Genomic DNA, 57,671 nt, shown 5'->3' on the forward strand with positions numbered 1-57,671 from the left:
CGGTCGAGCCGGACGTGTAGATCACGTAGGCAAGCTGGTCGGCATGCACGTCGACGGCAGGCGCATGCTCCGGCTCGGCGGAAAGCTCGAGCGTGTCCAGCAGCAGCACATCGACGCCATCTGCTTGCGGCAGTTCTTGCGCGAGCGCGGCACGCGTCAGCAGCAGCGCCACGCCGCTGTCCGTGACGATATGGCGCAGACGCGCCTCGGGATAGGCCGGATCGAGCGGTACATACACGCCGCCTGCCTTGAGCACAGCGAAGATCGCGACGATCAGGTCGAAGGAACGGTCCAGCGCGATCCCGACCTTCACTTCCGCGCCGACGCCCAGCGCCATCAGGCGATGCGCGAGTTGATTGGCGCGCGACTCCAGCGTCGCATAGTCGAGGGTCGCGCCGCCGAGGCTCAACGCGGCCGCGTGCGGCGTGCGTGCGGCCCACGCCGATAGCGACCGGTGCAACGGTGCCGCTGCCTCGCCCGCCGCGATCCTGGCTCGCTCGAAGCGGCCCGCGACGTCCGCCGCCGCTACGTCGAGCGCGGCCAGCGGCACGTCGGGCGCGGCGAGCATCGCCGTCAGCCAGTCGATGAAATGTTGCGCGAGCCGGCCAGCCAGCGGGTCGTCGATGCGCTCGCGGTCGAATTCCAGCGAAATGTCGATGCGTGCGCCGTCGAGCCGCGCGTTGAACAGCAGATCGCACTGCGGGGTGTCGTTGTCGAGCGTGACGAGTTCGACGTCGATATCGCCGATGCGCAAGGCGCGGGCGCGCGCCACGTCCGCGACGTTGAACAGCGTCTGGAACGGCGCGGCGTGCGCGCGGCCGCCGGGCGAACGTGGGAGCGCCAGTTCATAGGGCACGTCGGCGTGATCGAGCGCGGCGACCGCTTCGGCGCGCACGGCTTTGACGCGTGCGTCGAAACTGTCGTGCGCCGCCGAGCGGACGCGAAACAGCTGTGTGTTGACGAAGAAGCCGATCAGGTCGTCGGCGCGGGCATGACGGCGTCCATCGACGGGAACGCCGATCAGGAAATCGCCGTCGCGATGATAGCGGGTCAGCACATGCTGCCACGCCGCCATCAGCGCGACGAAAGGCGTGCAGCGCGCGTCGCGGCAGTACGCGTGCAAACGTTGGCTCGATGGCGTGTCCAGCGTCAGCGTGCGCACGCCGAGACGGCCCGCGGCGCCGCGCGGCGACGGCGGCGGCAACTGCAACGGCGAGAACCCGGCGGCGAGATAGTCTCGCCAGTAAGCGATGCTCGCGTCGCGGCGGCCCGCGGCCAGCGCCTCGTGTTCCTGCCGGGCGAAATCGGCGTACTGATGCGTCAGCGGCGGTAGCGCGTCTGCCGGACGCTGCATCCGGCCGGCCAGGCTTCGGCTGTCGGCCGGGGCTTCGTAGAGCGCCGCGAAATCGCGCGCCCAGATATCGTTCGACGCGCCATCCGACACGAGATGATGCAGCGTGAGCGCAAGCACGCTCTCGTCGTCGGCGAGACGGATATGGAGCAGGCGCATCAGCGGCGGCGCGCCGAGATCGAACGGCGCCTGCGCCTCAGCCGAGAGACGCGCTTCGAGTTCCCCGCTACGCGCCGCAGCGCCGCGAGCGCGCCAGTCCTCGCGCACCATGCGCAGCGGCACGTCGGGCAGCACGGTTTGTCGAGGCTCGCCATCGTGCTCGCCGAACGACGTCCGCAGTATCGCGTGGCGCTCGATCAGCAGGCGCGCGGCCGCTTCGATGCGATCAGCGTCGACCCGCCCGTGCAACCTGAACACGCGCGCGATGTGATAGGCATCATCTGCCGCGTAGCGATGCAGGAACCACAGCCGCCGCTGCGCAAAGGACAGCGGAGCCGCGCGCGGCGCCTCGGGCGACCCGCTGGTTTCCTCGTGTGACGGCGGTGCGGCTTCGGCGTCGAGCATCAGGAGGTCGAGCAGTTCGCGATCGAGGTCTTCCATATCCTTTCCAGTTCCTTGTTACGGTCCCGCCATACCGCCGGTGTGACCGGGAAAAACAGCGCGCACGCCGCGACGGCGCGCGCGCCCGTGCTCAGAACCCGGTGCGCAGGGTCAGCAAGGCCACGCGCTGCATGCCGCGTGAATAAGCGCCCGCGAAATAATCCCGGTTGAACGCGTTGTTCACGTTCAGCGTGAGCGAGGTCTTCTTGGTGAACGCATAGCCAAGCGAAGCATCGGCCGTGACGTAGGTGCCCTGATGCACGTCGATGCCGTAGCGCACCGCGTCTGTCGGGCTGAACAGTGTCATGCCCCCGCCGAGCGTCAGACCATGCAGCACGCCCGGGAACGTGTAGCTGGTCCACAGCTTCACGGTGTGCTTCGGCGCGATCGACGGAAATGGCGAGGCGACCTGGTCCACGCTGTCCTGATCGTCGAGCAGTTGCGCGTCGGTGTAGGTGTAGCTTGCGAACAGACGCCAGCCGGGCAGCACCTCGCCGTTGGCCGTCAGCTCGACGCCGCGGCTGCGCGCCTTGCCGAGTGCGACGGAATACAGCGGATTATTCGGGTCCGTGGCCGCCCGGTTCTTCTGATCGAGCTGGAACAGCGCGAGCGAGGTGGTGAGCCTGCCGCCGCCGTATTCGCCCTTGACGCCCACTTCGTACTGGCTGCCGGTGATCGGCTTGATCATCTTGCCGTCGGCGGTGAGCGTGTCGTCCTGCGGCTGGAAAATGCTCGTGTAGCTCGCGTACACCGAGTAAGTCTGGTTCAAGTCGTAGACGAGACCTGCATAGCCGGTGAACTTGCCGCTGTTATTGAGCGAATACGGCGTGTATTGGTCGTAGTTGTAGACCGAATCGGGCGACAACTTCGACTGGTACCACGACACGCGTCCGCCGAGAATGAGGGTCAGCGGCTCGGTGATCGAAATGCGCGTTTGTCCGTAGAAGCCGAACTGCCGCGAGTAGGTGTGCAGGATGTCGGTGTCGGTGGGGAGGTTCAGCCAGTTGGGAAGCGGATAGACGATATTGCGCACGTCGACAGGCTTGAAAAAGAAGTCGTCGCCGTCAGGGCCGAAATTCTGCTTGTTCCAGTCATTGAGCTTGGCATAGTTGACCCCGATCACCGCCTCATGCTTGCGGCCGAACAACGTGTACGGACCTTGCGCGGACAGATCGAAGTTGAACTTGCTTTCGCTGGCGTGATTGTTGGTCGCCGCCATGTTGCCGATATAAGTCGTCGGGTCGACGCCGCCCGCGATGTTCGATTGCAGGATCGACGCGCGGTCGTACTGGTAATCGAATACGGCTTTCGTGGTCCATCCGCCGCCGAGCTTCTGGTGGATTTCGGCGAACACATCGGTACTCTGGTAGCGGTCACGGTTCCAGCCTGCGCCGTAATAGTGGTCGCGCGGCAGGTTGCCGTGGGTGCCGTCGCTATAGACCGGCCACAGCCAGGGATCGGTCGTCTTCTGATCCTGATAGCTGATGCCCGCGCGAACCAGCGTGGAGTCCGTCACATCGGCTTCCAGCGTGCCGTATAGCACCTTGCTGCGCGACAGCGTGCCGTCCTGGACGCCGTCCGCGCCGGTATAAGAGCCGACCACGCGGCCCCGCAAGGTGCCTGCCTGGTTCAGCGGGCCGCCCACATCGAGCATCACGCCATTGTTGCCCCGCGTCCCGGCGGTCACTTCGGCGGTCGCGGAGAACTCTTTCTGCGCGTGCTTGCGCACCAGATTCACGGCCCCACCGGGTGAACCAAAACCATTGAAGAGGCCCGATGGGCCCGTCAGGACTTCGACGTTTTCATAGATGGCGAGGTCTGGCGAAAACGTCTGCGCCGCCGACGACATGCTGTTGTTGAAGATCAGCGGTGTGCCGTCGATCAGAAACGATCCGATTGGAAAGCCGCGCGCATAGTACTGCGTGCGGCTCGAATCGCTCTGGAACACCGATACGCCGGGCGCGTAATTCAGGGCGTTCTTGAGCGTGTCGAAATGCTGCTCCTCGATGCGCTCTTGCGGGATCACCGTGACCGACTGCGGTATCTCACGCGCCGTCACCGGGATCTTCGAACCGACGCTCGTCTTCGGATTCAACGCCTCGGCAACCGGATCGCGTTGCCCCGTCACCACGACTTTCGGCAGCGTGGCCGTGTCGCTGTTGGCGCCCTGGGTCTGAGCGCCTTGCGTCTGCGGCGTCGTGACCGGCTGGTTGTCCGCCTGCGCATAAGCGTGACCGGCCATCTCCGACAAAACAATGCCCGCAACGATGATGCTCAGTTTGCGTTTCTTCGGTGCGACTGCGGGCCTCCCGGCCTTTGCTCCCTTCTTCGACCTCATTGCTTCCGCTCCCCTCACAGTTATTTTTTGCTTCGATGGCGGTTCCGCACCGCCCGGCGACAACGAAACGTGTTGGCACGAGGCCGAACGCGCGAAATATTAACCGGAATGCGTATAATTCTCATTTATACGAACAAAAATTTTGCTGTATCGCGCACGCAGACACGTTTCAACGCTGGATTTCAGCGGGCCGCCGATGCTTTGCCGTGTGCTTGCCTGCGGGCCTGTTCGAGCATGGCGGCGCGAGCCTCCGGGGTCATCGCATCGAGCTTCAAACGCGCCTGTGCGAGCCGCTCGAGCGCGTCCGGGTCAACCTGCGAGGCCTGCAGCGCCGTAGCGAGCGCACGCACATTCGGATGCGCGAAAACCAGCCCAGGCAGCATCTCGACGCGCAAGCGTTCGGCGACGCGCGACACGAGCCGGATCACGAGCAACGAGTCGCCGCCGAGGGCGAAGAAGTCGTCCGTCACACCTATCTGGGCACGCCCGAGCAGTTCGGCCATCGTGCGCGCGAGCACGGTCTCGATGCCGCTGGCTGGCGTCACGCCCGTTGCCGCCGCCTGCTCCGGCAGCGGCAACGCGCGGCGGTCGATCTTGCCGTTCGCGAGCCGTGGCAAGGCGGCGGCGATCATCACATGCGCTGGCACCCACGCATCGGGGAGCACTTGCGAGAGCGCGTGCCGCAGCGTCTGCACGTCGAGTTGCGCACCGGATGCCGGAACGCACCATGCGGCGAGCATGCGCGAGGACGCTTCGCCGATCGGCATGACGACCGCCTGCGCGACGTCCGGCAGCGAACGGCACGCCGCCTCCACTTCGCCCGGTTCGATGCGATGACCACGGATCTTGACTTGATCGTCGGTACGTCCGAGCCAGCGCAGTTCGCCCGACGGCAAGCGCAGCACGAAGTCGCCGGTGGCGTAGAAACGCTCACCGGTTGCCGCCTCGGTGACGAATGCGTCCGGGTTCGCTGCGCCCAGATAACCGGGCGTCAACTGCCTGCCGCCCACCTGCAATTCGCCAGCCGCGCCCGCTGGCGCCGGCTTGCCATCCTCGTCGACGACACGCACCCGGTTGTTGGCGAGCACGTGCGTGAGCGGCAGGGCCATGCCGGGATCGCCATCGAACGATGCGTCGAGCGGCACTTCATGCACCAGCACGCCGACCGTCGTCTCGGTCGGCCCATAGTGATTGAAGAGGCGCACCGACGGCATTGCCGTCCGCAGCTTCGCCAGCAGCGCGGGTCGCGCGGCTTCGCCGCCGAGCACCACGGTGGCCGGCACACAGGCGGGCGCGTCGCCCAGCAGCGCGTCCAGATGCGACGGCACGAACTTTACGCAGTCAACCTGACGCGACGACAGAAAGCGCCCGAACGAAGGCGCGCTCGCCATGTCGTCCGCCGACGCGACTGCGATGCAGCCGCCGGTGACGAACGCACCGAAAAGCGTCGTGTTGCCGAGATCGGCGGCGAGCGTCGAGGTCGCGGCAAAGACGCGGCAGCGTTCGAACCCGGCCGCTTCGCTGACGGCGGCGGCGTAGTTGGCAAGCGCTTCGTGCGTCACCGGCACGCCCTTGGGCGTACCCGTCGAACCCGACGTAAACATCACGTACGCGTTCGCGCGATCCGCGACGGGCGGCAGGTCCGCGCCGTTCGGCTCGCCGGGTTCGTGCCCGAACGCGTCCAGCACGAGGCGAGGCCGCGCGCTCGTGACGATGGCGTCACGCCGTCCGTCCGGCCAGCCCGGATCGATCGGCAGATAGGCCGCGCCCGCCCGCATGACGGACAGCAGCGCCAGCACCTGCCGGCCCGAGCGCGGCATCGCGATGCCGACCACATCGCCCGGAACGACGCCGCCGCGCCGCAGACGGCGTGCCCCGGCTTCGACGGCTGACCACAACTGCGCATAGCCGAGCGTCAGGTCGTCGGCACGGAGGGCGGGCGCATCGGGCGTGGTCCGGGCATGACGTGCTATCGCGTCGAGGATCGTGGCATCCGGGAACGCGCGCACCGGGCCACGCAACTCGCCGGGGCGGTCGACGGATGCATCGCCGAGCGGCAGGCGCGCGACCGTCGCCGCTGCGTCGAACGGCAGCCGCGACAGCGTGCTGGCGTACTGGTCGAGCAGCACGCGCGCCGTCGCGGCGTCGTAGCGCGAGGTGTCGTAGGCGAGCGAAAGCACGAGCGGCCCGCCCGATGCGCCCGCGCACGCGAACAGCGCGAGCTCGGACGGATGGCCCGCAGCATCGAAACGTTCGATGTCGCCGGCTGCCCACGCGGGCATGTCGGCATACTCGAAGGACGCACGCAGAAACTTGGCGAGCGCTTCGGACCCGGCCTCGGCCGGACAGCATTCCTGCCATTGACGATGCGCGTCGAGCAGCGCATCGCGCTGGCGCAGCACTGCATCGAGCGTGCTGTGCCGGTCGATGTCGAGCATGAGCGGCAGCATGCGCCGATATACACCGATCGCGCCCGCCAGCGGCTCGTAATCGTCGCGGCAATCGTGGACGGTTGCGCCGGCGATGCGCGGCTGCGCGCCGATGCGCGCGAGCAGCATCCACCAGACCGCTTCCAGCGCATCGCCCGGCCGATAGCCGTGCGTGCGGCAGAATTCGCTCCAGTGCGCGGCGGCGGTATCGTCGAGGATCGTGTGCACGCGATCCGGCGCTGACGGCGCGTCTTGCACCGGGCGCATGCGGCGCAACGGCAGCGCGAGCGCATCGTCCGTTGCCGTGCGCGTCAGCCAGTCGCGCCAGTAGCCGACGCCCTCCGGACGGCTCTCGTCGTCCTCGAGCGCATCGCGCCATTCGAGCAGATGGCCATACGGCAACCGGTCGTCCGCCCGTTCGGCACGTGCGCCAGCCACGCGCTCGAGCGCCTCGCCCACGATGGCACACAGGCTCGGCGCATCGAGCCGCAACGGCGAAGCCGTCACGGCGAGGCGGGCGCGGGTATCGTCGATGCGCCGCCAGCGCAGTTGCAGCGCGGCGCGTGGGGGCGTGTTGTCGTCGTGCTCGCGCCACTCGACGCGCGGTCCGGAATCGCTCGTGCCGATCCAGCGCAAGCCGCGGAATCCGGCCACGGGTCCGATCTCCGCGTCGAACACATCGTGCCCGGCGCAGCTTGCCTCGAAGGCGTCGAGCAGCGCATCGCGCGACAAACCGGCGGGAAGCGTGAACGCGAGCATCAACGGCGCGCGCGCGTTCGAGCCGTCGAGCAGCAGCCGTTGTTCCGCCGCAAGGGGACGGCTCTCGTCGCCGTTCCAGTCAAGACCTGTATCAGACATCGAACGATTCCCCCGTGGAAGTCAGCGTGCTTGCTTCGGCGGGGTTCCCGCCGACCTCGACGCAGCGGCCCGTGCCGTCCAGCCGGTACATCTCCGCCATTGCCACGACGATGCGGCGCGGCTCCTCGTAAGGATCGCGGGCATGCGCGGCGAGCATGTTGTCGACCATCAGCACGTCGCCGCGCTGCCAGTCGAAGCGGATGGCGCACGCCTCGTAGGCGTCGCCGATCAGCCTGACGGCGGCCTCGTCGATGGGCGTGCCATCGCCGTAGCAGACGTTGCGCGGCAGGCGCGAGACGCCGACGAGTTCGAGCAGATCGCGCCGCACGGCGGCATCGAGGAAATACGGGTGATGCAACTGGATCTGATTGAAGAAAACCCGCTCGCCGGTGAAAGGATGCGTGATCACCGCGGGTGCGCGCGTGCGGGTCTGCAACACCTCGCCGAACCACTCGAAGGCGACTCCCCCCGCGCGGCAACGGGCTTCGACCTCGGCGGCATCGCTCGTCCTGAAGAAGTCCTGCCATGACACGTCGAGATCGGGTGTGAAAGTGCGGACATAGATCAGTCCCTTCGATGCGAGCTTGTCGACCAGCGCCGCCGGCAGCGCCCGCAGCATGTCGCGCCCGTCGGCGACCGGCGTCGCGCCGCCGGTCCGGGACGGCAGCTCGCAATAGAACCACTGCTTGTACGGCCAGCGTCCGGTGTGCGAACTCTCGTTGTGGTAAAGGATCATTTCGCGCTCGGGATACGGCGTCGAACGATAGGTGTTACGGCCGCCCTCCTTCTTCGGCAGATCGCCGTACGCGCCATACAGGCGCGGCGACATCGCCTCCACGAAAGCCTCGAACTGCTGCGGATCGTTCAGCGCGAAGCCGCGAAACAGAATTGCGCCATGCTCGCCGAGCAGCGTGTCGATCTGCGCGCGATGCGCCGCCGCCCAGACCTCCGGATCCAGATCGCGGCGTAACGGTTCGACCAGCGCGGGCAATCGGCGGCCAGGCTGCAACTCGCCGATCCGCACAAGTGCGCGCGGTGCGCGACCGGCGGCGGGTGTCGCGGACGTAGCGGTTGCCGTGGCAGTCGCGGGGGCATGTCGGGCGCGAAGCGCCTTGAGCTTGTCCAGCTTGCCGAGTGTGTTGTCGCGGGAGCGGATCGCGTCGGCGGTGGACTGGTCCGCCTGAACCGGCGCGGTCATGAGCGTGTCGAGCGCCTTGTCGGGATCGTTCACGAGTTCCTCCAGAAGTTGTGTCCACGCCGATAGCTGGCGGGCGATGGCCGTGCGCTCGAACAGCGGCGTCGCGAACACCCACTCGCCGCGCCAGCCGTGCGTGTCGCGATGCACGAAGAGCGCCATGTCGAATTTCGAATGACGGCTCGGCACGTCGAGCGTGCGCACTGCGAGACCATCGAGCGAGAGCGCGTCGGATGGCGTGTTCTGCAAGACGAAAAGCGCCTGCACGAGTGCGTTGCGCGACGGGTCGCGGCGCACGCCCGCCGCCTCCACGATCCGGTCGAACGGCAGCGCCTGATGCGCGAACACGTCGAGCAGTTCGTCCTGACGCTTCGCGGCGTACGCGCCGAAACCGTGCGTGTGCCCGCCGCTCCAGCGCGAACGCAACGGCAGCACGTTGACGAAGAAGCCGAGCATCGATTCGAGCTCGACGCGCTCTCGTCCCGCGACATCGGTGCCGAGCAGCAGATCGTGCATGCCGGTGACGCGATGCAGATGCAACTCGAAGCTCGCCAGCAACGCCGCATAAGCGGTGATGCCGCGCCGGGCAGCGAAGTCGTCGATACGCGCCGACAACGCCGCGGGTAGCGCGAACGCGATGGCGTCGCCCTGCTGCGATGCGACCGGCGGGCGTGCGGCGGCATCGCGCCACTGCAACGCACGCGGTGCGCCGTCGAGATAGCGTTGCCAGTAGACGCGTTCCGCTTCGCCCGCTGCGCCGCTCAGTGCGGCGTCCTGCCATGCGGCGTAGTCCGCGTATTGCAGCGGCGGAGTCTCGATTGGCTGCCGCGCGCGATAGCGTTCGGCGAAGGCCTCGACCAGCACGCTCATCGACCAGCCATCCGAGATGATGTGATGCGTCGCGAAGGTGATGACATGCCGCGACGCGTCACGCCGCAGCACGGCGACCGCGAAAAGCGGTCCATCGGCGAGCGCGAAACGAGTGTGCTGCGCCGCCTCGATCGCCTCGCTGACGCGCGCCTCGGCGTGCGCGTCGGTCAGGCCGCGCAAGTCCGTGAACGGCACCTCGACGTGTGCCTCGTGCGCCGGCGCGATGCGTGCGTAGGGCACGCCGTCGTCGTCGGGATAGGTCGTGCGCAGGATTTCATGCTGCGCGACGAGTTCGGCAAGCGCGCGCTCGACGCGCGCGATCGACAGCGCGCCCGTCACCTCGACCGCTGCGGCGATCGTGTACGACGCCGAGCCGGGCGCGGCAAGGCGCTCCGTAAGCCACAGGCGATACTGCGCCGGCGACAACGGCATGCGCGCGGTCCGGGCGACGGCCTGCAAGGCGGGCGCATCGCTGACCTGGGCCCTCACGACATGCGGGGCCATCGCGGCGAGTGTCGGCGCGGTGAACATCGAGCGCAGCGGCGGCGCAGCGCCGAAGCGCGCGCGGATTCGCGACATGACCTGCATTGCGCGCAGCGAATCGCCGCCGAGCGCAAAGAAGTTGTCGTCGCGTCCGATGCGCTCCACACCCAGCACGTCGCTCCAGATCGCAGCGAGCTGCTGCTCTGTCCCGCCCTGCGGCGGAGTGGATTCACGCGGCTCCCAATGCGGCTGCGGCAGCGCCTTGCGATCCAGCTTGCCGTTGGGCGTCATCGGCATCGCGTCCAGCACCATCACCCCTGCCGGCACCATGTATTCCGGCAAGACTTCGGCTAGTGCGCGGCGCAATGCATCGCCATCGAGCCCGTCGTGACCCGTCACATAGCCGATCAAGCGCTGCGATACCCCACTGCCCTGCGGCGAGACCACCGCTTCGCGCACGCCTTCCTGTGCCAGCAAACGCGCTTCGATCTCCCCCAGTTCCACCCGGAAACCGCGCAGCTTCACCTGATGATCGATACGCCCCGCGTATTCGAGTTGTCCGTCCTCGCGCCAGCGCACCAGGTCGCCCGTGCGATACATGCGCGCACCCTCGCCCGCGAACGGGTCCGGCACGAAACGCTCCGCGCTCAGCCCCGCGCGATTCAGATACCCGCGCGCCAGCAATTCGCCCCCGATCGCCAGTTCGCCGATCGCGCCGCGCGGCGTCAAACTCATGTCCGGCCCCAGCACGTACAACGCGCGCGTCCCCAGCGCCCGGCCGATCGGCACCTGCCCCGGCAGCGCGTCGAGCGGCGCCTGCGATGCCTCGAACGCGCTCGCGGTGATCGCCGTCTCGGTCGGACCGTACGTGTTGAGCAGACGGATCGGCGCAAGCGTGGCGCTCTCGCGCCAGCGGCGCAGACCTTCCAGCGGCATCGCCTCGCCCGTGGCGTGCACTTCCCGGAGCGTGTGCAAAGCGTCCTGAACCGCCTCGCCTCGCGTCAACTCCTGCACCAGCACATGCCAGTACGCCGTCGGCAGATCGGCCACCGTGATGCCGTGGCGTTTCACTCGCGCCGCGAACTCCTCGCTGCTCCACAAGTCCGCCCCGCGCAACACCACCGCCGCGCCCACGCACAGAGAGGGAAACAACTGCTCGATGAAACCATCGAAGTTGATCGTCGAGAATTGCAGCACGCGATCCCGGCTCGACAAGCTCGCAAAGTCGATCGACACCTGCGCGTGGCGCGCCAGCGCATCGTGCGAGATCGCCACGCCCTTGGGACGCCCCGTCGAACCTGACGTGTAGATCACATACGCCAGTTGTCGATCGTGAATGCGCACCTCCGGCGCATGCGACGGCCCCGCTTCGTCCTCCACTGACACATGGCGCACATCGAGTGCGGGCAGTTTCGCCAGCACGCGCGCCTCGCTCAACAGCAGGCCGATGCCGCTGTCCTGCACCATGTAGGCAATGCGCTCGGCCGGATAGTCCGGATCGAGCGGCACATACGCGCCGCCCGCCTTGAGAATCGCCAGCAGCCCCACCACCATGTCAAGCGAGCGTTCCAGCGCAATACCCACGCGCGTCTCGCCGCGCACGCCCTGCGCAATCAGCCGATGCGCCAGCCGATTCGCGCGGGCGTCAAGCGTTGCGTAATCGAGCGTGCTGTCGTCCAGAATCAGCGCGTGTGCATCGGGCGTGCGCGCGGCCTGCTGCGCGATCCATTCGTGCACCGGCGCACGGCGATGAACCTCGTACCCACGGCCCATCGTCAGTAGCGCCGTCGCTTCGCTCGCATCGAGCAAGGCGACTGCGCCGACGCGAACCGATCCGTCCGCCGTCATCGCCTGCAGCAGCGTCTCGTATTGACGCATCCAGCGCTCGACGGATTGCTCCGACCACAGCGCGCACGCATAGCTCATCTCGGCGATCAGTCCATCCGTGGCCGACTCGGTGACATTGAGCGTCAGGTCGAACTGGGCATCGCCATCGCCGATCGTCAGCGCTTCCACTTCCAGTCCCGGCCATTGCGACAGCGCGCGATAGTCGGTCTTCTGGTGATTGAACATCACCTGGAACAGCGGCGTCGACGCGAGGGTGCGTTCCGGCCGCAGCGCCTCGACCAGCGCCTCGAACGGCAAGTCCTGATGCGCCTGCGCGCCCAGCGCGGCGCGGCGCGTCTGCTCGATGAGCGCATCGAGCGTGAGATCCGTGTCGAAACGCGCACGCATGACCTGGGTATTGACGAAGAAGCCGATCAGCGGCGCGACCTCGGGCCGTTCGCGATTGGCGACCGGCACGCCGACGCGTACATCGCGCTCGCCGCTCAGACGATGCAGCAGCGCATGAAACGCGGCGAGCAGCACGACATAAGGCGTCGTGGCGCGCGTCGCTGCGAGCGCCCGCACCCGCTCGCTCAACGCCACCGGCAGTTCGTGCCGCAGACGCGCGGCGCGCGCATCGCCCTCGGCGCGGCGCGGTGTGTCGGCAGGCAATTCGAGCACCGGATGCGCGGCGCCCAGCGCATCGCGCCAATACGAGAGCTGACGCTCACGCTCGCCGTCGTCCAGCCAGCGGCGCTGCCACACCGCGTAATCGCCGTACTGCACCGGCAAAGCCGGCAGGCGCGGTGCGCGTTTCGCCGTCGCCGCGGCATAAAGCTCGACGACGTCATCGAGCAGCACTTGCACCGACCAGCCATCCGACACCGCGTGATGCATCGACACGACCAGCACGTTCCGATGCGCCGCTTCCCTGACGAGCGCCGCGCGCAGCAACGGTCCGCGCTCGAGATCGAAGGGCGTCGCCATGACAGCGTCGGCGGCCGAACGCGCGTCGTCCGATTCGACGATCCGGAACTCCGGCGCAAGCGATGCATGCACGATCTGGCACGGCCCTGCGCCTTCGATTTCGCGCAAGGTCGTGCGCAACGCTTCGTGACGCGCGACCAACTGCGCCAAGGCCGCGGCGAGCGCATCGACATCCAGTTCGCCCTGCAGCCGCACCGCACCGCCAATGTGATAGGCGCGGCTGTCGGGCTCCAGATTCCACATGAACCACAACCGCTGCTGCGCATGCGACATCGGCAGCACGCGCGCGCCGTCCGCCGCCGCTTCGCTCTGAACCGGCACGAGCGCCGGTACGCGCGGCGCCTCGACACAGGCGCGCGCCAGCGCCGCGATGTGCGGATGCGCGAACAGCAGACGCGGCGTGACGGGCAGCCCCGCAGCCACGGCTTTCGCCGCGACGCGCAGACTCAGGATCGAGTCGCCGCCGAGCGCGAAGAAATCGTCGTTGCGTCCGACGCGGTCCAGTTGCAGCGCCTCGCGCCAGATCGCGGCGAGCGCGTGCTCGGTTTCGCCGCGCGGTGCGTCGTAGTCCGCGGCGCCGTCGTCGGGCGCGGGGAGCGCACGGCGATCCACCTTGCCGTTCGGTGTGAGCGGCAAGGTATCGAGTGCCACGATCGCGCCGGGAATCATGTAGCCGGGCAGGCTTTGCGCGAGCGCCGCACGCAGCCGGGCCACATCCGCAACCACGGCGGACGCGGGTTCCCGATGCGTGATATAGCCGACCAGACGCATGCCTCCCGGACCTTCACGCGCGACCACCACGGCCGATCCGACGCCTTCGCACGCCGCCAGCGCTGCCTCGACCTCGCCCAGTTCGATTCGATAACCACGAATCTTGACCTGATGATCCATCCGGCCGAGATAGTCGAGCGTGCCGTCATCGCGCCAGCGCACCAGATCGCCGGTGCGATACAGGCGCGCGCCGCCGCCCGCGAACGGATCGGGCACGAAACGCTCGGCGGTGAGTGGCGCGCGCCGCCAGTAGCCGCGCGCAAGTCCTTCGCCACCCAGACAGAGCTCGCCCGGCACGCCCGCCTGCACCAGTTCGCCCTCGTTATCGAGCACATACGCGCGGGTACGCGACATGGCGTCGCCGAGCGTCAGGGCAGCCGGATCGGTCACGGGACCGAGCATCGACCAGATGGTCGTCTCGGTCGGGCCGTACATGTTCCACAGTTCGACGCCATGCGCGAGCAACGCCTGCGCGAGATCCGGCGGCAAGGCTTCGCCTCCGCACAAGCCCTTGAGCGCGGGCCACGGCGCGCCGCTTGCGAGCAGCATGCGCCAGGTCGCCGGAGTCGATTGCAGCACGGTCGCGCGTGCGTCGCACAGCAGCGCGGCGAGCGCCGCGCCATCGCGGGTGGTCTCGCGCGGCGCGACGATCAGCGCCGCACCCACGGTGAGCGGCAGATACAGTTCCAGCGCGGCGATATCGAACGACAGCGAGGTCACCGCCACACAACGATCGTCAGCGTCGAGACCCGGACTGCACGCCGTGCTCGACAGAAAATTCGCCAGCCCGCCATGACGCACCATGACGCCCTTGGGTTTACCCGTCGAACCGGACGTGTAGATGACATAGGCGAGATGCTCGCGATTCACCGTGATCGCCGGTGCGTGGGAAGGCATCGATGCATCGCCCGCCGCGGCAGGATCGAGCACGGCGATTCCATCATCGAGAGAAGGCAGGGCAACGTCACCGGAGCGCAGCACGAAGCGCAGTCCGCTGTCTTCGATCATCCACGCCAGACGTTCGGCGGGATAGTCCGGATCAAGCGGCACATACGCCGCGCCGCACTTCAACACGGCCAACACGGCGACCACCATGTGCGCCGAACGCGTCAGCGCGATACCCACGAGCATCTCGCTGCCGACGCCCGCTGCAATCAGCCGATGCGCCAGCCGGTTGGCGCGCGCATCGAGTTCGTCGTAGCGCAGGGCGTCGCCGCCGCACACCAGCGCGATCTTGTCCGGCGTGAGGCGCGCCTGGGCGGACACGCGCTCGTGTACGAGTGCGGCATCGCCGTCCCCCGCCGCGCCATGACCCCGTGCAAGCAGCGCGTCGCGTTCCGCCTGCGGCAGCATCGCGGCGTCGGCCACTGCCTGATCCGCGTCACGCAGGAAGCCGCGCACGATCGCACCGAAGCGCGCCAGCAGACGCCCGGCCTGCGCGGCGTCGAAGGCGTCGGTCCGGTAACTCAGCCGCACGCGCAGACTTGCGCCGTGCAATACCGTGAGCGTCAACGGGTAATGGGTTTCTTCCTCGTTGACGTAGTGGTCGAACGATAACCCGCCCGGCGCGGACGACTTCAGCACCGCATCGACGGGAAAATTTTCGAACACGACGATGTTGTCGAACAAGGGCGCTTGCCCGCACGCCGCGGCCTTCTGAATGTCGCCGAGCGGCGTGTGCTCGAATTCGCGAGCGGCGAGCGCGCGCTCCTGCAAGGCGCGCAGCCACGCGCCGACTGGCATCGACGGCGCTCGCGTGCTGGTCACCGGCAACGTATTGATGAACAGGCCGATCAGGGTGTGCGCCTGCGCGAGCTCGCCTGGACGACCGGCGACGGTCGCACCGAAGCTCACCGTGCGCTGTCCGGTCTGCTGATGCAGCAGTTCGGCCCACGCGCCCTGAACCAGCGTATTCACCGTGACGCGCTCCTGCTTGGCGAACGCGTTCAACCCGGCGGTGAGCGCCGCGTCGAAGCTCTCGTGCAGACGCGCAAAGCTGGAATCCACGCTGGTCGGCGGCGTTTCGACGCGCGCCAGCCGGGTCGGTCCATCGACCTCCGCGAGCGCGCCGCGCCAAAACGCGTCGCTCGCGCGAGCATCTTGCTTCCCGAGCCATGCGATGTAGTCGCGGAAGCGCCCCGGCACGGCGGGCAGCGTCTCGCCGGCATAGTGACGCAGCACCTCGCTCATCAGCTGCGCGGCACTCCAGCCATCGAGCAGCAGATGATGGCTGGTCCAGATCAGGTGATGACGCCGATCCCCGATGCGTGCCAGCACGAAGCGTTGCAGCGGCGGGCGCTCCAGATCGAAGCCTGCTTCCAGTTCACGCCGCGCGAGCGCGTCGAGAACGGCGGTGCGCCCGGCATCGCCACGCAGGTCCAGATGCTCGAACGGTGCGAGAGCGCGTTTCGAGACCCATTGGAGCAACTCGCCGCCGCGTTGCAGAAAGCCGGTGCGCAGGATGTCGTGCCGCGCCGTCACTGTGCGCCAGGCGGCTTCGAAGCGCGCCGTATCGAGTCCGTCGATATCGACGCGCGCCTGATTCAGATAGACCGACGCCTGCGCATCCAGCATCGCGTGGAACATCATGCCGGCCTGCATCGGCGAAAGCGGATAGAGGTCGTCGACGTCGCGCCACGGCAGCGCGAGACTGTCGAGGGCCGCCATGTCGAGGGCCGCCAGCGGGAAGTCGGACGGCGTGACCGCGCCTGCCGTTTCGGCGCAGAGGTCGATCAGCGCCAGCAGTTCGCGCTCGACGTGCGCGGCCAGCGTGTCAATCGTCGCGGCGCGATGACGCGCGGCGCTGTAGCCGAACGCGATCGACAAGCGGCCATGCGTCACCTTGGCATCGACGGACAGCGCGTGCGTGAGCGGCGTGCTGGCCGCGAGCGTCGAACCGACGGACTCGTCCGCGATGGCCCAGCCGTCGTCCTGCGCATCGAATGCCGTATCGAACTGACCGAGGTAATTGAACACGACCTGCGGGCGCGCAAGGCCAGCCATGACGGCGCGATCCGCAGGCTCGCCAGCGTAGCGCAGCAGTCCCGCGCCAATCCCGTGGCGCGGCACCGCGCGCAGCATCTCCTTGACGCGCCGCAGCGCCGTCGCACGCTCGCCGCACGCCGCAAGCGCGACCGGGAAGACGCTCGTGTGCCAGCCGACGGTGCGGCTCAGATCGACATCGTCGAACAGCGGCTCGCGCCCATGCCCTTCGATATCGACCAGCACGGCATCGTGCCCGGTCCAGTCGCACAAGGCGCGGCCAAGGGCCGTCAGCAGCAGGTCGTTGATATGCGTGCGGAACGCGGTGGGCGTGTCCTGCAACAGGCGGCGGGTTGCATCGGCGTCGAGGACGCGTTCGATACGCGCGCCGTCGCCGACGCGCGCGGGTCCGCCGCTCGTGTCGCCCGGCACGTCGGCGGGCAAATCGGCGGGCAAATCGGCGGGCGCATCGAGCGCGCGCCAGTAAGCGAGTTCGGCGCGTGACGCGGCGCTGCAGGCGTGCGCGGGGAGGCGGCGGGCCCACGTCGCGAAGGACGATCCGCGCGGCGCGGGCGCGCCGCCTTCATAGACGCGTCGAAGATCGTCGACGATCACGCGCCACGACACACCATCCACCACCAGATGATGCGCGGTGAGCAATAGTCTTGAGGAGCCATCGGGAAGATGCACGAGCATCGCGCGCAGCAGCGGGCCGTGCGTCAGATCGAGGCTCGCATGGGCGGTTTCGCACAGCGAGGCCAGCGAAGCCGGATCGTCGAGATGACGCTCCCATAGCATGTCCGCCGTGGCCGCATCCTGTGCGTGAGTCTGGGTCCAAACGCCATCGCGTTCGACGAAACGCAGACGGAACGCCGGATGATGCTCGCTTACCGCGAGCAACGCGCGACGCAGCCGGTCCACGTCGATCTTCGGCGGGGTACGCAGCAGGATGGCCTGGTTCCAGTAATGGCGCTCGGGCACATCCATTTCGAAGAAGTCGCGCTGGATCGGCAACAACGGCAGGTCGCCTTGTGGTGCGTCGTCTGCGACGATGCGCGACTCCGCGCGCGACGCCACGTGCGCGAGCAGCGCCACGGTCTGCGCGTCGAACAATTGCCGGGGCGTAATCGACAGGCCGATCTGACGCATACGCGCGACGATCTGCAGGCTCAGGATCGAATCGCCGCCGAGCGCGAAGAAGTTGTCGTCGCGTCCGATGCGCTCCACACCCAGCACGTCGCTCCAGATCGCAGCGAGCTGCTGCTCCGTCCCGCCCTGCGGCGGAGTGGACTCACGCGGCTCCCAATGCGGCTGCGGCAGCGCCTTGCGATCCAGCTTGCCGTTGGGCGTCATCGGCATCGCGTCCAGCACCATCACCCCTGCCGGCACCATGTATTCCGGCAAGACTTCGGCTAGTGCGCGGCGCAATGCATCGCCATCGAGCCCGTCGTGACCCGTCACATAGCCGATCAAGCGCTGCGATACCCCACTGCCCTGCGGCGAGACCACCGCTTCGCGCACGCCTTCCTGTGCCAGCAAACGCGCTTCGATCTCCCCCAGTTCCACCCGGAAACCGCGCAGCTTCACCTGATGATCGATACGCCCCGCGTATTCGAGTTGTCCGTCCTCGCGCCAGCGCACCAGGTCGCCCGTGCGATACATGCGCGCACCCTCGCCCGCGAACGGGTCCGGCACGAAACGCTCCGCGCTCAGCCCCGCGCGATTCAGATACCCGCGCGCCAGCAATTCGCCCCCGATCGCCAGTTCGCCGATCGCGCCGCGCGGCGTCAAACTCATGTCCGGCCCCAGCACGTACAACGCGCGCGTCCCCAGCGCCCGGCCGATCGGCACCTGCCCCGGCAGCGCGTCGAGCGGCGCCTGCGATGCCTCGAACGCGCTCGCGGTGATCGCCGTCTCGGTCGGACCGTACGTGTTGAGCAGACGGATCGGCGCAAGCGTGGCGCTCTCGCGCCAGCGGCGCAGACCTTCCAGCGGCATCGCCTCGCCCGTGGCGTGCACTTCCCGGAGCGTGTGCAAAGCGTCCTGAACCGCCTCGCCTCGCGTCAACTCCTGCACCAGCACATGCCAGTACGCCGTCGGCAGATCGGCCACCGTGATGCCGTGGCGTTTCACTCGCGCCGCGAACTCCTCGCTGCTCCACAAGTCCGCCCCGCGCAACACCACCGCCGCGCCCACGCACAGAGAGGGAAACAACTGCTCGATGAAACCATCGAAGTTGATCGTCGAGAATTGCAGCACGCGATCCCGGCTCGACAAGCTCGCAAAGTCGATCGACACCTGCGCGTGGCGCGCCAGCGCATCGTGCGAGATCGCCACGCCCTTGGGACGCCCCGTCGAACCTGACGTGTAGATCACATACGCCAGTTGTCGATCGTGAATGCGCACCTCCGGCGCATGCGACGGCCCCGCTTCGTCCTCCACTGACACATGGCGCACATCGAGTGCGGGCAGTTTCGCCAGCACGCGCGCCTCGCTCAACAGCAGGCCGATGCCGCTGTCCTGCACCATGTAGGCAATGCGCTCGGCCGGATAGTCCGGATCGAGCGGCACATACGCGCCGCCCGCCTTGAGAATCGCCAGCAGCCCCACCACCATGTCAAGCGAGCGTTCCAGCGCAATACCCACGCGCGTCTCGCCGCGCACGCCCTGCGCAATCAGCCGATGCGCCAGCCGATTCGCGCGGGCGTCAAGCGTTGCGTAATCGAGCGTGCTGTCGTCCAGAATCAGCGCGTGTGCATCGGGCGTGCGCGCGGCCTGCTGCGCGATCCATTCGTGCACCGGCGCACGGCGATGAACCTCGTACCCACGGCCCATCGTCAATAGCGCAGTCGCTTCGCTCGCATCGAGCAAAGCGATATCGCCGAGCCGCTCCACGTCGCCGCTCAAAGCGCGCAGCAAGCGCTCGAATCGCTCCGCGAGTTGCTGCGCGCGATCGCGCCCGACGCGCGCGGTATCCACGCTCCATTCGAGGCTCAACTCCGGTTGGGTCGATACGGTCAGCGTCAGCGGATAGTGCGTGCGCTCGAACGCGCGTGCAGCGCTCACCCGCAAGCCGTCGCCGGTTTCGCGCAGGCTGGCATCGACCGGATAGTTTTCGAACACGAGCAGCGAATCGAACAGTTCTCCACCTGTGCGTCCGAGCCATTGCTGCACCGACGCCAGCGGCGTGTGCTCATGCTCGCGCAACGCCACGTTGGCCGCCTGAAGTCCGCGCAGCCAGTCGCCGCATGCCGCGCGGCGCGGCACGTCCACATGGAGCGGCAAGCTGTTGATGCACAGCCCGAGCATGCGTTGCACGCCCGGCAACGCCGCCGGACGGCCTGCCACCGTGACGCCGAAGACCGCGCGCTCGCGTCCCGTCGACTGCGCGAGCAGCAGCGCCCACGCGCCCTGTACCAGCGTATTGAGCGTGACCTGATGGCGTCGCGCGGCGTCTTCCAGGCGCGCGACGAACGCCGCGTCGAGCGTCCGCTCGAATTCGAAGGCCGGTGCCGCCGCGCCGTCCGTTCTGGTCGATGGCATGTCGGTGAGCGTGCCGCAGGCGTCGATATCACCCGCCTGAGCGACCCACCATTCGCGCGACGACGGTTGCGCGTCGAGCCAGGCGACGTAGCGCGCGTACTGCACCGGCGGCAGCGGCACATGCGTCACGCCGCCGCACGCGGCGCGGTACGCGTCCATCACCTCGCTCATCAGCAAGGCGCTGCTCCAGCCATCGGTGATCGCATGATGGCCGGTCCACACCAGATCATGACCGCCATCGGGCCGTGTGAAGAGGTTCACGCGCACGAGCGGCGCGCACTCGATATCGAATCCTGCGCGCAGATCGTCGTGCAGCCAGCTATCGAGCGCCGCTTCATAGGCCGATGGGTCGCGCGGCATGTCCTCATGGACGGCGAAGGGCAACTGCGCGCGCGGCGCTACCACTTGCAGCACGGGACCGCCGTAGCGCCATTCGAAGCGCGTGCGCAACACCTGATGCCGTGCCGCGGCGTCGAGCCAGGCCCGCTGCATGGCACGCGCGTCGAGCGCGCCGGCGAGCGTGATGCGCTTCTGCGTGACATACAGACCGGCGTCGGGCTGCGCGAGCCCGTGAAAAATCAGCCCTTGCTGGACGGGCGTAGCCGGATAGATATCTTCGATGGCATCGGCCGGACCGGACGCCAGGCCCAGGCGCGCCCATTGTTCGGGCGTCACGCGCAGCATCGGGAAGTCCGACGCGCTCAGCACGCGGGCCGCATCGTTCAAATGCGCGAGCGTCGCGCGCAAACGCGCCTCGAAACGCGCGGCGATCTCGCGCGCACGGACCACGCCGATGACATCGGGATCGAAGTCCCAGCGAATCGACAGCGCGCCGTCCTGCACGCGCGCATTGATGTCGAGTGCGAACGGGGCGGCGGCCGTTGCCGTCATCTCGCCGCAGTCCTCGTCCGCGAGCGCGAACACGCCCGACGCCGGCAAGGTCTGATCGAGATTGCCGAAGTAGTTGAAACCGACACGCGGCGCGGGCAGCGCGCCCGCCTCCGCACGCACGGCCGCATCGGGCGAGTGCGCCAGCAGGCCCCATTCGAAACCCTTGTCCGGCACCGCGCGCACGCACGCTTTGGTGTCGAGCAGGCTCCGCGCGAGATCGTCATGTGTGGCGAGCCGCAGCGGATGACGCGTCGTGAACCAGCCGACCGTGCCGCTGATATCGAGCTCCTCCGGCAGCGACTCGCGGCCGTGACTTTCCAGCGCGACCAGCAACGCGCGCTCGCCCATGCCGAGTGCATGCGGCAGCGCTGCGAGCAGCACTTCGTCGAGCGGCATGCGATAAACCCGCCGGGCCTCGTCGATCAGTTCGCGCGTCGTCTGCGCGCCGAGTGCGGTCGTGAGCGTCTGACGCGGCGCGCCGCGCGACTCGGCCTCGAACGGAGCGACGGCCGCGCCGATCCTCGCGCGCCACGCGCCGAGCGACGCCTTCACGCGCGCCGATCCGGCGTATTCATGCAGCGCCTCGACCCATACGCTCCAAGGCGTGGCGGGCGGCAGCGTCGACGTTTCGCCATGCAGCGCGGCGGCGTAAAACTGTTCGAGTTCGTCGAGCAGAACACGCCACGACACGCCGTCCACCGCGAGGTGATGAATCGTCAGCAGCAGACGCGCGCCGCCCGGCACCTGAAAGGCCGCTGCCCGCAACAACGGGCCGTGTGCAAGATGCAGGGATCGGTGCAGACGCGTCGCCGTGTCCGCGAGCGCGGCGCGCCAATCGGCATCGGCGCGTAGATCGAAGGTATCGAGCAGGGCGTGCGGCTCGTGCGCGACGACCCGCTGCTGCCAGCCATCGTGCCGGACGAAGCGCAGACGCAATGCGTCGTGGCGGCGCACCAGCGTATCGAGCGCACGGCGCAGCGCACCGATGTCGAGCGATGCGGCGCGCAGCAGCACCGCCTGGTTCCAGTGCGCCTCGCCCTCGGGATGACGGTCGAAGAAGGTCGCCTGGATCGGCGTGAGCGGCAAGGCGTGGCGACGCTCTTCGGTCGACGCGGCGCGCACCGGCACCGCCAGCGCAGCCAACCGTTCGATATCGGGGGCTTCGAAAATCTGTTTCGGCGTGAGCTTCAATCCTGCCTGCGCCGCATGCGCGATGATGCGCAAGCTGAGAATCGAATCGCCGCCCACTTCAAAGAAATTATCGGTCACGCCGATGCTCTCGCGGCCGAGAACCTGACGCCACACGGCGACCAGCGCTGCCTCGTTGGCGGTGCGCGGCGCAACGTGCTCGCGTGCGCTGGCATCGGGCGGTTCGGGCAGTGCGTTGCGATCGGTCTTGCCGTTCGGCATGACCGGCATCCGCGCGAGATGCACGAAGCACGAGGGCACCATATGCCCCGGCAGCTTGCCTTCGAGCGCGCGACGCAATGTGACGTCGGCGATGCCGGCGCTCTGCGCGGCGACCACGTAGCCGACCAGACGACTGCTCTCGCCCGTGCCGCGCAGCGCGACGACCGCTTCGCGCACGCCGTCGATCTGACGCAGCACGGCTTCGATCTCGCCCAGTTCGATGCGCAGGCCACGCAGCTTGACCTGCTGGTCCAGCCGCCCGAGGAAGTCGATACGGCCATCCGCGCGGCGACGGCACAGATCGCCCGTGCGATAGAGCCGCGAGCCGTCATTGGCGAACGGATCGGGGATGAACTTTTCCGCCGTGAGCGCGGGCCGCTCCAGATAGCCGCGCGCCAGCGTCGCGCCGCCGATGACGAGTTCGCCCAACGCATCGACCGGCGCGATCTGTCCGTAGGCATCGACGACGTGCACGCGCCGCGACGCGTAGGGCGCGCCGATCGACACCACCGCGCAGTCGATATCCGACGCGCGCGTTTCGCGATACATGCACGCGACCGTGGTTTCGGTCGGGCCATAGAGATTGTCGAGACGGATATGAGCGAGCGGACCGTCGCGCCACTGCCGCAGCGCGTCGCCCGGCAAGCCTTCGCCGCCGACCGTGATCTGGCGCAACGCGGCGAGTTCGCTCGCGGGCGGACGATTGCGCAGCCATTGCTGCCAGTAAGCTGTCGGAATGCGTGAGAACGTCACGCGCTCGTCGGCGAGATGACGGCTCGTCGCGGCGAGATCCCATTGTTGCGGGCCACGCATCTCCACTTGGCCGCCCATGCACAGCGCCGGCAGCATTTCGTGCAGCGCGACATCGAAATTGATGGTCGACGATTGCAGTTGCTTGTCGGCCGAGGTGATCCCGTAAGCACCGATGAAGTCGTCGAGATGCTGGCTCAGGCTGTCGTGACTGATCGCCACGCCCTTGGGACGGCCGGTCGAACCCGATGTGTAGATGACGTAGGCAAGCTGGTCGGGATGAACCGCTGCGATCTCGAGTGACCCGTGGTCCGGACGACGCGCACGTGCAGCCATATCGCCGGCGCTGCCGGTTTCGATGACCACGCGCGTCTCCAGAACGCCCGCAAGCGCCCGGGCAGTGTCCGGGTCCGCCAGCACGCAGCGCACGCCCGCGTCGTCCATCATGTAGGCGAGGCGCTCGGCGGGATAGGCGGGATCCAGCGGCACGAAGGCCGCACCCGACTTGAGGATGCCGAGCAGACCCGCGACCAGCGCGCCCGAACGTTCGATGCACAGCCCGACGCGTTCGTCGGCGGCCACGCCGTGCGCGAGCAGTGCGCGTGCGACGTGATCCGACGCGCCGTCGAGTTCGCCGTAGCTCACGCGTTCGCCTTCGCAATGCAGCGCCGCGCGCAGCGGGTCGAGCGCGGCTTGTTCGGCGATGCGCGTCATCGCGGGACGGAAGGCGTGGCGTACCGGCGCGGTGACGGTTGCATCGGTTGCGCCGTCTGCCGGCAGGGTGATCGCTCCGACGCGCAAGGTGTTCTCGACCGCGTCATCCGCGAGCGTGGCAAGTTGGGTGAGAATCGCGCCATACGCGGCACGCAGCCTGGCAAGCGTCGCGGCATCGAGGCGTGCAAGCTGGTGTTTCCAGCGCAGCGTGGTTGCGCCGCCCGCCTCGCCCGGCAGCACAGCGAGCACGAGGGGATAGTGAGTCTGCTCGATGACGGCGAAATGCGTCAGCGAAAGCGTCGAGTCATGACGGCGGATCGCCTCGCCGATCGGGAAATTCTCGAGCACGAACAGGGTGTCGAAAAGCGCGTCGCCACTGCGCCCCGACCACTGTTGCACATCCCGCAGCGGCGTGGCTTCGTGTTCCCGCAGCGCGCTCGCCTCGTGTTGCACCGTGCGCAGCCAGTCCGCGACGGACGCCGCAGCCGGCACGTCGACCCACATCGGCAGGCTGTTGATGAACAGACCGAGCATCGCGCCGGTGTCGGCCAGTTCGTTTTCGCGGCCGGAAAGCGTCACGCCGAACGCGACCTGATCGCGATTGCCATGGCGTGACAGCAGCAAGGCCCAGGCACCCTGCAGCAGCGTGCCGAAGGTGACGCGGCAACGCTGCGCCGCCGTGCGCAGTCGCTGCGCAAGCGTGGCGTCGAGCGTCTCGTCGCGTTGCGCCACGACCGTGCCATGCGCCTGCACGGCCGCGCCCGACACGTCCGCCGACGGCGCGGGCAGGCTCGCGGTGAGCGTGGCGGGATCGTCGAGCGTGCGCAGCTTCTCTTGCCACCAGGACGCAGAACCGGCACGCGCGGCAAGCCAGTCGACATAGCGGCGATACGGCACGGCGGGCGCCAGGACGGCCACGCGTTCCTCAGCCGACGCGCGCACGGTTTCCAGCACTTCGCCGACAAGCTGCGCCGCGCTCCAGCCGTCGAGCAACACGTGATGATCGGTCCAGACGAGGTCGTGCTCGCCGTCGGGCCGCGCGAATACGTTGATGCGCAGGAGCGGCGCGCACTCCAGCGAGAAGCCGCGTGCGAGATCGTCGGCAAGCCATGCCTGCAGGCGCGCGTCGTAGGTGGCTTGCGGGCCGGCGGACCAGTCGTGGCTGGCGTAGGGCGTGGCAACCGACTTGCGCACCACTTGCAGCGCGTCGCCGCCATGCGCCCAGGTGAAATGCGTGCGCAGAACCGGATGACGCGCCGTGGCGCTCGCCCAGGCGTTCCGCATCGCTGCGTGATCCAGCACGCCGCGCAGGGTCAGCCGTTTCTGGTTGACGTACACGCCGCGCCCGGCTTCGAGCAGGCTGTGGAACAGCAGACCGCCTTGCAGCGGCGTGGCCGGATAGATGTCCTCGATGTCGTTCCACGGCAGATCGACGCCCTGCTGCCGCAGCGCGCCGCCATCGAAGCCGCGATGCGCGGGTGCGTCGGCAGGTTCCGGCTGGGCCAGCGCCGCGAGCGCGGCCACCGTCTGCGCCTCGAACAATTGGCGCGCGGTGATCTTCCACCCGGCCCGACGCATGCGCGCGACGACCTGCAGGCTCACGATGGAGTCGCCGCCGAGCGCGAAGAAGTTGTCCTGCCGCCCGACGCGTCCGGCGCCGAGCAACGCCTGCCAGATTTCCGCCAGCGCCGTTTCGACGACGCCGAGCGGCGCTTCGTAATCGGCCGCGCTGACATCCGGTGCAGGCAACGCGCGCCGGTCGATCTTGCCGTTCGGCGTGAGCGGAAAGCGCTCGAGCACAACGATCGCGCCTGGCACCATGAAATCCGGCAGGCGCGCGGCGACGGCGGCGCGCAGCGTCTGCGCGTCAGGCGCGGCATGGCCGTCCGTGTCCGTCGCGAGCGTCACATACGCCACCAGCCGTTGACCCGCCGGGCCATCGCAGGCGCTCGCGACGGCTTGCGTCACACTGGAAAGCGCGCTCAGCGCCGCCTCGACTTCGCCCAGTTCGATGCGATGTCCACGGATCTTCACCTGATGGTCGATCCGTCCGAGATAGTCGAGCGAGCCATCGGCCCGCCAGCGCACCTGATCGCCGGTGCGATAGAGCCTGCCGCCCTCCGTGGTGAACGGATCGGGCACGAAGCGTTCAGCGGTGAGCGCGGCGCGGCCGAGATAGCCGCGCGCCAGCCCTTCTCCGCCCAGATACAGTTCGCCCGCCACGCCCTGCGGCACCAGCGCGGCGGCATCGTCGAGCACGTAGGCGTGGGTACGGGCGATGACGCGTCCGAGCGGCACGGCGTCGCGTCCCGCCTCGACCGGACCGAGCAGCGACCAGATCGTCGTCTCGGTCGGGCCGTACATGTTCCACAGCGCCACGCCGCGATCGAGCAGCGCGTCGGCGAGCTCACGCGGCAGCGCCTCCCCGCCGCACAGCGCCTTGAGCGCGGGCCACGGGGTATGGCTCTGCAGAAGCATGCGCCAGGTCGACGGCGTCGCTTGCAGCACCGTCGCGCGGGAAGCGTCGAGCAGGCGCGCGAGCGCCGCGCCATCGCTCGCGGTCTCGCGATCGGCGACGATCAGCGTCGCGCCGGTCATGAGCGGCAGATAGAGTTCGAGCGCCGCGATGTCGAAGGACAGCGACGTCACGGCGACCCAGCGATCGGTCGAATCGAGTCCCGGACAGCCGTGCATGCTCGCGAGAAAATTCGTCAGGCCGCCGTGACGCACCATGACGCCCTTCGGCTTGCCGGTGGAACCGGACGTATAGATCACATAGGCCAGATCGTCGGCTTGCAGCGAGACCGACGGCGGCGTGGCAGGTTCGTCGTCGAGCCAGACGGCATTCACGTCCAGCCGCATGACACCGTCGATCGCCGGCAGCGCAACGCCCGCTTCGGCGTCGGTGAGCAGCAGCGCAAGGCCGCTGTCTTCCATCATCAGTCTCAAGCGTTCGCGCGGATAAGCGGGATCGAGCGGCACATACGCCGCGCCGCTGCGCAGCACGGCAAGCAGCGCGACGACCATCGCCACCGAGCGCTCGACGGCCACGCCCACCATGATCCCGGGCCGCGCATCGAGCGCACGCAGCCGATGCGCGAGACGGTTGGCGCGCGCATCGAGTTCGCCGTAGGTCATCGACTGCGCGCCGCAGCGCACCGCGATCGCCTGAGGCGTGGCCGCCGCCTGCGCGCCGATGCGCGCCGCCACGTCGACGAACGCCTGCGGATCGCGCGCCGGTTCGGGCTCGCGCCCGAGCGCCAGCAGTGCGGCGTGCTCCGCCGCATCGAAGAGCGGCACGTCCCCGAGCGTGCGGCTGTCGTCGTCGACGAAGCTCGCGAGCATGGCCAGATAGTGACGTCCCATCCGCCCGACGGTGTCCGCATCGAACAACTCGCTGGCGTACGTCAGCGCCGCCGTGAGGGAGCCGTCGTGATGTTCGGTCGTGTCGAGCATCAGCTCGAACTGGGCGCTGCGGACGCCGTCATCGAGACGCTCGACGCGCAAGCCGTCGAGCGTGTTCAGTACGCGACGGTCGACCTTGTGATGGTTGAACATCGTCTGGAACAAGGGCGAGCGGCTCAGGCTGCGCTCCGGTTGCAGCGCTTCGACCAGCACGTCGAAAGGCAACTCCTGATGCTGTTGCGCTGCCAGCGCGCCCTCGCGCGTGGCGGCGAGCAACGTGGCAAGCGTCGCGCGCGGTTCGACGTCGGCGTGCAACACCTGCGTGTTGACGAAGAAGCCAATCAGATGGGCGACTTCAGCGCGTTCGCGGTTGCCCACCGGCACGCCGACGCGGATCGCGCGCTGCCCGGTATGCCGGTGCAGCAGCGCGTGATAGCCCGCCAGCAGCACGGTGAACAGGGTCGTGTCGTGCGCCTTCGCGCAGGCATGCAAACGGTCGCCGAGCACCGCCGGGATCGTCAGGTCGTGGCGTGCCGCGCGATAGTGCGCCAGCGGGCGGCGCGGCCGGTCGACGGGCAGCGCCAGCGCTTCGACCTGTGCGCCGAGCGCTTCTCGCCAGTACGCGAGTTGACGCTCGCGCTCGCCCGCTTCGAGCCAGGCGCGTTTCCAGGCGGCGTAATCGGCGTACTGCACCGGCAGCGCGGCCAACTGCGGGAGGGCGGCGTGGCGCGATGCCTCGCCCGAGGCCCGGTAACGGGCGACGAATTCGTCGAGCAGGACATCGAGCGACCAGCCGTCCGAGACGATGTGATGCATCGACAGCAGCAACCCATGGACGCCCTCGCCCATCCGGACGACCGCCACGCGCAGCAGCGGCCCCGCGCGCAGATCGAAGGTTTCCTGCATGAACGCATCGGCATACATGCGGGCATCGGCTTCAGCGGGTGCATCGAACTCGCGGAACGCATGCGGCAATCGTGCATGCACGATCTGCGTGGCTGCGCCGTCCTCGTCATCGCTGAACGTGGTGCGCAGGATGTCGTGCCGCGCGACGATGCCGTCGAACGCGGCGCGCACCGCCCCGATGTCGAGCGCACCCGTCAGGCGCAAGCCGCCCGCGATATGGTAAGCCGTGCTGTCCGGCTGGAGATTCCACAGGAACCAGAGCCGCTGTTGCGCATGCGACAAGGGCAGGCGCGTGCGGTCGGCGAGCGGTTCGAGCGGCGGCGCGGCGGGTGTGGCCGGGCTCGGAACGGCGGCGGCAGTTAGTGCGTCCGCAAGCGCGGCGACGCTCTGATGCCCGAATATCTGCCGCGGCGTCAGCGGCAACCCTTCGCGCGTGGCGCGCGCGGCGACCTTCAGCGTCAGGATCGAATCGCCGCCGAGCGCGAAGAAGTTATCGTGCCGTCCGACGCGGGCGACGTCGAGCGCCTCGCGCCAGATGGCCGCAAGCCGCGTCTCGATGCCGGAGCGAGGCGTTTCGTAGCTTTCGGACTCGAACACGGGCGCAGGCAGCGCACGCATGTCGACCTTGCCGTGAGCGGTGAGCGGCAGCGCGTCCAGCCGCACGATCGCGGCAGGCACCATGTAGTCGGGCAGCACGCGGGCGAGCGCGGCGCGTAGCGCGGCGGGGTCGGCATCGCCGCCGATATGCGCGATCACGCGAGCGCCGGACGGTCCCGCGTCGGTCGTCGCCACCGCCTCGCGCACGCCGTCCTGAGCCAGCAGGCGCGCTTCGATCTCGCCCAGTTCGATGCGGTGTCCGCGAATCTTGACCTGATGATCCAGACGTCCGAGATAGTCGAGCTCGCCGTCGGGGCGCCAGCGGGCCAGATCGCCGGTGCGATACAGGCGGCTGCCGTCGGCGGCGAACGGATTCGGCACGAACCGGCTCGCGGTGAGCGCCGCGCGGCCGAGGTAGCCGCGCGCGAGTCCCGCGCCCGCGACATGCAGTTCGCCCGTCACGCCGATAGGCGCAAGTGCGCCGTGCCCATCGAGCACATACAGGCCGAGGTCGGCAATCTGCCGTCCGACCGGGCTGCGGTCGGCATCGGCATCCGCGCGCGTGAGCGGACGGAACGTGACGTGAACGGTCGTCTCGGTGATGCCGTACATGTTGACCATGCGGGGCGATGCATCGCCGAAATGGGTGAACCAGCGGCGCAGCGTGGCCGTTTCCAGCGCCTCGCCGCCGAAGATCATCACGCGCAGCGCGAGGTCCCGGGCGTCGAACAGCGCGGACTGCTGCGTGAGCTGGCGAAACGCCGATGGCGTCTGATTCAGCACCGTGACGCCTTCGCGTCGCAGCAGCGTGAGGAACTCCGCGGGCGCGCGGCTCACGAGATAAGGCACGATCACCAGCCGGCCGCCCAGACAGAGCGCGCCGAACATCTCCCAGACGGAAAAATCGAATGCATAGGAATGGAACAGCGTCCAGACGTCATCCGGGCCGAAGCGGAAGTCGGCAGCGGTGGCATCCAGCAGACGGCCGACATTCGCATGCGTGATGAGCGCGCCCTTCGGTTGCCCGGTCGAACCCGACGTGTAGATCACATACGCCAGATGCGATGCGTCCACGGGCAGATCGAGATTGGCCGTGTCGCTGTCGCCCGCGAGCGCGGCGTCGGCGTCGATATCGAGCACGGCGACACCCGGCGTCGCGGGCAGCGACTCGCGCAGCGATGCTTGCGTGAGCAGCAGCGTCATGCCGCTGTCGGTCATGAGGAAAGCGAGGCGTTCTGCCGGATAGCGCGGGTCAAGCGGCACATAAGCGCCGCCCGCCTTGAGGATCGCCAGCACGCCGATCACCAGTTCCGCCGAGCGGTCCAGCGCCAATCCGACGCGCGTTTCGAGACCGACGCCGTGCTGCACAAGCCGACGCGCGAGTCGATTGGCGCGGGCGTTGAGTTCGCCGTAACTGACGTTCGCGCCTTCGTACACGAGGGCGACAGCCTGCGGATCGCGAGCCGCGTGCGCCTCGATACGCCGGTGCAGCGGCATGCCGCCAGCGCACTGCCCGCGCGGCGCGCTCCATTCGAGAAGGCTTGCGGTTTCGCCTGCCGTGAGCATCGGCACGTCGCGCGGCGTACGCGCCGTATCGTTCGTGAGCGCGTCGAGACAGGCGACCAGATGCGCGGCGTAACGCGCCACGGTGGCGGCCTCGAACAGCGCCTCCGGATAGATGAAGCGCGCCTCGAAGCCGTGCGTGCGCGACTCCTGAATATCGAGCGTGAGATCGAACTGGGCATCGGCAGGCAGCAACAGGTCGATGCTCGCGTTCAGGCCGGGCCAGCGCGAACGCGGCGCAGACTCACCGACGACGTGATTGAACATCACCTGGAACAACGGGGTTTCGTCGAGCGCGCGGTTCGGGCGCAACGCTTCGAGGAGCACGTCGAACGGCAAGTCCTGATGCGCGTGCGCGTCGATGGCGGCGCCACGCACGCGCCGCAGCGCGTCGCTCAACGGCTGCGTGCCGTCGAACGCCAGGCGCAGCACGAGCGTATTGACGAAGAAGCCCGCGATGTCCTGCGTGCCGGGCCGGTGCCGGTTCGCGACGGGAATGCCCACGCGTACGTCGTCGCTTGACGTATGCGCGCGCAGTACCAGACCAAGCGCGGTCAGAAACAGCATCGACGGGGTCACGTCGTGCGCGCCGGCGACCCGGCGGATCGCCTGATCGAACCCGGGCGGGAGTTCGATGGCGTGCTGCGCCGCCCTGCGCGAACCGCGGCTGCCGTCGATCCGGCGCGGCCGGTCGGTCGTCAGCGCGGGCGCGGGCCCGGTGCCGAGCGTGCGACGCCAGTAGTCGAGCTGGGACGTATGCTCCGCGCGGCCGATCCAGGTCCGCTGCCACGCGGCATAGTCCGTGTATTGCAGCACGGGACCGGGAAGCGCAGGCGCGCGCGCTTCGACGCGCGCGCCGTATAGTTCGGCTAATTCGTCAACGAAGCGCTGCATCGACCAGGCATCGCAGACGATGTGATGCAGCGCCAACACCAACCGGTGACGGTCGTCGCCCAAGGACAGCAGCGCCGCGCGCAGCAGCGGGCCGTGCCGCAGGTCGAACGGTTCATCGGCGACGCGGCGTGCGGCATCTTGCGCCGTTGCGCCAGCGTCGGGCGCCGTGCGCAGATCGAGCCGCGCGATGCTCACGCTTGCGTCGGCATCGACGATCTGCTGCGGCTCGCCGTCGGCATCCTCGCTGAAGCGTGCGCGCAGCACAGGGTGACGCGCGATGAGCGCGGCGAGCGCGTCGTTCAGCGCATCGGTCTCGAGCGAGCCTTCCAGCGTAAGCGTCCCGGCGACGTTATAAGCGGTGTCGGACGGATCGAGCCGCCATAACGCCCACAGGCGGCGTTGCGCGTGGCTCAACGGCGAAACCCGGTCGAACGCGGGCTGTCGCTCGATGGCCGGCAGCGCGCTCGCGCCGCCCTGCCGCGCGCGCAATCGGTCAATGCGCGCGGCGGCATCGGACAGCCGGGGCGCGTCGAACAACTCACTCACGCCGTAACCGGACGCGAGCGTCGCCGCCACCCGGGCCACCACCCGCACTGCCTGGATCGAGTCGCCGCCCAGACGGAAAAACTGGGCGTCGCGAGTCGTCACATCGCGGCCGAGCACTTCGGACCAGATCGCCGCGAGCGCGCGTTCAGTGTCGCTGGACGCCGCGAGCGAGGCAGCAGGAGAGGCATCCAGAGGCGTCGCCGTCAGATCGTCGCCTGCCTGCCACGTGATCCACGCATCGAGCGAGCCATCCTGCCAGCCGCGCAGCACCGCAGTGCGCTGGAGCTTGCCGCTCGAGGTCTTGGGCAGCGCACCCGGATTGAGCAGCACCGCCACCGACAACGGCTCGCCGGTCAGCGACGACACCAGCGCATCGAGCTCGTCGATGATCGCCTGCGGTGCAACCAGCGACTGCGTCCGCCGCGCGATTTCCGCCGCGATGCCGATGCCCTCGCGGCCGTCGATCTCGACCGCGAACGCCGCCACGCGGCCCTTGCGCACGAGATCGAGTTCATCCTCGACGCGCTGCTCGATATCCTGCGGATAGACGTTCAGGCCGCGTACGATGATCAGGTCCTTCACGCGCCCCGTCACATACAATTCGCCGCCGGCCATCATGCCGAGATCGCCCGTGCGCAGCCAGCGTCGTCCGAATCGCTCGACGAACGTGGCAGCGGTCGCCTGGGCGTTGCGCCAGTAGCCGGCCGCAACGCTCGGTCCGCTGACCCAGATCTCACCGGTGTCGCCCTCGGGCAGCACTGCGTCTCCCGAGCGCGCGACGATGCAAATGTCGTGCGCGCCCGGCACGCGCCCGCAGCCGACCAGCCGCTTGCCAGCGACACGCGCCGTTTCGTCTCCCGCGACGGGCGCGGCCCTCGAAACAACGCCCTGGCCGCGCTCGCCACCCGTCACGAGCAGCGTCGCCTCGGCCAGTCCGTAACAGGGATAAAGCGCGCCGCTGTCGAAGCCGAACGCGCCGAACCGCTCGACGAAAGCCGATAGCGTCTCGAATCGCACCGGTTCGGAGCCGGAGAAGGCCACGCGCCAGGAGGACAGATCAATGTCCTTCATCTGCGCATCGCGAATGCGTTCGCTGCACAGCCGGAACGAAAAATCGGGACCGCCGGAAATCGTGCCGCGATGCCGGCTGATGGCCGCGAGCCAGCGCACCGGCTGCTCCAGAAAATGCGCGGGCGACATCAGCACCAGCGGAATGCCGCTGAACACCGGTTGCAGCAAGGTGCCGATCATGCCCATGTCGTGCGGCAGCGGTAGCCAACTGACGAACACGTCGTCGTCGCCGACGCCCAGGCGTTCGCGAATCGCGATTTCGTTGGCGATCAGATTGCCGTGCGTCACCATCACGCCCTTCGGCGCTGACGTGGAACCCGACGTGTACTGCAGAAACGCGATGTCCTCGCCTTCGAGTTCAATGACCACGTCGCCTTCGTCGCGCAGCGCCGCGTCGACGAGCACGATCTCCGGACAGCCCGGCATGCCATCAAGCAGCGCGCGCACGCTCTCCTCGAACACGGTAGTCACCAGCACGAACTCCGCCCCGGCATCCTCGATGATGAGCCGCAGGCGCGCCGCATACTGTTCGCGCGCGCGATCGGGCGCAAATGCCGGCACGGCGAGTACGCCCGAATAGAGACAACCGAAGAACGCCGTGAAGTAGTCCACGCCGCTGTCCATCAGCAGGAGCGCCCGTGCACCCTTGCGCGCGCCGCCGCCCAGACGCGCAGCGAGCGCGTGCGCGCGCCGGTTCAGTTCGCCGTAGCAATAGGTGCTGTCGCCGGCTTCATCGACGCACACGAGTGCGCGCGCGTCGGGACGTTCTTTCGCAAGCGACTGGAGGCGCTCGGCCATATGCTTCGGAGTTTGGAACATTGCGTATCTATCGAACGGTGCACGGGGGCCGCTGTCCGGCAGGACTGCGGCGCTGCAAGATGCGGACGGAGATGCGCGTCAGTCGGCGTCGTCGTCGGACGGGCCGCTGGCTGCGCGCGCCAGCGGGCGCGTGTCACCCTTGGCCGCGTGCGCGGTGTCCTGGCCGTCGGACACGGGCCGCCACGTCTGGGCGCGCTGCTGCCGACGCAGAAACGGGCAGCGGTCGGAGGCTGGCAGGTTTTCGTCTTCGAGGAAGTACTGCTTCCACTCGAGATTGCCGGGATCGCCGTAAAAGCCCAGATCGGGATGCGGGTCCACGTCGTCCCACTTGCGCAAGCGTTCCCGCACCTGATTGCGCGCCTCGCGGCCGATCACCTTGTTGGTGATGGTGTCGACGAACACCGCGCGGGGCTGGAACAACAGCACCATGCCCGGCCCGAGATTGCGGCTGTGACGCCGCGCAAACGAAGGACACGCGCAGACGACGAACATCTGCAAGCCGCCGAAGCCGAATTCCCATGCTTCGTCCGACGGTTCGGGCTGGAGGTGGGCTTGCGGATCGGGATCGAGGTCGTGAAGTTGTTGCAGCGCGCGCCAGAAGCGGTCGTGATAGGCGCGATGCGAAAGCGGCGCGCGATCCGGTTTGAAGAACACCGCCAGATTGTGGCGGCGGTATTCGGGCTGCGCCGCGAGACGCGTGAAGGCGCTCATGGCCGACACCAGATTGCCGCTGTCCTCGTCCTCCACATACGCGTAGAACATCTCCCCGCGACGCTCGGCGATCGTGCCGAAGAAGCACGGATATTCCGGGTGCAGCACTTGTGTGCGCAAGGTCTCGTAAGAACTGCCCAGCCATGCGGGCGTGTCGGTCACACCGACCCGTCCGCCGTGCAGGACACGCGCGCGCCAGTCGCTGACCGGGCGTTTGGAGTTGTCCTTCACGGCGCTGCCGTTGTTATCAGCCTGCATGAAACTCTCCGTCAGAAACGCGGTTGTCCGGGCGAGCCTTTCCCGCGCCCGCTGTTCGCAGTCGACGCAAAAAAAGGCAAGCCCGCTGGCCTGCGTATGCGGGCCAGTGTCTCGTTGGATATTCCGGATCGTTCTGAAGCAGAACGGGGCTGGGTAGGAGGGTGCTGCGTGCCTGGCGGTCATCCGGTCCGATGCTGCGAAACTGCGCGGCGTCAGCTCGCCGATGGCGAAGCGCGAAGTTCCTGTTGCAATTCCTCGATCCACTCGTCGGGGATGATGGGCTGGTCGTAGGTACATTCCTCCGACAGCACGGTCGAACCGTGCAGCCGTCCATCGGGAATCAGCACCATGTCGCCGTGGCTCATCTCGTGGCGCATGCCGAGATTGCCCCAAAACAGCATGCGGCCCTCCTCGTTGCGAATCACGACGAGCCGGTGATCGTTGTGTACGTGTGTCGTCGAGCACATGTCGCGCGGCTCGATGAACGTCTCGCGATCAATGCCGGGACACTCGACGGCCACGCGCTTGTCGATGCGATGCGCGAATTCGACATAGCGGTCGATCGCGGACAGCCACTTCAACTGCTCGCCCAGATCCCAGCGGGCACGTTCCGCGATGCGCGCGCCCGCCCCGATGCCCTGTGCCGCGCGAAACAATCCCTGCGCGCCGAAGTCGCGCTCGACACGCGCCAGCGCGCGTGAGCACCGGGCGCTGAGTGCATGGGTGGCGGCGGCCGCGTCGAACGGCGGCGACCCGGGCGAAAGCAGATGGGGGCATGCCTGAGTGAGCGCAGCCATGAACGCGACGCCTTCGGCCTCGGCGACAAAGGCCGCTCCCAGCAACGCGAACGCACGATCCGGCCGCGAGCCGAGCGCGTAGAGCAAATTCGCTTTCGCCATGCTCGTCGGCAAATAGAACTGCCAGTACGAATGCTCGCGCCGGATCACACCCGAGGCCTGCGCGACGCGCGCCAGCAATGGAGCGAGGGCTTGCGCGGAAAGATCCGGCCGGTCTTCGGCCGGTACGCTGTCGAAGAACCCCGAGGCGGCGGCACGCTCGATCGCCATGCGGCGCGAAGGCGCGAGGCTGTAGCGCTGGATCATGATGAAGCGCAAGCCTTCGACGAGGTAATCGTTGTCCGTCAAAAGCGCGAACATCTCCGTCCAGAAGGCCTTCTCCTGCACGACGACATCACGCACGCGCGCAGCGAGATCGCCCGCTGTCTCGCCGTGACCCGCCTCGTTGCCGAGGAAGGTGAACCCGTAATGTTCCAGGAACGGACGGATGCGCGCGCCGAGCACCTGATTGCGCTCGCCATAGAACGCGTCGAAGGCTTCGAAGTCTTCGACGCTGCCCGCGCGCGGCAGGCGCGCCACGCTCACTTCGTTCAGGCTCAGCAGCAGCCGCTGCGTGGCGAGCGCGGGCAGGCGGCTCACGCGCTCGGCGGGCACCGGCTTCATGAACTTCAGAAATTCGAGATCTTCCGGACGCAGCGGGCGCCGGTAAAAATCTTCGTCGAGTTCGAGCTCCTCGACAGCCGCGCTACGGAACGCGTGGTGCGAGGCGAAATTCCGGATCAGCCCGAGCACTTCCTCACGCTGGGCGAGATAGGGCGTGAAATCAAAAAGCGCCGACGACTTGTCCACTCTGCTCTTCTCCACAGTTGACGCTGGCGGTCAGACATGCGATCGCCTTGGCGACGGATCGGGCTGCCCGCAAGGCTGAACCCATCGGGCGAGGCTGTCAGCGACGAAATCAATGACCGCCGTTCGATGGGTGTTGATGAAAAAGTGATCCGCATCGAGCTCCCGCGCCTCAATCGCGCCGCGGGTCTCGTCGCGCCACGCCGACATGCCTTCAGGCAAGCGGGCGAGTTCGTCGTCGCGCGTGCCGCTCAGGACCAGCATCGGGCAATCGAGCGGCCGGCGAGGGCGGTATGCGTAAGTGCCGCAAAGGTGAAAATCTGCTCGCAAATACGGCATCACGAGATCCATGAACTCGCGGTTCTGCAGCAGTTCCTCCGGCATGCCCTTCAGCGCGCGTACTTGCTCGACGAATTCCGGCTCGGGGCACGTAAGCCAGTGATGCTCGGGTTCGCGGTCGCGCGGCGCGCGGCAGCCGGACGCGCCAAACCAGACCGGCGCGACCCCAAAACGCTCGCGCAACGCTTGCGCGAGTTCGATACCGACCAACGCGCCCATGCTATGTCCGAAGATCGCGAACGGAGCACCGATGTGCGGTTGGGCATCCGCCAGCAGCAGATCGAGCAACGCAGGCCAGTCGACCATCGCGGGCATGGCATGACGTACGCCTCGGCCGGGCATGTGCAAGGGCACGACCTCAATCCATGCGGGCAGCCACGCGGCCCACTCACGATAAATCGACGCGCTGCCGCCTGCGTAGGGCAGACAGAACAACTTGAGCGCCTCGACTCTTTCGGCCATGCGATTCATGCTGGCGTCATCAATGCGGCAGTTGTCCGGCCTCGCCCTGAGCGACGCCGTCCATCGCCTGACGAAGGCTCAGCGGACGCATGTCGGTCCAGTGCGCTTCGATGTAGGCAAGGCATTCGCTCTTCTTGCCACGCTTGCCGGCTGCGCGCCAGCCGCCAGGAATCTGCTTGTAGCTCGGCCATATGGAGAACTGCTCTTCGTGATTGACCACGACGTCGAACTCGGCGTTTTCATCGTCCCAACTCATGCTGTGCACCTCATGTTGAATCGATCTGAAAAGCGGGCATCGCGCAATACATCTGCACCGCCCAAATATTTAAATGCGAATCATTCTATATTAGAGAAACTTGGCCGGCTTGCCTACCCAACCCGATAACGCTTCGATGTCGACCTGATATCCGATTAACGCTGCCGGAATGTCTGGACCAGCTTTTCCCTGTCATCCGAAAAATATCGGAAATGCTGAAGTTTTCCGTCGGATTAAGCGTTCCAGGCAAGCGCTAAACAAGGGAATTGGGGTCGTCATCGACCGCCCCACCATCGAGTTGATGAGAATCATTCATTACTGTGACCGCGCGATGACCGGTGCAAATTGTTGCGTATCGACCCGATACCTCACAATTTAATTGAATCTTACGTCACGTAAACAGGAATGGTTCTTATTTCGACGACGAATGTAGTTCTGTATCGTAAGTGTGTCAAGACATTTTGGCCGTTGCGCGAGCGCTTGCTGAGATCGCGCGGTGCACCCATGATGAGAACATCCAGGCGTCGTGCCCTTTCCACCTTGCCGGGCAGCAATGCCGTCTCAACTGTAATGCGAGTTGTTCATACTCGGCGTCCGGTAGGGGCGAATATCAGTTTTCTTTTCACCAATAAAGTTGCCGCGCAGCCCTGAGAACCCGCTACTCATCGACCTGCGCGATGTCTGCACGTCCTGCGCGGCGTGACGCTTTCGATCGACGCAGGCGAGTTCGTGGCGATCATCGGCGCGTCGGGCTCGGGCAAGTCGACCCTCATGCATCTTCCTGGTCGCCTCGACCGGCCGTCGTCCGGCAGCTATCGCTTTGCAGGTCAGGACGTGACGCGTCTGGATGCAGATCAGCTTGCCTGGTTACGGCGGGAGGCCCACGGCTTCGTAATCCAGGGTTATCACCTGATCGCCACGGAATCCTCTCGCGAAAACGTCGAAGTGCCAGCCATCTACTCTGGCGTGCGGCCTGACGACCGATACACACGATCGACCGCACTGCTCAAGCGACTGGGGCTCGAGACTCGACTCGATCACCGTCCCAACCCGTTGTCGGGGCAGCAGCAACGCGTGTCGATCGGCCGTGCGCTCATGAACGGCGGCCACATCCTCGTTGCGGACGAAGCCCACCGGCGCGCTCGACTCGACAAGCGGCGCAGCGGTGATGTCGTTGCTCACCGAGCTTTCCGATGCCGGTCACACCATCATTCTCTTCACCCATGATCGGCAAGTGGCTGAACGCGCGCACCGGATCATCGGGATCAGCGACGGCGGAATCGTCGCGGACTCAGGGAGCACGCTTGCGCCACCGCGACGGGAAGGCAGAGTCAGTAGCAGTCGAACTCATGACTGGCAAGACGCGACATCTCTCCTCGCCTCGATGTCAGCGGGGGCGTCTCACGCAGCCTCCTTTGTCGGCAACGCGAACGAAGCGCTGCGCCAGCATGGCGCGTGGTCTGGATCAACCGGTTTCGCACGATATTGACCTGGCTCAGCATCATCATCGGCGTGGTTTCGGTGATCGTGATGCTCGCAATCGGCAAAGGCACGGAATACCGTGCGAGCGCAGAGACCGTGCTTACCGTCCTCGACGCGCATCTGGCTCGACTCGTGGCCGCCGTCACGACATATCGTGCGCCGGGTGGCGGCTGGCGCCTTGATACGGCGGCCAGCTAACGCTGCGGCAGCCTGCTGCGCGCCAGCCTCAGCACCAGCAGGAAGCCGATGAACATCACGATGCCGCCCGCAATCAGACTCGCGCCAATCGCGCCGCGATAAACCGCCACGACCTGCGCCTGCTGCGCGGCGCTCATCTGTGCGATCGCGCCCAAGCCGTGATCGAGCAGCGCCTGCGTGTCGAAGGCCACGGGCAGATCGCTGAGTTCGCGCTTGAGCACGAAGCTCATGATGCCGCCCGACAACGCCACGCCCAGCGACGCCCCGAGCGAGCGCACGAAACCCATCGTCGCGGTTGCTGCGCCGAGCACGCGTTCGGGCACCGAGTTCTGCACGATGACGGTCGCGTTCGGCATGCCGATCCCCATGCCCGCGCCGAGCACCGCCATCGCGCAGAGAAACAGCGGCACGCTGGCGCCGCGATGAGCAAGCAGTGCGAGCGATGCCAGCCCGAGGCATTCCAGGAACACGCCGATCGACAGCAGCGTCGCAATGCGTTTCAGGCTGCCGACAGAAAGCCGTCCGCCCGCTACCGAAGTAATGAGCATCAACGCGACTTGCGGCAGCATCATCGCGCCGGATTGCTCGGGCGTCTCGCCCAGCACGAGCTGGAAATACAGCGGCATGAACACGAGCGAGCCCATCATCGCGAAGGCCATGATGCCCGACGCGGCCACGCAGGTGGCGTACGGCACGTTGCCGAACAGTTTCAGGTCGATGATCGGCTCTTGCGCGCGCCGCTCGACGAAGAACAGCGCGGCGAAGCACGCGAGCGCCAGCACGCAGGCCAGCGGCAGGCGCAGCCCGGACATGAACGATGCCGACGCCGAATTGAACACCAGCAACAGCGCCGACGTGCCGAGGCAGACCAGCACCGCGCCCGCGTAATCGACGGCGTGCTGCCCGCCGCGCTCGACCTTCGGCAGCGACATCAGCACCAGCGCCAGCGACAGCGCGCCGATGGGCGGGTTGATATAGAACACCCATCGCCAGGATGCGTGGCTCGTGATGAAACCGCCGAGGAGTGGTCCCGCTACGCTGCTCACCGCGAACGCGCCGGTGAAGAGTCCCTGATAGCGGCCGCGCTCGCGCATCGGCACGATGCTGCCCACGAGCGTCTGCGACATCGTCATCAGGCCGCCCGCGCCAAGTCCCTGCAACGCGCGGAACAGGATCAGCGTGTTCATCGACTGTGCGGCGCCGCACAGCGCCGAAGCCGCCAGGAAGATGCCGATGCTGAGCGCGAAGAACGGCTTGCGGCCGTACATGTCGGAGAGCTTGCCGTAGAGCGGCGCGCTGACGGTCGAGGTCAGCATGAACGCCGTCACCACCCAGGTGAGGTGATTGAGTCCGCCGAGTTCGCCGGCGATGACCGGCAGCGCGGTCGCGACGATGCTCTGGTCGAGCGCCGCCAGGATCATCGCGAGGATGAGGCCCGCGAAGACGCGCCGGCGCTGGTTCAGTGGCAGGGAGCTTGCGTGGGATTCGATTGCTTCGGTGGACATCGGTTGAAGGAAGGTTGAATGGCGGACGGTTGAGAGCGGCTCAAACGCCTTGGTCTGCCCGTCGGGTCGGTACGCTTTTTCGTGCGGTCGAACCGTTCCAGGTGCCAGCACGAACGGTTCCCGGCCGTCACTTTACTGGACGTAGCGCATGCGTAACCAGAGCGGTAACCCGCACGGACAGCCCGCCGCGATGCGTCCACCATGATTCAGCCATGCTCATGCGTCGCCGCATGAGCACCACGTCCCCGCCCGAGAGGGACGCACGCATACGCATTCGAGGAAGACCGCTGATGAAACCGGGAAAGAACGGACCGTGGACCCGGTGGGGCCGACGGCGGGTGCGCTTCGCCGTCGTGGTGTTCATCGCGGTGCTGATCGCGATCGGGGGCGCCGTGCTGCGCCACCGCGCCGCGCAGCCGCATGACGATCCGCTGCAGGCATCGAGCATTGTCCGCGCGATGCGCGATGACCCGTCGCCGTGGGCGCGCACCGAGCAGGACGCGTCGCGCATGCTCGCGGACATCCGCGAGCAGCGCGTGGCGGCCATCGGCGTGACGGTGGACGCCATTCTCGTCTCGACGAAAGACGGCGCGCGCTACTTCGTCACCGACCGCTTCGCCGTGTTCTCGCAGTCGCTGCTGCTCAATCCGGCGAAGGACGGCCGCGCGCCGGACTACCGGATCGCGTGGCTGCCGAACGTGTCGATCGGCACGCATGCGGGCTTCGCCACGCTGCTCGCCGTGTTCCGCGATTCGGCCAGCATGCTGGTATCCGTGCTGCTGCTGTTCCTGATCGTCCGCTACATGCGCCGCGAGATGAAAGGCGATGCCACGCTCACGACCGAACCGACCCATCTGAGCTTCGACGACGTGATCGGCGCCGCTGAAGCCAAGGCCGCGCTCGAAGATATCCGCGCCTATCTGCGCGATCCTGCCTCGTTCGCGAAGCTGGGCGTTCGTCCGCCCTGCGGCGTGCTGATGACGGGCGGTCCCGGCGTCGGCAAGACGCGGCTGGCGCAGGCGCTCGCGGGCGAATGCGGCGCGCAGTTCATCGCCATCACGGGAAGTTATTTCAGCGCGAAGTATTACGGCGTCGGCATCCAGAAGGTCAAGCAGTTGTTCAAGATGGCGCGCAAGCACGGGCCGGCCATCATCTTCATCGATGAAGCCGACGGCCTCGCCGCGCGCACCACCGGCGCGTCCGATTCCGCCGATGCCGAGAGCAACCGCATCATCAACCAGTTGCTCGCGGAGATGGACGGCTTCGACAAGAACGACGGCGTGATCGTCGTCGCCGCGACCAACTTTCCCGAGAGCATCGACGAAGCGCTGCGCCGTCCCGGCCGCTTCGACCGCATCGTGCCGGTGCGGCTGCCCGATGTCGCGGATCGCGTGAAGATCTTCGAGTATTACCTGGACCGGATGCCCGCGCGTGACACGGATATCGACTGCGCTCAACTCGCGCGGATGACGGTCGGCTTGTCGCCGGCCTCGCTGGCGATGATCGTCAACCAGGCGGGGCTCATCGCGCGCAGGGAGGGCGCGGGCACGGTAGGCGCCGCGCATCTGCGCGAGGCGGTCAAGATCGTGCGCATCGGCGACGTGAGCGGCGCGCAGAAGGCGCTCGATACCGACGAGGTGCGCCGCGTCGGCGTGCATGAGGCGGGACATGGCGTCGTCGCCGCGCTGCTGGGCACGGGCGTGCTGGAAGAGCTGACGGTGCTGCCGCGCGGCGGCGCGCTGGGCATGGCGCTCATCACGAAGCCGCAGGAGAAGCATCTGTACCGCCGCAGCGAACTCGAAAAGGAATTGATGATGCTGCTCGGCGGACGCAATGCGGAATTGCTGGTGTTCGGCGAGGCGTCGAGCGGCGCGGCTCAGGATTTGCAGGAGGCGTCGCGCATCAGTCTGGAGATGGTCTCGCGGCTCGGCTTCGGCAGCGACGGCAATCTGTTCAGCCTCGCGGCGCTGCCGCGCGAGAGCGCCGGGCGTCAGCTCGACGGAGCGATCACACAGGCCAACGCGTTGTTGAACGAGATGGATACGCGCTGCTTCGACTTGCTCGAGCGGCATCGGGCGATTCTGGACGATGTCACCCGCGAACTGATCCGCTCGGAGACGGTTCCGGGCGAGTATGTGTACGAGTTGATCCGGAAAGACGAACGCGTCCTGCCGCGCGAACTCGATGCGGCATGCGCAGGGTTCGATGCGCGAGTCACGCGTCCTATATAAAGCGCGCTGTCGCAGCCCTGCCTCACGCGCAAGCGCCGATCCGCCATGGTATGACTCCGCACCCCGACTCGATTCTATTGAAGCCCGATCGCCTCAATTTTGAGACAGCCGGTTAAAATGCGCGCCATGAATGCCCTTCGCCGGTTCCTCCTGCGGGGCGGAATCGCGAGCCGGCTGAACGTGCTGGCCGCTTTCGCCGTGCTCCTTGCGCGCGCCCTGCTGCCGGGCGCGGTGATGCTCGATCCGGTATCGGCGTCACAGGGCGATTTCGCGCTGGTCATCTGTTCCGGGCACGGCCCGATGTTCGCGCCCGACGCCCGCGCAATGATGAACATGTCCGGCGAGGACATGATGCACGGCGACATGCACATGTCTGCAAGCGGCGGCGCGCCCATGCAGACTCCGATGGCATCGGACGACGGTCTGTGTCCCTTCAGCGCCGCGTTGTTCGTCGCTTGCGTAAGCGTGACGCTCGCAATCGTGCTGTTTGCGCTGACGCGCGTCACGCAGCGGTGGCGCGTCCTTCCGACGCACCGGCCCACGCATGCGTCGCTCCATCTTCGCCCGATGTCGCGGGCGCCGCCTCTGTTCAGCTGAGAACCGGTCTTCCCGCTGCGCGCGCGCCCCTGGCGACGCGCGAGCCCGACTATTCCTTTTGCTGAATCGAATCCATGAACATCGAACCACGACCGCGGCATGCGGGCGTCGCGGGCACGCGCGCGCTCATTGCACGCCGCGCTGGCATTGCCGCCGCCATGATGTGTGCGGGACTGGTGAGCGTGCCCGAGGCGCGTGCCGCGGACGCATCGCCATCCGTTGACGATAGCGCCGCCCTGCCCGCCGTCCACGTCAGCGATACGCTCGCGCCCGCCTTTGCACCCGACACCGCCGACAACCTCCTGCGCACCGGCACGCCCTTGAAGGACTACCCGGCATCCGTGCAGGTCGTGCCGTCGGAGATCCTGCAGGAGCGCGGCGTCACGCGCATCGATCAGATCGCCGACAACGTCAGCGGCGTGCATGCCGAAGCGAGCTACGGCGGCAATGGCGCGACGTTCTTCAACATCCGCGGCTTCAGCGAGAGCAACGGCCTGCGCGACGGTTTCCGCAACTACGGCTATTACGCCTTCCGCGACGTTCAGAACATCGACCGCGTTGAAATCTTCAAGGGACCGGCGGGCGCGCTGTACGGCGGCATCGGTGCGGTGGGCGGCTATATCGATACCGTCTCCAAGCGGCCCGAGCAAGACAACTTCGGCGAGGTCGGCGTGACGGCGGGAACGCATGGCCTCGCGCGCTCGACCGTCGACGTGAACCGCGTTTTGAACGACGACCTGAGCGTGCGTCTGAATGCATCGGCCGAAAGCGATTCGACCTTTCGCGACAACGCGGGCTATCGCTCATGGTCCTTTGCGCCGGCGATCACGTGGGACAACCACAGCGGCACCTCGGTGACGCTGCTCACCGAGTACAACCACCTGAACCGCGATGGCTTCGACTTCGGCGTGCCGGCTGTGCCCGACTATCAGTCGCTGCCGCGCACCCGCTACTACGGGCTGCGCAGCGGCGTGTATCCGGGCATCGACGGCGACTATGGCCGCAACGACACCTTCGCCGAGACCGTGTTGTTCGAACACGCGCTGTCGAGCAACTGGACGCTGCGCCTGTCCGGGCAATACGCCTATGCGCGCCAGCGCTCGACCCAGTCCTTCCCCGACAGCACGACGCCCACCGGCAATCTGCTCGATTACTCCGTGTACAGCGGCGCGAACGAGTTCTCCCGGCAATATTCGGCCCGCGCCGAACTGGCAGGCAAGTTCTACACCGGCAGCGTGAAGCACGCGCTGCTGGCGGGCGTGGACACCAGCTATCTGAAGATCGGCAGCGGCGGCTCGCAGGTCTCGACGATGTCGCTCGACCTGTTCAATCCGGCCTTTGTATCCGGCCTGACACCGGGCGACCCGCTGCCCGGCCATCAGGGCCAAGGCAAGGACTATGGCGTGTACGTGCAGGATCTCGTCGAGCTGACGCGCGCGGTCACGCTTCAGGCTGCCTTGCGGGCCGACCGCTTCATCAACCAGGCCGACGAAGCCGGCCAGCCCACCGGTCACGGTCAGCAGACGGCGTTTTCACCGCGTATCGGTCTGGTGTGGCAAGCCACGGAAAGCACGTCATGGTTCGCCGACTGGAGCCGCAGCCATGCGCCGAACGTCGGGCATAGCGGCAGCAACGTCACCTACGACGCGGAAGTAGCCGAACAGTTCGAAGTGGGCGTCAAGCACGATGTCATCAAGGACCGGCTGAGCGCCAGTCTGGCGCTGTTCGACATCGAGCGGAATCACATCCTCACCACCGATCCCTCGAACCCGTTGCTGGAAGTGCTGACGGGCAAGCAGCGGAGCCGGGGTATCGAACTCGACGTGGCGGGCAACATCACGCCGCGCTGGAAGGCGATCCTCACCTATGCGTACACCTTCGCCACGGTGACGAGCGACACCACCTACCCGGTGGGCGATGTCCTGAGCAACGTCCCGCGCCACAGCGCGAGTCTCTGGACCGTGTACCGGCTGGAGTCCGTGCCGGGCTTGCAGGTCGGCGCCGGCCTGTATTACGTGGGTTCGCGCGAAGCGACCTTGCCCAACACGTTCAAGCTCGGCAGCTATGTGCGTGCCGACGCCATGGCGTCCTACGAACAAGGCCGCTGGAAGACGCAGCTGAACGTCTTCAACCTGTTCAATCGCAAGTACTACACCGGCGGCTCGGCGGCGACGTTTAACTACACGTTGACGCCGAGTCCGCCGTTATCGGCGCAGGTGACGGTCTCGTACCGGTTCTGAGTCCACCCGAGAAAAGCGAAACGGTCTCGCCCTGCCCTCCGGCAGAGGCGAGACCGCTTGCACGAGCAGACGATGAACGTTACGAAACGAGATACCCGCCATCCACCGGCACGATCGCGCCGGTCATGAACGAAGCCGCCGGCGTGCACAAAAACGCCGCCACTTGCGCGACTTCTTCCGGCAAGCCCCAGCGCTTCATCGGCGTGCGTTCGAGAATGGCTTGCGAGCGGCCGTCGTCGTTTTGCAAGGCCTGCGTGAGCGGCGTCGCGATCCAGCCCGGCGCGATCGCGTTCACTCGAATGCCATCGGCCGCATACGCGATGGCCAGCGACTTCGTCAGCTGCGCCACCGCGCCCTTGCTCGCGCTGTAACCCGGCACCAGCCCGCCGCCGAAGAAGCTCAGCATCGAAGCCGTGTTCACGATGCAGCCCGACGATACCTTCAGCAGCTCGCGCGCCGCCGCGCAAATGCGCATCGTGCCGTTCAGGTTGATGTCGAGCACGCGCTCGAACACTTCGGGTTGATGCTCTTCGATACGGCTGATCACGCCCGCGCAATTCACGACGATATCGAGCTGCTCGAACGTGCCGATCAACGCGACAATTTCGTCATTCGAACGCACGTTGAGCGTGGCCTTGCGCACGACCGGCGCCAGGACGTCGGGCACGTCGCCCGGCGGCGGCAGGCCCGCTGCCACGACGCTCGCGCCCATGTCGGCGAGCCGGTTCGCGATCGCGGCGCCGATGCCCGAGAATCCGCCCGTCACGAGCGCGGTCTTGCCTGCGAAGAGGTTACTGGAGAATGTCATGATCGAAGCCTTGCTTATGAAACCGAGGGAACGTGCGTGCTGGCCGGTTGCGGCGCCACCTCACGCACGACGAACAGATACACGAGCGCCGCGGCGAACGCGACCGCTGCGCTGATGAGCAGCGCATTGACGAACGAATGCGTCTGATCCACCACGATGCCCGTGATGACCGGCGCGAACGAACCGCCGAGATAGCCGCCAAAATTCTGCATGCTGCCGAGCGAAGCCACGAGATGACGCGGCGCCGCCACGGTCACCAGCGCCCAGGCGCTGCCGCTGGCAAGATTCACGAAGAACATCGCGAGCGAGACATAGGCGATCGCCATGGCCGTGCTGGGCGTGTACGCAGCCGGCACGGTGAACGCCGCCGCGCCGATCAGCCCGATGCACACCGGCCACTTGCGGCTGCGGATCGGCGCCATGCCCCGGCGCAGCAGATAGTCCGCGATATAGCCGCTGCCGCCCATGCCGAGCGTGCCGAAGATGTACGGAATCGACACGAGCCAGCCGGTCTTCGCAATGCTCAGGTGGCGCTCATGTTCGAGATAGCCCGGCAGCCAGGTCAGGTACAGCCACACCATGTAGATGACGCCCATGAAGCCGAAGATCATGCCCCACGTATTGCGCAGCTTGAAGAGCGCGCCCCACTCCTTGAAGCTCAGCCCCTTATTCGGACGCGCTTCGATCTTCGCGTTCTGGTCGAGCCATTCGGTTTCGTCCTGCGTGAGCGTGACTTCATCGCGGTTGCGATACCACATGTACCAGCCCACCGAGACCAGCACGCCGAGCACGCCCATGATGACGAACATCGTGCGCCAGCCGAACGACAGCAGCAGCACGGTGAGCAGCGGCGGCGCGATCATCGGCGCGATGGTCGAGGACGCGATGAAGGTGCCGGTCGGCCCGCCGCGCTCATGCACGGCGAACCATTCGTTGACCACCTTCGCACCCGCCGGGAACAGCGGCGCCTCGGCAATGCCGAGAATCGTGCGGGCGAACAGGAAGTGATTCAGCGACTGGATGAAGCCGCCCGCCATCTGCGCGACCGACCACACCAGCATGCCGAGCCCGAGCATGGCGCGCGAACCGAAGCGGTCGAGCATCGCGCCGACCGGCAATTGCGCGAACGCATAGGCCAGCGAGAAAGCCGACAGCAACAGACCGATCTGCGCGCCGCTCAGATGCAATTCCTCACTGACCGAGTGATTCGCGATGGACAGCGTGGTGCGGTCCAGATAATTGACGATGCCTGCGATCGTCAGAAAAACGACCGCGATGACCTGCGTGCGTTTCAGGCGCTTCGATTTCTGAAGCATGAGTGTCCCCTCGACTTGCGTTGTGATGTCCAGCGTGGTTCAACCGTCCGGCGCAGGCCCGCTGGCCGGTATCAGTATGTGGCGCGGCCGCCCGAGAGATCGAAGATCGCGCCCGTGCTGAAGGTGCATGAATCGGAGCAGAGCCAGAGCGCCAGTTGCGCGACTTCGTCGACGGTGCCGAGGCGGCCCATCGGGCTCTTGTCGATCATCGTCTGCACGTGCGCCGGCGACATCTGGCCGAGCAGCGGCGTTTCCACCGCCGCCGGCGCGATGCCGTTGACGAGCACGCCCGTCTTCGCGAGTTCCTTGCCGAGCGACTTCGTCATCGCGATCACGCCGGCCTTGGCCGCGCTGTACGCGGACGCGTTGGGCGTGCCTTCCTTGCCCGCGAGCGACGCGATATTGACGATGCGGCCCTGCCCCGCGCGACGCATCTCCGGCACGACGAAGCGGCTCACATGAAACGTGCCGATCAGATTGATCTCGACGATGCGTTGCCACTCGGCGGGATCGTACTCGTCGAGCGGCGCGGTCGAACCCGCGAAGCCCGCGTTGTTGACGAGAAAGTCGATGCGGCCATGACGCGCCAGCGTGGCGTCGAGCGCGCGCTGGATGGATGCGGGATCGGCGATGTTCACCTGGCATTGCGACGCGGCGGGCGTGGCGTCGTCGGGGCCGGGCGCGAGATCCCAGTTGACGACGATCGCCCCCTGCGCTGCCAGCGAGTCGCAGACCGCCCGGCCGATGCCGCCGGTCGCGCCCGTCACGACAGCCACGCGTCCCGCGAAGTCATAGGTCGCGAATGCTGTCGAGGCGGCCCGGGCGGGAGGCGTGCTCATCGGATGAACTGGTCGACGTAGTCTTCGCCCAGACCGACCTGCGCATAGTGCTTGCGGCACATGTCGATCTTCGTGAAGACGTCTTCGTAGCCCGTGTAGTTGCCGTACGGATCGCAGTAGAACATCACGCCGTTCACCTGGAAGTACGTGATCATCTCTTCCACGTCCTCAGGCACGTACAGCGTATGCGTCTCGCCCGGCGGCTCGTAGACATAGCTGCCTTCGGTGGCGGTCCATTCGTGTTCCAGATATTTCCAGCGCCCCTTCAGCACCATGCCGTGCACGCCCTGCGGATGGCGGTGACGGCTCAGCACACCGGACTTGCGCACGCGCAGCAGGTTCATCCAGTAACCTTGCGACGCATTCAGGCACAGCGGACGGAACGACACGTTCTCAGCCTGTGGGACCCACACGCGTTCATCGGTGGGAATGGCGAACGGGACGACGACTTCCTTCTGCGCTTCCTTCGGGAAGGGCAACTGGTAAGGCGTCATCGGATTGGTTTCGACGATCGTGGGCATGGATATCTCGTTTTAAAGTCCGATATGGGTGATCTGCGTGTCGCTTCGTCCACAATACGGACAGACGAATCACGATATGGACAATTATCCAGTGCGCTCTTGAGGATGGTCAAGGCTAGGGTATTCCCTGCCCCCTCCGCTTATGTCGATCTTGCGGCGTCAACCGTGCGCCACCGTTCCGCGCTCGGACCTGGAATGGGTTCGATCTTGCCAAGCACGAAGACGAAGACGACCGACAGAATGCCCGCGAAGATCACGACGCCCGCGATCCAGAACGCGTTTTCGAACGAATGCGTCGCGCTGACGATGAAGCCGGTCAGCGCGGGCGCCACGGCGCCCATGACATTGCCGACGCAGTTCATGATCCCCGACACGGTGCCGACGCCACCCTGCGGCGCAATGAGCGACGGAATGGACCACGACACCGCGCCCGCAATGGCGAGTCCGCCAAGCGACACCGAGATCCATGCGATGGCCCAGCGCGGATCGCTCGTGCCGATCACACCGAGAATCGCCAGCGCGCAGATCATGCCGAACACGAGCACGGCCTTGCGCACGCCGCTTTCGTCGTGGCCTTTCGCGATCATGTGATCGACGATCCAGCCGCCAATGAACACGTCGGTGAAGGTGGCCCAGGCCCAGGGAATCATCGCGTAGCGGGCCGAGTGCAACACGCTCATGAGCATCGTCGTGACGAGATAGCTCGGCAGCCAGGTCAGGAACAGATAGAACGCGTAGTCGTAGGCGGAATATCCGATCGTCAGGCCCCAGACCTTCTTGTTGGTCAGCAGGTAGCCGAGCATGCCGGCGGTCCCGGTGGCCGACTGTCCTTCCGGAGTCGCGCCGCCTTGCTGGTTGTAGGCGAGTTCGTCGCGCGAGAGCCGTGCATCCTGCGACGGATCGCGATAGACGATGAAGAAGCCCGCGAAGTACACGAGGCTCAGCGCCGCCGACATCCAGAAGCCCCAGCGCCAGCCGAACGACACCACGACGAACGCAATCAGCGGCACGCCGATCACGTTGGCGAACTTCGCGGAGGCATCGAAGATAGAGGTGGCGAGCGCGCGCTCGGCGCGTGGAAACCAGTAGCCGGTGGCCTTCGAACTCGCGGCGAGCCCGGGCGCCTCGGCGACGCCGAGCAGGAAGCGCGCGGCCACGAGTCCGCCGAAGCCGCTCGCGAGCGCCGTGATGACCGACGACACCGCCCACAGGAACGCACCCCAGCGGCCCACGCGAGTGACGCCGTAGCGGTCGAGCACGACGCCGGCCGGGATCTGCAACAGCGCATAGGCCCACGAAAACGCGCTGAACAGGATGCCGATGTCGCCGGGCGTCAGGTTGAAGGTTTCGCTCAGTTGCGGCGCGGCGACCGAGAGTGTCACGCGATCGATGTGACGTATCGCCGCCGAAGCCCTGCAAGTAGTCGCGCGCATTGGCCTCGGTCTGGTTGAACTCGATCATCGGCTCGCCGATGGCGATGATCTCCGCAGCCATGTCAGATGCGGCCATACTTCGCGAGCCCCTTGCGCAAGGATTTTTCGCCGATGATGAGACGCGCCTGTTCCAGTTCGCGTTCGTCGATTTCCTGCGACAGTTTCAGCACGGCCTCGGCATGTTCGCGCGGCACGACAATGACGCCGTCGATACCGCGCCGTTCGAGATGATCAACGCGCTCGCCAGGGCGAGTCCGAGCCTGCGACTGTTTTGCATCATTGGGTCTCCTCCGTTCCGGTTTTTCTTCGTCGTGGTCGGCTTTCGAGGCCGTCGCAATTTATAACTGATATCTTAGATATCAATTTTGAGACGGGCAAGCGGCGCGTGCTAATATCCACACAGACAATCGGTGCATGCAGTACGAACGCGCCGTTCCGCTCATACGAGCAATCGTCGATGCCCCCTTGAACATGAAGAGTGAAAAGCTGGCCGAGCGTCCCAAGTCGCTGACGGCCATCGCAAAAGACCTGATCCGCAATGCCATCGTCGAAGCCGAGCTTCCGTTCGGCAGCCAGCTCTCGGAGAGCGCGCTGGCGCTCCAGTTCGGCTTCAGCAAGACGCCCGTGCGCGAAGCCCTGCTGCAACTCAAGCTGGAAGGTCTCGTCGATGTGCTGCCGCAATCCGGCACGCTGGTCTTCAAGCCGACCGAAGACCAGGTGCGCGAGATCTGCCGGTTTCGCGAGATCATCGAACTGTCGGCGCTCGAACTCGCGATGCGCGGCGATCACGAACGACTCGCGCAAAGCCTGACGGCGGCGCTGAAGTCAGGCGTCGACGGCGATATCGACGACGACATGCGCCATCGCCTGCAGGACGCGAGCTTTCATGGCGCCATTCTGGAACGCTGTGGCAATGCGTATCTGCAAGCCGCGTATCAACTGGTCGCAGACAAGATCCAGGCGCTGCGCGCACGGCTCGCCGCCGATGACAAGCGTGTGGATTCATGCCACGACACGCATTCGGAGATCATGCAGCTGATCCGCGCGGGCAACGTGCGCAAGGCATGCGCGGAGCTGCGCACGCATATTCGCAGCACCGAGGACTCGTACATCCGTGCGAGCCAGCACGGCGACGACAGCGCGGCCTGACTCCGTGCCCCAAACGAATCGTTCAACATGCAAGCACTTATCCAGTCGCTCGGCGACATCGTCGGCAGCAAGTTCGTCTTTACCGGCGCGACAGAAACGCGCCGCTTCCGGCAAGGCTATCGCTACGGCGGCGGCGCGGTGCTGGCCGCTGTGCAGCCTGGTACGCTGGTCGAAATGTGGCGCGCGTTGCAGGCCTGTCACCGGGCCAACGTCATCGTCATCTGCCAGGCGGCCAATACCGGGCTGACGGGCGGATCGACGCCCGCAGACGAAGGCTATGACCGCCCGGTCGTCATCATCAACGGCATGCGTCTGCGCCGGCTCGATTTGATCCGCAACGGCGAGCAGGTCATCTGCCAGCCCGGCGTGACGCTGGATCAACTGGAAAAGCGCTTGCAGCCGCTCAGGCGCGAGCCGCATTCGGTGATCGGCTCGAGCTGCATCGGCGCTTCGGTGACGGGCGGCATCTGCAATAACTCGGGCGGCTCGCTGATCCGCCGCGGTCCCGCATTCACGCAGTTATCGATCCACGCGCGCATCACGGCCGACGGCGAACTGAAGCTCGTCAATCACTTGGGCATCGACCTGGGCGATGCGGCCGAAACCATCCTCGCGCGTCTCGATGCAGGCGAATTGCCCGACGAGATTCCGGCGGCCGCCGGGCTGCTGGCATCGGATCATGAATACAGCACGCATGTGCGCGACATCACGGCCGCCACGCCCGCGCGCTACAACGCAGACCCGCGCAGACTCTATGAAGCGTCCGGCTCGGCGGGACATCTGGCCGTGTTCGCGCTGCGGCTCGATACCTTCCCGGCGGACGAACGCACGCAGGTGTTCTATATCGGCAGCAACGATCCGGCCGAACTCGAGGCGATCCGCCGCGACATCCTTGCCGATTTCGACAGCCTGCCAATCGCGGGTGAATACATACATCGCGGTGCATTCGACATCGCCCGCCGCTATGGCAAGGACATGTTCCTGTATATCCGCAAGTTCGGCACGGACAAGGTGCCGCATGCGTTCGCGGCAAAGAGCCGCTTCGACGGCTTCACCGAAAAGGCCGGCCTCGGCGGCGCGATCAGCGACCGGCTGTTGCAGGCCGCGAGCCGGCTTTTGCCCGAACATCTGCCACGCAGGTTGATCGAGTACCGCGATCGCTTCGAGCATCATTTGCTGCTGAAGATGGGCAACGACGGCGTGCAGGAAGCGCGCGCCTATCTGCAAGCGCGCTTTCCGACGCAGCAAGGCGACTACTTCGAATGCACCGATGAGGAAGGCAAGGCGGCGTTTCTCAACCGCTTCGCGATTGGCGGCGCGATGGTCCGTTATCGCGCGGTGCATCCGCGCACGGTGGAAGACATCGTGGCGCTCGACATCGCCCTGCCCCGCAACACCACCGACTGGTTCGAGCGCTTGCCGCCCGAGATCACGAAGGACATCGAGTTCACGATGTACTGCGGCCACTTCTTCTGCCACGTGCTGCACCAGGAGTATCTGGTGAAGAAAGGCGTGGACTGCGACCACATCAAGGACGCCATTCTTGCGCTGCTCGCCGCGCGCGGCGCCGAGTATCCGGCCGAGCACAACGTCGGGCATCTGTACGAGGCGAAGGCTTCGTTGCGCGAGTTCTACGAACAGCTCGACCCGACCAACTCGTTCAACCCGGGCATCGGCAAGACGTCACGCGTGTTCAACTGGGGCAAGCCGGGCTATGCCTGTGCTTGCGAAAGCGAACATGAAGGCGTGCAGCACACGCCCTAATCCCGGCCGCCTGCCTCGGTCACGGGCAGGCAGACCCGCGCCAGCAATCCCGTCGGCGCCCGATTGCTGAGGGTCAGCGTGCCGCCATGCGCGCGCACGATTTCATCGACGATCGACAAGCCCAGCCCCACGCTGCCGGGCCGCTTCGCACGCGCCGGATCCAGGCGCACGAACGGCTCGATGACATCGCCCAGACGCTCGGGCGGAATGCCCGGCCCGTCGTCCGACACATCGATGACGATCTCGCCGCCCCGCACGCTTGCCACCACAACGACCAGCGTGCCGAAGTGAATGGCGTTCTCGATGAGATTCGTCAGCACGCGCTGGAACGCATCCGGTCGACAAAAAAACGGAATGCGTTCCGGATTTTCGTAGCGGATGACAGCGCCGGATTCGGCATATTGGTCGCACAAGGTTTCCAGCAGCGCGCCGAGATCCAGCCACTCCATTTTCTCTGCGCTCGTGTCGGAGGTCAGGAAGGCGAGCGCGGAACTGACCATGGTCTGCATCAGCGTGATGTCGCGTTGCAGTTTCGCGCGGTCGATGTCCTTGTCCTCGCGGTCCACTTGCAGACGCATGCGCGTGAGCGGCGTGCGCAGGTCGTGGCTGATGGCGGCCAGCATGCGCGTGCGGCTCTGCATGTGGCGCGTGATGCGCTCCTGCATGGCATTGAACGCATGCGCGGCGCGGCGTATTTCCAGCGGCCCTTCTTCTTCGATCGGCGCAAGCGCGATATCGCGGCCGAACGCATCGGCCTGTCTCGACAAACGCCGCAACGGCCGGATCACGCGCGACACCGCCCATGCCGACAATGCCGCGACGCCCACGCACAGGAAGGCCAGCGCGCCAAAAAACGGAATGGTGAAGCGCTCTGGTTCGCGCTCGCTGCGGTCGGTGTGGAATTCGAGCGTCCGCGTGCCGAGTGGAATCAGCACTTGCACGTCGCGTTCCGGATGGCCGGCATCGCACGCGCGCACCGTGAGTTTTTCTGCATCGTGCAGTTCGGATTTCAGCGCGGCTTCCAGATCGTGCGTATCCAGCGTGATCTTGCCGCAGGGCACGGACGCGTCGGTCCATGTGGCGGGCATTCCCGACGCTGCAAGCACCGGGCCCTGCTCCGCAGCGGGCGTCGCCTTCAGAATGCCGACCAGCGCGCTGATGCGATAGGTGGTCTGCCAGGGCCACGGCGGATTCGGCGGCGCACCCGGATAGAACAGCAGCGCGATGAACAGCAGGAACGTCGCCACCGACGAACACGCAACGATGGCCAGAATCTGCCCGAGCGTGGTGGAGAAAAAACGCGGCATCAGACGGTCTTCACTTCGGGCTGGAATGCGTAGCCATCGGCGCGCATGGTGCGGATGGGATCGTCGAGCGGATCGTCGCCTTGCAGCTTGCGGCGCAGACGGCTGACGAGCAGATCGACGGAACGCGCTGCGATCGGAAAGTCCTTGCCGCGCGTGAGGCCGATGAGCGCCTCGCGCGACAGGACCTCCCGCGCATGCTGGCAGAAGACCAGCAGGAGATCGGTTTCCGCGCCGGTGAGCGGCACGCGCAATCCTTTGGGGGAGCGCAGGAACCGACGGTACGGATAGAACGTGAACCCGGAGAACGTCATCACGAGTTCCGTAGCCGGTTGCCGGGCCGATGAGGATTCGCCCGGGGCCGTCTGCCCGCGCCGCAACACCGCACGAATGCGCGCGAGCAGCTCGCGCAGATCGAACGGCTTCGTCACGTAGTCGTCGGCGCCGAGTTCGAGACCCACGACCTTGTCGGTCGGTTCGGACAGCGCGGTCAACATGATGATGGGCGGGCCGCCCGACGCGCGCACGCGCCGGCAGAAACTCAGACCGTCTTCGCCGGGCAGCATGACGTCGAGCAGGATCAGATCGAAAGCGCCGAGCGCGAGCATCTCATGCCCCGCTTCCGCGCTCCGCGCAACTTGCACGCTCAGACCCTTGCCGCACAGGAAGTCCGCCAGCGATGCGCTGATGTCGGGATCGTCTTCGACGAGCAAGAGGCGGGTATCGGTCACGTCGATAAAGAGCCGGTCAGGGCGGAAAGTCAAACCATGCGATTGTCCACCAGAATCCGCCCGCGCTTCATGTCAATCCAGACACAATATGTGAATGTCTATATGAATCAATAACTTAATTGATGTTTGGCGGCCTCGCGACTATCTTTGGGCCTTCGGCAACGATACGCGCCATCAACAATGAATCGGCGCGTTGCCTCCGTCACTGCATCTCATGCCCAGAACTCGCCTTTTTGATTTCATCGCCCTCGCTTCATTCGCCTGTCTCGCGCTGTCCGCCTGCCACGACCCATCCGCTTCCGCCGCCACGCCCACGTCCGCGCAATCCGCAGCGCCGCGCGTCAGCGTCACGACGCTGGCTGTCCGACGCATCGATATCGTCGATGGCCTGTCGGGCCGTCTGTCGTCCGTCGAAGTCGCCGACGTGCGCCCGCAAGTGGACGGCATCGTGCAGCGCCGCCTGTTCACCGAAGGCGCGACGGTCAAGGCGGGCGAGCCGCTCTATCAACTCGATCCCGCCAGCTACCAGGCCGCCTACGACACGGCGCGCGGCGCGTTGCAGAAAGCCATTGCGACCTCGAAGGCAGCGGACATCACGGCACGGCGCTATCAGGACCTGCTGAAGATCAAGGGCGTGAGCGAACAGGATGTCGAGAACAACCTCGCCGCCGCCGATGAAGCCCGCGCCGATATCGTCACCGATCGCGGCACGCTGGAAACGGCGCGCGTCAATCTCGCGCGCACGCGCATCGTTGCACCGATCAGCGGCAAGATCGGCAAGTCGGCGGTCACGGCAGGCGCGCTCGTCACGGCAGACCAGACCACGGCGCTTGCCACCATCCAGTTGATGGACGCGCTCTATCTCGACGTCACGCGTTCGAGCACGGAAGCGCTGCGTCTGCGCAAGGCGCTGGCAGCGAGCACCTTGCAGGCCGGCGCGGCGCAGGTGAACGTGCAGACTGAAGATGGCGCCGCCTATTCGCATCCCGGCAAGCTGCTGTTCGCCGATGTCACGGTGGACGCCACCACAGGCTCCATCACCTTGCGCGCGCTGATCCCCAATCCCGAACACGAGCTGATGCCTGGCATGTTCGTGCAGGCGCGTCTCGATGAAGGCGAACAGGACGCGCTGCTCGTGCCGCAGGCGCTCGTGAATCGCGGCTCGGGCGGCACGGCAACCGTCCTCGTCGTGAATGCCGCGAACGTCGTGGAGAGCCGCGACGTCGAAGCTGAACAGGCGCACGGAACCGACTGGATCGTGACGCGTGGCTTGCGCGCGGGCGACCGTATCGTCACGGACAATCTGCAATCGATCAGCGCGGGCATGAAGGTGACGCCCGTCGAAACCGCTGCAAAGGGAGCGTGACCGAACATGCTCTCCCGCTTCTTTATTCATCGGCCCGTGCTGGCATGGGTCATCGCCATCGTCGTGATGATGATCGGCGCATTGTCTTTGCGCACGCTGCCGGTCGAGCAGTATCCGAACATCGCGCCACCGACCATCCGCATCAGCGCGACCTATCCCGGCGCCTCCGCCGATACGCTCGCGACCACGGTCACGCAGGTCATCGAGCAGGACATGGTGGGCATCGACAACCTGGACTACATGTCTTCGTCGAGCAGTTCGGCGGGCACGGCCACCATCACGCTGACCTTCAAGTCCGGCACGAACGCGGATGTCGCCGCGATGCAGGTGCAGAACAAGGTGCAGGAAGCGAATGCCTCGTTGCCGACTGTCGTGCAGGAAGAAGGCATTCAGATCACGAAGACGTCCGCGGACATTTTGATGGTGATCTCGCTCACCTCCACCGATGGCCGCATGAACGCGATCGATCTCGGCAACCTGCTCGCGACCCGCGTGGAAGATCCGCTCACGCAGATCAGCGGCGTCGGCCAGGTCATGCTGTTCAATGCGCAGCACGCGATGCGCGTCTGGCTCGATCCCGTGAAACTGCGCAGCGTGGGCCTGATGCCGAGCGATGTGACGACCGCCATTGGTTATCAGAACGCGCAGTTGTCGGTCGGGCAGATCGGCGGCGCGCCGCAGACCGATACGCAGGCGATCAACGCGACCATCGTCACGA

General features: G+C 66.6%; 24 protein-coding genes and 1 pseudogene (2 of these 25 cut by a window edge). 9 read left to right on the forward strand and 16 right to left on the reverse strand.

Annotated features, from left to right (window positions below):
- The 8 genes from QCE63_RS23545 to QCE63_RS23580 form a co-directional block, all read right to left on the reverse strand.
- Window positions 1–1,951, reverse strand: partial view of a non-ribosomal peptide synthetase gene (locus tag QCE63_RS23545; RefSeq protein ID WP_309836373.1) — the 5' end (the start) only. 11,405 nt of this gene lie to the left of the window's left edge; only the first 1,951 of its 13,356 coding nucleotides appear in the window; its start codon is at window positions 1,949–1,951; its stop codon lies off the left edge, out of view.
- A gap of 91 nt (window positions 1,952–2,042) precedes the next feature.
- Window positions 2,043–4,289 (reverse strand): TonB-dependent siderophore receptor, encoded by a 2,247-nt coding sequence (locus QCE63_RS23550; RefSeq protein WP_309836374.1) that lies wholly within the window; start codon window positions 4,287–4,289, stop codon window positions 2,043–2,045.
- 182 nt (window positions 4,290–4,471) lie between these two features.
- Entirely contained in the window at window positions 4,472–7,576 is a 3,105-nt protein-coding gene (locus QCE63_RS23555; RefSeq protein WP_309836376.1) for an AMP-binding protein, read from the reverse strand.
- Window positions 7,569–33,800, reverse strand: a complete 26,232-nt coding sequence (locus QCE63_RS23560) for a non-ribosomal peptide synthase/polyketide synthase (protein WP_309836378.1) — start codon at window positions 33,798–33,800, stop codon at window positions 7,569–7,571. Before QCE63_RS23560 ends, QCE63_RS23555 begins: the two co-directional genes overlap by 8 nt.
- A 78-nt stretch (window positions 33,801–33,878) precedes the next feature.
- A complete protein-coding gene (locus QCE63_RS23565) occupies window positions 33,879–34,769 on the reverse strand; it encodes a YqcI/YcgG family protein (RefSeq protein ID WP_309836379.1) in 891 nt (296 codons plus the stop codon).
- A 212-nt stretch (window positions 34,770–34,981) separates the two neighbouring features.
- On the reverse strand, window positions 34,982–36,415 hold the full coding sequence (locus QCE63_RS23570) for a peptide synthetase (RefSeq protein WP_309836380.1): 1,434 nt from the start codon (window positions 36,413–36,415) through the stop codon (window positions 34,982–34,984).
- 30 nt (window positions 36,416–36,445) lie between these two features.
- Complete coding sequence (locus QCE63_RS23575; RefSeq protein ID WP_309836382.1) at window positions 36,446–37,213, reverse strand: alpha/beta fold hydrolase; 768 nt, start codon at window positions 37,211–37,213, stop codon at window positions 36,446–36,448.
- A 19-nt stretch (window positions 37,214–37,232) separates the two neighbouring features.
- Window positions 37,233–37,469, reverse strand: a complete 237-nt coding sequence (locus QCE63_RS23580) for an MbtH family NRPS accessory protein (protein ID WP_309836383.1) — start codon at window positions 37,467–37,469, stop codon at window positions 37,233–37,235.
- 681 nt (window positions 37,470–38,150) lie between these two features.
- On the opposite strand from QCE63_RS23580, the pseudogene QCE63_RS23585 reads away from it, so the two are divergent.
- Window positions 38,151–39,020: pseudogene (locus QCE63_RS23585) on the forward strand (ATP-binding cassette domain-containing protein); the annotation flags it as partial.
- A 125-nt stretch (window positions 39,021–39,145) separates the two neighbouring features.
- Here the strand turns inward: QCE63_RS23585 and QCE63_RS23590 are convergent.
- On the reverse strand, window positions 39,146–40,654 hold the full coding sequence (locus tag QCE63_RS23590) for an MDR family MFS transporter (protein WP_309836384.1): 1,509 nt from the start codon (window positions 40,652–40,654) through the stop codon (window positions 39,146–39,148).
- A gap of 290 nt (window positions 40,655–40,944) precedes the next feature.
- Here QCE63_RS23590 and QCE63_RS23595 point away from each other — a divergent pair, with 290 nt between their 5' ends.
- The 3 genes from QCE63_RS23595 (at window position 40,945) to QCE63_RS23605 (ending at window position 45,722) form a co-directional block, all read left to right on the forward strand.
- A complete protein-coding gene (locus QCE63_RS23595; protein ID WP_309836385.1) occupies window positions 40,945–42,885 on the forward strand; it encodes an AAA family ATPase in 1,941 nt (646 codons plus the stop codon).
- A 126-nt stretch (window positions 42,886–43,011) separates the two neighbouring features.
- The gene (locus QCE63_RS23600) at window positions 43,012–43,482 is read left to right on the forward strand and encodes a hypothetical protein (RefSeq protein WP_309836386.1); all 471 of its coding nucleotides are present in this window, start codon (window positions 43,012–43,014) and stop codon (window positions 43,480–43,482) included.
- 74 nt (window positions 43,483–43,556) lie between these two features.
- On the forward strand, window positions 43,557–45,722 hold the full coding sequence (locus QCE63_RS23605) for a TonB-dependent siderophore receptor (RefSeq protein ID WP_309836387.1): 2,166 nt from the start codon (window positions 43,557–43,559) through the stop codon (window positions 45,720–45,722).
- A 79-nt stretch (window positions 45,723–45,801) separates the two neighbouring features.
- Here the strand turns inward: QCE63_RS23605 and QCE63_RS23610 are convergent, their stop codons facing one another.
- From QCE63_RS23610 to QCE63_RS23630, 5 genes are all read right to left on the reverse strand, one after another.
- A complete protein-coding gene (locus QCE63_RS23610) occupies window positions 45,802–46,530 on the reverse strand; it encodes an SDR family oxidoreductase (RefSeq protein ID WP_309836388.1) in 729 nt (242 codons plus the stop codon).
- 14 nt (window positions 46,531–46,544) lie between these two features.
- A complete protein-coding gene (locus QCE63_RS23615; RefSeq protein WP_309836390.1) occupies window positions 46,545–47,846 on the reverse strand; it encodes an MFS transporter in 1,302 nt (433 codons plus the stop codon).
- 71 nt (window positions 47,847–47,917) lie between these two features.
- Complete coding sequence (locus QCE63_RS23620; protein WP_309836391.1) at window positions 47,918–48,685, reverse strand: SDR family NAD(P)-dependent oxidoreductase; 768 nt, start codon at window positions 48,683–48,685, stop codon at window positions 47,918–47,920.
- Window positions 48,682–49,206 carry a 2,4'-dihydroxyacetophenone dioxygenase family protein gene (locus tag QCE63_RS23625; protein ID WP_309816733.1) on the reverse strand — a complete coding sequence of 175 codons (525 nt, stop codon included), beginning with the start codon at window positions 49,204–49,206 and terminating at the stop codon, window positions 48,682–48,684. Before QCE63_RS23625 ends, QCE63_RS23620 begins: the two co-directional genes overlap by 4 nt.
- A gap of 140 nt (window positions 49,207–49,346) precedes the next feature.
- Complete coding sequence (locus QCE63_RS23630) at window positions 49,347–50,639, reverse strand: MFS transporter (protein WP_309836393.1); 1,293 nt, start codon at window positions 50,637–50,639, stop codon at window positions 49,347–49,349.
- 14 nt (window positions 50,640–50,653) lie between these two features.
- Between QCE63_RS23630 and QCE63_RS23635 the strand changes: the two genes are divergently transcribed.
- The 3 genes from QCE63_RS23635 to dld all read left to right on the forward strand — a co-directional run bounded on the left by QCE63_RS23635 (window position 50,654) and on the right by dld (window position 53,552).
- The gene (locus QCE63_RS23635; RefSeq protein WP_309836395.1) at window positions 50,654–50,983 is read left to right on the forward strand and encodes a hypothetical protein; all 330 of its coding nucleotides are present in this window, start codon (window positions 50,654–50,656) and stop codon (window positions 50,981–50,983) included.
- A gap of 127 nt (window positions 50,984–51,110) precedes the next feature.
- Window positions 51,111–51,788 carry a GntR family transcriptional regulator gene (locus QCE63_RS23640; RefSeq protein ID WP_309836396.1) on the forward strand — a complete coding sequence of 226 codons (678 nt, stop codon included), beginning with the start codon at window positions 51,111–51,113 and terminating at the stop codon, window positions 51,786–51,788.
- A 27-nt stretch (window positions 51,789–51,815) separates the two neighbouring features.
- Window positions 51,816–53,552 (forward strand): D-lactate dehydrogenase, encoded by a 1,737-nt coding sequence (dld, locus tag QCE63_RS23645; RefSeq protein ID WP_309836397.1) that lies wholly within the window; start codon window positions 51,816–51,818, stop codon window positions 53,550–53,552.
- On the opposite strand, the gene QCE63_RS23650 is transcribed toward dld, so the two are convergent.
- Both QCE63_RS23650 and QCE63_RS23655 read right to left on the reverse strand, forming a co-directional pair.
- Window positions 53,549–54,859 (reverse strand): ATP-binding protein, encoded by a 1,311-nt coding sequence (locus QCE63_RS23650; protein ID WP_309836398.1) that lies wholly within the window; start codon window positions 54,857–54,859, stop codon window positions 53,549–53,551. The two genes, dld and QCE63_RS23650, sit on opposite strands and share 4 nt — an antisense overlap.
- Window positions 54,859–55,620, reverse strand: coding sequence for a response regulator transcription factor (locus QCE63_RS23655; protein WP_309836399.1), 762 nt, complete (start codon window positions 55,618–55,620; stop codon window positions 54,859–54,861). Before QCE63_RS23655 ends, QCE63_RS23650 begins: the two co-directional genes overlap by 1 nt.
- 181 nt (window positions 55,621–55,801) lie before the next feature.
- Between QCE63_RS23655 and QCE63_RS23660 the strand changes: the two genes are divergently transcribed.
- Both QCE63_RS23660 and QCE63_RS23665 read left to right on the forward strand, forming a co-directional pair.
- Complete coding sequence (locus QCE63_RS23660; RefSeq protein WP_309836400.1) at window positions 55,802–56,953, forward strand: efflux RND transporter periplasmic adaptor subunit; 1,152 nt, start codon at window positions 55,802–55,804, stop codon at window positions 56,951–56,953.
- Between the two features lie 6 nt (window positions 56,954–56,959).
- On the forward strand, window positions 56,960–57,671 hold the beginning of the coding sequence (locus tag QCE63_RS23665) for an efflux RND transporter permease subunit (RefSeq protein WP_309836401.1). The gene runs 2,429 nt beyond the window's last position; 712 of the gene's 3,141 nt are visible here — the first part of the coding sequence; its start codon is at window positions 56,960–56,962; the stop codon falls past the right edge of the window.

Source organism: Caballeronia sp. LZ065 (genome assembly GCF_031450975.1).
Lineage (GTDB): Bacteria > Pseudomonadota > Gammaproteobacteria > Burkholderiales > Burkholderiaceae > Caballeronia.

Coding starts and splice junctions, on each gene's coding strand:
- QCE63_RS23550 (WP_309836374.1), bottom strand. CDS start 4,289: ATGAGGTCGAAGAAGGGAGCAAAGGCCGGGAGGCCCGCAGTCGCACCG.
- QCE63_RS23555 (WP_309836376.1), bottom strand. CDS start 7,576: ATGTCTGATACAGGTCTTGACTGGAACGGCGACGAGAGCCGTCCCCTT.
- QCE63_RS23560 (WP_309836378.1), bottom strand. CDS start 33,800: ATGTTCCAAACTCCGAAGCATATGGCCGAGCGCCTCCAGTCGCTTGCG.
- QCE63_RS23565 (WP_309836379.1), bottom strand. CDS start 34,769: ATGCAGGCTGATAACAACGGCAGCGCCGTGAAGGACAACTCCAAACGC.
- QCE63_RS23575 (WP_309836382.1), bottom strand. CDS start 37,213: ATGGCCGAAAGAGTCGAGGCGCTCAAGTTGTTCTGTCTGCCCTACGCA.
- QCE63_RS23580 (WP_309836383.1), bottom strand. CDS start 37,469: ATGAGTTGGGACGATGAAAACGCCGAGTTCGACGTCGTGGTCAATCAC.
- QCE63_RS23590 (WP_309836384.1), bottom strand. CDS start 40,654: ATGTCCACCGAAGCAATCGAATCCCACGCAAGCTCCCTGCCACTGAAC.
- QCE63_RS23595 (WP_309836385.1), top strand. CDS start 40,945: ATGAAACCGGGAAAGAACGGACCGTGGACCCGGTGGGGCCGACGGCGG.
- QCE63_RS23600 (WP_309836386.1), top strand. CDS start 43,012: ATGAATGCCCTTCGCCGGTTCCTCCTGCGGGGCGGAATCGCGAGCCGG.
- QCE63_RS23605 (WP_309836387.1), top strand. CDS start 43,557: ATGAACATCGAACCACGACCGCGGCATGCGGGCGTCGCGGGCACGCGC.
- QCE63_RS23610 (WP_309836388.1), bottom strand. CDS start 46,530: ATGACATTCTCCAGTAACCTCTTCGCAGGCAAGACCGCGCTCGTGACG.
- QCE63_RS23615 (WP_309836390.1), bottom strand. CDS start 47,846: ATGCTTCAGAAATCGAAGCGCCTGAAACGCACGCAGGTCATCGCGGTC.
- QCE63_RS23620 (WP_309836391.1), bottom strand. CDS start 48,685: ATGAGCACGCCTCCCGCCCGGGCCGCCTCGACAGCATTCGCGACCTAT.
- QCE63_RS23625 (WP_309816733.1), bottom strand. CDS start 49,206: ATGCCCACGATCGTCGAAACCAATCCGATGACGCCTTACCAGTTGCCC.
- QCE63_RS23630 (WP_309836393.1), bottom strand. CDS start 50,639: ATGCGCGCGACTACTTGCAGGGCTTCGGCGGCGATACGTCACATCGAT.
- QCE63_RS23640 (WP_309836396.1), top strand. CDS start 51,111: ATGAAGAGTGAAAAGCTGGCCGAGCGTCCCAAGTCGCTGACGGCCATC.
- dld (WP_309836397.1), top strand. CDS start 51,816: ATGCAAGCACTTATCCAGTCGCTCGGCGACATCGTCGGCAGCAAGTTC.
- QCE63_RS23650 (WP_309836398.1), bottom strand. CDS start 54,859: ATGCCGCGTTTTTTCTCCACCACGCTCGGGCAGATTCTGGCCATCGTT.
- QCE63_RS23660 (WP_309836400.1), top strand. CDS start 55,802: ATGCCCAGAACTCGCCTTTTTGATTTCATCGCCCTCGCTTCATTCGCC.